Source organism: Martelella sp. FLE1502, assembly GCF_053484255.1.
Genome location: NZ_JBAKFQ010000001.1, coordinates 1 through 57,194, shown reverse-complemented (window position 1 = coordinate 57,194; position 57,194 = coordinate 1). Strand labels below are relative to the sequence as shown.

At 61.7% G+C, this 57,194-nt stretch carries 49 protein-coding genes and 2 tRNA genes (1 of these 51 running past the window's edge); 29 read left to right on the top strand and 22 right to left on the bottom strand.

The genetic code is table 11. The annotated features are described in order from the left end of the window. Window positions 1-21: transfer RNA gene (locus tag V6767_RS00255), tRNA-Glu, on the bottom strand (it extends 154 nt beyond the left edge of the window). A 167-nt stretch (window positions 22-188) separates the two neighbouring features. Next, entirely contained in the window at window positions 189-629 is a 441-nt protein-coding gene (locus V6767_RS00250; RefSeq protein WP_448471586.1) for a VOC family protein, read from the bottom strand. Between the two features lie 161 nt (window positions 630-790). On the opposite strand from V6767_RS00250, the gene V6767_RS00245 reads away from it, so the two are divergent. The 3 genes from V6767_RS00245 (at window position 791) to V6767_RS00235 (ending at window position 2,440) form a co-directional block, all read left to right on the top strand. Next, complete coding sequence (locus tag V6767_RS00245) at window positions 791-1,369, top strand: cold-shock protein (protein ID WP_448471585.1); 579 nt, start codon at window positions 791-793, stop codon at window positions 1,367-1,369. Between the two features lie 461 nt (window positions 1,370-1,830). Next, window positions 1,831-2,301, top strand: coding sequence for a DUF192 domain-containing protein (locus tag V6767_RS00240; protein ID WP_448471584.1), 471 nt, complete (start codon window positions 1,831-1,833; stop codon window positions 2,299-2,301). 62 nt (window positions 2,302-2,363) lie between these two features. Beyond that, window positions 2,364-2,440: transfer RNA gene (locus V6767_RS00235), tRNA-Pro, on the top strand. Window positions 2,441-2,458: 18 nt separating this feature from the next. Here the strand turns inward: V6767_RS00235 and murB are convergent. Together murB and V6767_RS00225 are read right to left on the bottom strand one after the other, a co-directional pair. Beyond that, on the bottom strand, window positions 2,459-3,445 hold the full coding sequence (gene murB, locus V6767_RS00230; protein ID WP_448471583.1) for a UDP-N-acetylmuramate dehydrogenase: 987 nt from the start codon (window positions 3,443-3,445) through the stop codon (window positions 2,459-2,461). 132 nt (window positions 3,446-3,577) lie between these two features. Continuing rightward, window positions 3,578-5,641: a transglycosylase SLT domain-containing protein gene (locus V6767_RS00225; protein ID WP_448471582.1), complete on the bottom strand. Its 2,064-nt coding sequence runs from the start codon at window positions 5,639-5,641 to the stop codon at window positions 3,578-3,580. A gap of 199 nt (window positions 5,642-5,840) precedes the next feature. On the opposite strand from V6767_RS00225, the gene dapA reads away from it, so the two are divergent. Together dapA and smpB are read left to right on the top strand one after the other, a co-directional pair. Next, window positions 5,841-6,722, top strand: coding sequence for a 4-hydroxy-tetrahydrodipicolinate synthase (gene dapA / locus V6767_RS00220; protein ID WP_448471581.1), 882 nt, complete (start codon window positions 5,841-5,843; stop codon window positions 6,720-6,722). 34 nt (window positions 6,723-6,756) lie between these two features. Continuing rightward, window positions 6,757-7,236 carry an SsrA-binding protein SmpB gene (gene smpB, locus V6767_RS00215; protein WP_230720559.1) on the top strand — a complete coding sequence of 160 codons (480 nt, stop codon included), beginning with the start codon at window positions 6,757-6,759 and terminating at the stop codon, window positions 7,234-7,236. A 38-nt stretch (window positions 7,237-7,274) separates the two neighbouring features. Here the strand turns inward: smpB and V6767_RS00210 are convergent, their stop codons facing one another. Beyond that, complete coding sequence (locus V6767_RS00210; protein WP_448428657.1) at window positions 7,275-7,853, bottom strand: LabA-like NYN domain-containing protein; 579 nt, start codon at window positions 7,851-7,853, stop codon at window positions 7,275-7,277. A 286-nt stretch (window positions 7,854-8,139) separates the two neighbouring features. On the opposite strand from V6767_RS00210, the gene rpoZ reads away from it, so the two are divergent. The 9 genes from rpoZ to recO all read left to right on the top strand — a co-directional run bounded on the left by rpoZ (window position 8,140) and on the right by recO (window position 15,451). After that, the gene (gene rpoZ / locus V6767_RS00205; RefSeq protein WP_230720557.1) at window positions 8,140-8,541 is read left to right on the top strand and encodes a DNA-directed RNA polymerase subunit omega; all 402 of its coding nucleotides are present in this window, start codon (window positions 8,140-8,142) and stop codon (window positions 8,539-8,541) included. A 92-nt stretch (window positions 8,542-8,633) separates the two neighbouring features. Continuing rightward, complete coding sequence (locus tag V6767_RS00200) at window positions 8,634-10,820, top strand: RelA/SpoT family protein (protein WP_448471580.1); 2,187 nt, start codon at window positions 8,634-8,636, stop codon at window positions 10,818-10,820. A 108-nt stretch (window positions 10,821-10,928) separates the two neighbouring features. Next, a complete protein-coding gene (locus V6767_RS00195) occupies window positions 10,929-11,114 on the top strand; it encodes a hypothetical protein (RefSeq protein WP_448471579.1) in 186 nt (61 codons plus the stop codon). 51 nt (window positions 11,115-11,165) lie between these two features. After that, a complete protein-coding gene (locus tag V6767_RS00190; protein WP_448471578.1) occupies window positions 11,166-11,747 on the top strand; it encodes a DUF2062 domain-containing protein in 582 nt (193 codons plus the stop codon). A gap of 19 nt (window positions 11,748-11,766) precedes the next feature. After that, window positions 11,767-12,180 (top strand): holo-ACP synthase, encoded by a 414-nt coding sequence (gene acpS, locus V6767_RS00185; RefSeq protein WP_448471577.1) that lies wholly within the window; start codon window positions 11,767-11,769, stop codon window positions 12,178-12,180. 69 nt (window positions 12,181-12,249) lie between these two features. Further along, window positions 12,250-12,996 (top strand): signal peptidase I, encoded by a 747-nt coding sequence (lepB, locus tag V6767_RS00180; protein WP_448471576.1) that lies wholly within the window; start codon window positions 12,250-12,252, stop codon window positions 12,994-12,996. Further along, complete coding sequence (rnc, locus tag V6767_RS00175) at window positions 12,997-13,698, top strand: ribonuclease III (protein WP_448471575.1); 702 nt, start codon at window positions 12,997-12,999, stop codon at window positions 13,696-13,698. It abuts the gene before it with no gap. A gap of 67 nt (window positions 13,699-13,765) precedes the next feature. Then, on the top strand, window positions 13,766-14,689 hold the full coding sequence (era, locus tag V6767_RS00170; RefSeq protein WP_448471574.1) for a GTPase Era: 924 nt from the start codon (window positions 13,766-13,768) through the stop codon (window positions 14,687-14,689). Window positions 14,690-14,710: 21 nt separating this feature from the next. Next, window positions 14,711-15,451, top strand: a complete 741-nt coding sequence (gene recO / locus V6767_RS00165) for a DNA repair protein RecO (protein ID WP_448471573.1) — start codon at window positions 14,711-14,713, stop codon at window positions 15,449-15,451. Between the two features lie 11 nt (window positions 15,452-15,462). Here recO and rsmA read toward each other — a convergent pair whose 3' ends face one another. The 7 genes from rsmA to V6767_RS00130 form a co-directional block, all read right to left on the bottom strand. Then, window positions 15,463-16,290 carry a 16S rRNA (adenine(1518)-N(6)/adenine(1519)-N(6))-dimethyltransferase RsmA gene (rsmA, locus tag V6767_RS00160; RefSeq protein WP_448471572.1) on the bottom strand — a complete coding sequence of 276 codons (828 nt, stop codon included), beginning with the start codon at window positions 16,288-16,290 and terminating at the stop codon, window positions 15,463-15,465. Further along, window positions 16,287-17,303 carry a 4-hydroxythreonine-4-phosphate dehydrogenase PdxA gene (gene pdxA / locus V6767_RS00155; protein ID WP_448471571.1) on the bottom strand — a complete coding sequence of 339 codons (1,017 nt, stop codon included), beginning with the start codon at window positions 17,301-17,303 and terminating at the stop codon, window positions 16,287-16,289. Before pdxA ends, rsmA begins: the two co-directional genes overlap by 4 nt. A gap of 3 nt (window positions 17,304-17,306) precedes the next feature. Further along, the gene (locus V6767_RS00150; RefSeq protein WP_448471570.1) at window positions 17,307-18,260 is read right to left on the bottom strand and encodes a peptidylprolyl isomerase; all 954 of its coding nucleotides are present in this window, start codon (window positions 18,258-18,260) and stop codon (window positions 17,307-17,309) included. 246 nt (window positions 18,261-18,506) lie between these two features. Then, window positions 18,507-20,744 carry an LPS-assembly protein LptD gene (locus V6767_RS00145; RefSeq protein ID WP_448471846.1) on the bottom strand — a complete coding sequence of 746 codons (2,238 nt, stop codon included), beginning with the start codon at window positions 20,742-20,744 and terminating at the stop codon, window positions 18,507-18,509. Between the two features lie 110 nt (window positions 20,745-20,854). Continuing rightward, entirely contained in the window at window positions 20,855-21,925 is a 1,071-nt protein-coding gene (gene lptG, locus V6767_RS00140; RefSeq protein WP_448471569.1) for an LPS export ABC transporter permease LptG, read from the bottom strand. After that, the gene (locus tag V6767_RS00135; RefSeq protein ID WP_448471568.1) at window positions 21,922-23,082 is read right to left on the bottom strand and encodes an LptF/LptG family permease; all 1,161 of its coding nucleotides are present in this window, start codon (window positions 23,080-23,082) and stop codon (window positions 21,922-21,924) included. The genes lptG and V6767_RS00135 overlap by 4 nt, the downstream gene beginning before the upstream one ends. A 36-nt stretch (window positions 23,083-23,118) precedes the next feature. After that, window positions 23,119-23,904: a phosphatase PAP2 family protein gene (locus V6767_RS00130; protein ID WP_448471567.1), complete on the bottom strand. Its 786-nt coding sequence runs from the start codon at window positions 23,902-23,904 to the stop codon at window positions 23,119-23,121. A 173-nt stretch (window positions 23,905-24,077) separates the two neighbouring features. On the opposite strand from V6767_RS00130, the gene V6767_RS00125 reads away from it, so the two are divergent. Both V6767_RS00125 and V6767_RS00120 read left to right on the top strand, forming a co-directional pair. Further along, window positions 24,078-25,565: a leucyl aminopeptidase gene (locus V6767_RS00125; RefSeq protein WP_448471566.1), complete on the top strand. Its 1,488-nt coding sequence runs from the start codon at window positions 24,078-24,080 to the stop codon at window positions 25,563-25,565. Between the two features lie 14 nt (window positions 25,566-25,579). After that, the gene (locus V6767_RS00120; protein WP_448471565.1) at window positions 25,580-26,029 is read left to right on the top strand and encodes a DNA polymerase III subunit chi; all 450 of its coding nucleotides are present in this window, start codon (window positions 25,580-25,582) and stop codon (window positions 26,027-26,029) included. 18 nt (window positions 26,030-26,047) lie between these two features. Here the strand turns inward: V6767_RS00120 and V6767_RS00115 are convergent, their stop codons facing one another. The 5 genes from V6767_RS00115 to pstS all read right to left on the bottom strand — a co-directional run bounded on the left by V6767_RS00115 (window position 26,048) and on the right by pstS (window position 30,786). After that, on the bottom strand, window positions 26,048-26,725 hold the full coding sequence (locus V6767_RS00115) for a hypothetical protein (RefSeq protein WP_448429327.1): 678 nt from the start codon (window positions 26,723-26,725) through the stop codon (window positions 26,048-26,050). Window positions 26,726-26,871: 146 nt separating this feature from the next. Continuing rightward, window positions 26,872-27,693: a phosphate ABC transporter ATP-binding protein PstB gene (gene pstB, locus V6767_RS00110; protein ID WP_448471564.1), complete on the bottom strand. Its 822-nt coding sequence runs from the start codon at window positions 27,691-27,693 to the stop codon at window positions 26,872-26,874. An 18-nt stretch (window positions 27,694-27,711) separates the two neighbouring features. After that, window positions 27,712-28,617: a phosphate ABC transporter permease PstA gene (gene pstA, locus V6767_RS00105; RefSeq protein ID WP_448471563.1), complete on the bottom strand. Its 906-nt coding sequence runs from the start codon at window positions 28,615-28,617 to the stop codon at window positions 27,712-27,714. Between the two features lie 19 nt (window positions 28,618-28,636). Continuing rightward, a complete protein-coding gene (pstC, locus tag V6767_RS00100) occupies window positions 28,637-29,608 on the bottom strand; it encodes a phosphate ABC transporter permease subunit PstC (RefSeq protein ID WP_448471562.1) in 972 nt (323 codons plus the stop codon). Between the two features lie 140 nt (window positions 29,609-29,748). Beyond that, the gene (gene pstS / locus V6767_RS00095; protein WP_448471561.1) at window positions 29,749-30,786 is read right to left on the bottom strand and encodes a phosphate ABC transporter substrate-binding protein PstS; all 1,038 of its coding nucleotides are present in this window, start codon (window positions 30,784-30,786) and stop codon (window positions 29,749-29,751) included. A gap of 585 nt (window positions 30,787-31,371) precedes the next feature. On the opposite strand from pstS, the gene V6767_RS00090 reads away from it, so the two are divergent. Next, window positions 31,372-36,903: an autotransporter outer membrane beta-barrel domain-containing protein gene (locus V6767_RS00090; protein ID WP_448471560.1), complete on the top strand. Its 5,532-nt coding sequence runs from the start codon at window positions 31,372-31,374 to the stop codon at window positions 36,901-36,903. Window positions 36,904-36,991: 88 nt separating this feature from the next. Here V6767_RS00090 and V6767_RS00085 read toward each other — a convergent pair whose 3' ends face one another. Further along, the gene (locus V6767_RS00085) at window positions 36,992-37,351 is read right to left on the bottom strand and encodes a hypothetical protein (protein WP_448471559.1); all 360 of its coding nucleotides are present in this window, start codon (window positions 37,349-37,351) and stop codon (window positions 36,992-36,994) included. 67 nt (window positions 37,352-37,418) lie between these two features. On the opposite strand from V6767_RS00085, the gene V6767_RS00080 reads away from it, so the two are divergent. Continuing rightward, the gene (locus V6767_RS00080; protein ID WP_448471558.1) at window positions 37,419-37,850 is read left to right on the top strand and encodes a CoA-binding protein; all 432 of its coding nucleotides are present in this window, start codon (window positions 37,419-37,421) and stop codon (window positions 37,848-37,850) included. Window positions 37,851-37,853: 3 nt separating this feature from the next. On the opposite strand, the gene V6767_RS00075 is transcribed toward V6767_RS00080, so the two are convergent. Further along, complete coding sequence (locus V6767_RS00075) at window positions 37,854-38,213, bottom strand: DUF6455 family protein (RefSeq protein WP_448471557.1); 360 nt, start codon at window positions 38,211-38,213, stop codon at window positions 37,854-37,856. 119 nt (window positions 38,214-38,332) lie between these two features. On the opposite strand from V6767_RS00075, the gene V6767_RS00070 reads away from it, so the two are divergent. Then, a complete protein-coding gene (locus V6767_RS00070) occupies window positions 38,333-39,616 on the top strand; it encodes an O-acetylhomoserine aminocarboxypropyltransferase (RefSeq protein WP_448471556.1) in 1,284 nt (427 codons plus the stop codon). A gap of 72 nt (window positions 39,617-39,688) precedes the next feature. Here V6767_RS00070 and V6767_RS00065 read toward each other — a convergent pair whose 3' ends face one another. Continuing rightward, window positions 39,689-40,783 carry a GGDEF domain-containing protein gene (locus V6767_RS00065; RefSeq protein WP_448471555.1) on the bottom strand — a complete coding sequence of 365 codons (1,095 nt, stop codon included), beginning with the start codon at window positions 40,781-40,783 and terminating at the stop codon, window positions 39,689-39,691. A 381-nt stretch (window positions 40,784-41,164) separates the two neighbouring features. Here V6767_RS00065 and clpP point away from each other — a divergent pair, with 381 nt between their 5' ends. The 7 genes from clpP to ilvC all read left to right on the top strand — a co-directional run bounded on the left by clpP (window position 41,165) and on the right by ilvC (window position 53,386). Further along, window positions 41,165-41,791: an ATP-dependent Clp endopeptidase proteolytic subunit ClpP gene (clpP, locus tag V6767_RS00060; RefSeq protein WP_448429307.1), complete on the top strand. Its 627-nt coding sequence runs from the start codon at window positions 41,165-41,167 to the stop codon at window positions 41,789-41,791. Between the two features lie 327 nt (window positions 41,792-42,118). After that, window positions 42,119-43,399, top strand: a complete 1,281-nt coding sequence (gene clpX / locus V6767_RS00055) for an ATP-dependent Clp protease ATP-binding subunit ClpX (protein WP_448429305.1) — start codon at window positions 42,119-42,121, stop codon at window positions 43,397-43,399. Between the two features lie 251 nt (window positions 43,400-43,650). Beyond that, entirely contained in the window at window positions 43,651-46,068 is a 2,418-nt protein-coding gene (gene lon, locus V6767_RS00050) for an endopeptidase La (protein ID WP_448471554.1), read from the top strand. A gap of 207 nt (window positions 46,069-46,275) precedes the next feature. Continuing rightward, window positions 46,276-46,551: an HU family DNA-binding protein gene (locus V6767_RS00045; RefSeq protein WP_018066007.1), complete on the top strand. Its 276-nt coding sequence runs from the start codon at window positions 46,276-46,278 to the stop codon at window positions 46,549-46,551. Window positions 46,552-46,816: 265 nt separating this feature from the next. After that, complete coding sequence (locus V6767_RS00040) at window positions 46,817-51,301, top strand: PAS domain-containing protein (RefSeq protein ID WP_448471553.1); 4,485 nt, start codon at window positions 46,817-46,819, stop codon at window positions 51,299-51,301. A 383-nt stretch (window positions 51,302-51,684) separates the two neighbouring features. Next, window positions 51,685-52,308: a TetR/AcrR family transcriptional regulator gene (locus tag V6767_RS00035; RefSeq protein ID WP_448429299.1), complete on the top strand. Its 624-nt coding sequence runs from the start codon at window positions 51,685-51,687 to the stop codon at window positions 52,306-52,308. A 58-nt stretch (window positions 52,309-52,366) separates the two neighbouring features. Beyond that, window positions 52,367-53,386, top strand: a complete 1,020-nt coding sequence (gene ilvC, locus V6767_RS00030; RefSeq protein WP_448471552.1) for a ketol-acid reductoisomerase — start codon at window positions 52,367-52,369, stop codon at window positions 53,384-53,386. Between the two features lie 61 nt (window positions 53,387-53,447). On the opposite strand, the gene V6767_RS00025 is transcribed toward ilvC, so the two are convergent. Together V6767_RS00025 and V6767_RS00020 are read right to left on the bottom strand one after the other, a co-directional pair. Then, entirely contained in the window at window positions 53,448-53,831 is a 384-nt protein-coding gene (locus V6767_RS00025) for a hypothetical protein (protein ID WP_448471551.1), read from the bottom strand. Next, window positions 53,828-54,169, bottom strand: coding sequence for a cupin domain-containing protein (locus V6767_RS00020; protein ID WP_448471845.1), 342 nt, complete (start codon window positions 54,167-54,169; stop codon window positions 53,828-53,830). The genes V6767_RS00025 and V6767_RS00020 overlap by 4 nt, the downstream gene beginning before the upstream one ends. A gap of 215 nt (window positions 54,170-54,384) precedes the next feature. Between V6767_RS00020 and V6767_RS00015 the strand changes: the two genes are divergently transcribed. The 3 genes from V6767_RS00015 (at window position 54,385) to V6767_RS00005 (ending at window position 57,033) form a co-directional block, all read left to right on the top strand. After that, a complete protein-coding gene (locus tag V6767_RS00015; RefSeq protein WP_448471550.1) occupies window positions 54,385-54,978 on the top strand; it encodes a TetR/AcrR family transcriptional regulator in 594 nt (197 codons plus the stop codon). 220 nt (window positions 54,979-55,198) lie between these two features. Beyond that, on the top strand, window positions 55,199-55,606 hold the full coding sequence (locus V6767_RS00010) for a VOC family protein (protein WP_448471549.1): 408 nt from the start codon (window positions 55,199-55,201) through the stop codon (window positions 55,604-55,606). A gap of 200 nt (window positions 55,607-55,806) precedes the next feature. Further along, on the top strand, window positions 55,807-57,033 hold the full coding sequence (locus V6767_RS00005) for an aminotransferase-like domain-containing protein (RefSeq protein ID WP_448471548.1): 1,227 nt from the start codon (window positions 55,807-55,809) through the stop codon (window positions 57,031-57,033). Window positions 57,034-57,194: the final 161 nt, after the last annotated feature.

Below are 57,194 nucleotides of genomic sequence, written 5' to 3'. Positions count from 1 at the left end.
TAACCGATAGACGAAGGGCGCATGCGTTCGCTGGGCGCCCTTATAATCAGGCAGATGAATTGCCGCAAGCGCAAATCAGCGAATTCTTCAAAAAAAAGACACATCAGAGGCGCCGGTCGCGGCGCCTCAATAAGTATTTGTTTTTTCCGCCTAAAATCCGTGCGCGCACGGTCGACGGAAAAGTCCTCTTACCAGCTTCCGGTGTTCTGCATCGAAGCCCAGGGTTCCTGCGGCGGCAGCGCATCGCCTTCCTGCAGGATTTCAACCGAAATGCCGTCGGGCGAGCGCACGAATGCCATATGGCCGTCGCGCGGCGGCCGGTTGATGGTGACGCCGCCATCCGCCATCTTCTGGCAGAAATCATAGATATTCTCGACCCGGTAGGCGAGGTGGCCGAAATTGCGGCCGCCGGAATATTCTTCCGGGTCCCAGTTATAGGTCAGCTCCAGCTTCGGCACGTGGTCGTTGTCGCCCTTTTCGAGATCGGCCGGCGCGGCGAGGAAAATCAGGGTGAACCGGCCCTTTTCGTTCTCGATCCGGCGGACTTCCTTCAGCCCCATCAACTCGCAGTAGAAGTGCAGCGAGGCGTCGATATCCGTTATGCGGACCATGGTGTGGAGATAATGCATAGGTCACTTTCCTGTGGGCTAAACTGAAAATTTCTGCGGCGTTGACCCGCAATTCCCGATTTCATGCGTTTGGGTATTGCAGGAATCAGATGGATGAATGTTATTCTTGCATGAAGAATCAGTTAATTCGCGGCCTGGGTTTTTCAAGGAGCGGGGGCAACATGGCCGAGAGGTCTCAAGCGGGACGATATTCTGCCGGAGAGGATGCGGGCCTTGAAGCCGGGGAACTGCTCGAGGTGACCGGCTTCGTGAAGTGGTTCGACGTCGGCAAGGGGTTTGGTTTCGTGGTGCCGGATAACGGCATGGACGATATTCTTCTCCACGTCACCTGCCTGCGCAAGGACGGCTATCAGACCATTCTGGAAGGCACCCGCGTCGTGGCGCTGGTGCAGAAGCGCGAGCGCGGCTATCAGGCGTTCCGCATCCTGTCCATGGACCAGTCCACCGCCGTCCATCCCTCGCAGATGCCGCCGGTGAAGACCCATGTCCATGTCGAGGCGACCAGCGGGCTGGAGCGGGTGATCGTCAAATGGTTCAACCGCGAAAAGGGCTTCGGATTCCTGACCCGCGGCGAGGGCACCGAGGACATCTTCATCCACATGGAGACGCTCCGCCGCTACGGGCTCACCGAGCTGGTACAGGGCCAGAGCGTGCTGGTGCGCTTCGGCGACGGGCCCAAGGGCCTGATGGCCGCCGAGGTTCATCCCGACATTCCGAACCCGATGCACCGCACCAACTGAGGCGGCGTCTGGGCCAATGATGTCCGGTTAAAAAATCGTGGGAATATCGAAAAGCGTTGAAATCACTGGATTTCGTACCTTTATTGGATTTCACGGCACGGCTTTCTATCTGCGGCTTCGGTTTAGCAAGGCCCCGCCCACCCATGCCGAGTCATCCTCGGGCTTGACCCGAGGATCCAGGCTGCACGACGGACGGCTGCAGAAAATATCATGAACTCAATGACTTGAATCGCCTGGATGCTCGGGTCGAGCCCGAGGATGACGCATGTGGAGGGGCATCAAGGAAACGCGACCGATGGCCAAACCGGACACCAGCGTCATTGGTCTGAGGCTTCAACACTTCCACAGCCTCCGGTCTGCCGGCTTCACCCTCAGGCGGCGCATCCACATTGAGTTTTGCAGCGACGCCGCATAAGGTCGGCCACGGCGGCGAGACCGTCAGGCTTCGAGGTGAGGACCCCATGAAACGCACATTCGGCAACTGGAAAATGCTGGCGGCCGCCTTTCTGCTGCTGTTTGGCGGGCTTGCGGTGGCCCAGACCGAGATCACCTTTGAAACCTCGCAACTGACGCTTCACACGGCGACCGGCGACCACGAGATCATCGTCGAGCTCGCCGATACCGAACAGCAGCGCCAGCGCGGCCTGATGTACCGCACCGAGCTTGCCCCCGATCACGGCATGATCTTCGACCTCGGTCCGCCGCGCACGGCCTCGATGTGGATGGCGAACACGCTGATCCCGCTCGACATGGTGTTCATTCGCACGGATGGCTCGGTAGCCGGCTTCTACGAACAGGCCGAGCCCGGCTCCAAACGCGTGATCGCCTCGCGCGAGCCGGTGAAATACGTGCTCGAGCTCGCCGGCGGTCAGGCGCAGGCCTACGGCCTGAAGCCCGGCGACACCGTCACCGGCCCCGCGCTCAAGCAATAACGCCGCTTCGCCTCTTTAAGTATTGCGATCGGCCCGCGAACCGTGTATCCGACCCGCATCGGCGGAGTGTAGCGCAGCCTGGTAGCGCATCTGGTTTGGGACCAGAGGGTCGGGAGTTCGAATCTCTCCACTCCGACCATTTTCCCGCAAAATCACCTCAAAACGCGATCGGCTCCTGCACCAGTTCCACGCCGAACCGCTCCCGCACCTTGCCGCGGATATGGTTGGCCAGGGAGGCGATGTCGGTGCTTGTGGCGCCGCCGTGGTTGACGAGGACGAGGGCGTGGCGGGCGTAGGTGCCGGCGGGGCCGAGGCGGAAGCCCTTGAGGCCGCATTGCTCGATCAGCCATCCGGCGGAGAGCTTTACCGTTCCATCGGGCTGTGGGTAGTGCGGAGCACCTTCGATTTCGGCGGCCTTTTGCGCGCTGACGACCGGATTGTGGAAGAACGAGCCGGCATTGCCGAGCGTCCGCCAGTCGGGAAGCTTGGAGGCGCGCAGCGCGACCACGTGGTCCAGCACCTCTTGCGCGGAGGCCTGCTCGGGCAACAGGTCGAGACCGGCGTAATCGCGTTTCGGTTGCCAAGCGGCGGGCAGGGCGAGCGTGACCGACAGGATGACATGGCGGCCGGGCTCGGCCTTGAAATGGCTCTGGCGATAGGCAAAGCGGCAGGCTGCGGCATCGAAGGTGCGGACAACGCCGTCCTTGAGATCATAGGCCTCGAGCGAATGGAAAAAATCGGAGAGCTGCGCGCCATAGGCGCCGATATTCTGGATCGGGGCGGCGCCGACCGTGCCGGGAATGCCGGCGAGGTTTTCCAGTCCCGGAATGCCTTGCGCGACGGTCCAGGTCACGAAATCGTGCCAGTTCTCGCCGGCGCCCGCCGTGACGATGGTTTCGCTTTCCGTCCGGCGCACGACCTGCCGGCCGCCGATCCGCATCAGCGCGACGATGGCCTCAAGCTGCTCGTCCAGAACCACATTGCTGCCGCCGCCGAGAATGCGCAGCGGCAGGCCGGAGGCGGCGCTTTCGCGGGCAAGGGCTGGCAGCATGGCGGGATCATCGACGATCACGGCCCGGCGCGCGGATGATTTCAGGCCGAACGTATTGCTGCCGGTCAGGTCGAAATCGGAGATCATGTCCATCGAAGGCGGTTCCAGATGTTTGGCGTCCGGCCGAGCCGGGCGCGTGACCGGTCAGATAGCTGAGAGCGCCGGCACGGCGCAAGGCCGGCCGACGCTCAGGGGGCAATACTTATCTTCTCCGGCGCTTCTGCTTCAGGTCCGCCCGTAGATCAGGTCGCGGGCGATATCGGTCGGCTGGCCGAGTCGGGCCTTGTAGATCTCGTAGTTCTCCATCACCCGCTGCACGTAATTTCGGGTCTCCGGATAGGGGATCGATTCGATCCAGTCGATCACGAAATCGAGGCTCTTTCCGCGCGGATCACCAAAGCGCTCGATCCATTGCGGAACGCGCGCCGGCCCGGCATTATAGGCGATGAAGGTGAGGATATAGGAACCGCCGAAACGGTCGATCTGCTCGCCGAGATAATGCGCGCCAAGCGTGGCGTTATAGGCGGGATCGCTGGTCAGCCGGCTTGGCGAATAGGAAAGGCCGTGCCGGCTTGCCACGCGCTGCGCGGTGGTCGGCAGAAGCTGCAGCAGTCCGCGCGCATTGGCAGGCGAGACCGCGCCGGGATTGAATTCGGTTTCCTGCCGGGCGATCGCATAGGCAAGCGCCATGCCGGAGCCGGAAATATTGGCGTTGGTCGGGATCACGCCGATGGGGAAGGCGAGTGCCGCGACATCGAGCCCGCGGCCATAGGCAATCTTGCCGATCTGGAGCGACAGCATGTGGCTGCGATCTTTTTCCGCCTGATAGGCCAGCAGCGCCAGTTCACCGGGGCTAGTAAGCTGATAGGCAAGCGCGCGATAGAGCGAATCGGCCCGCCAGCCGTGGCCGACCGATTCGAGCCGGTCGATGGCCTGAACGGCGGGGTTGCGCTGGTAGTTGGTGCGATCGCTCGCCGTCGGGCTCGGATAGGGCGCGTCGAGCCGCGTCTGGCCGAGCTTCTGCAGCGCAAGCTGGCCGTAGAAGGTGGTCTCGTACTGGCCGGCCTTGCGGTAGAAATCGCGCGCATTGCCTGGGCCGCCGGCTTCCGCGGCGCGGCCCTGCCAGTAATAGGAGCGCGATGCCGAAATCGGCGTCGTTGAAATCGCGACGATATCGGCGAAATGCTTCGAGGCGGTGCGGCCGTCATTGAGGCCCCGCAGCGCGATCCAGCCGGCGTGGAAGGCGGCATCGAGACGGTCCAGCCGACCCTCCGGCATCGCGGCGGCGACGACCTGGTAGGCCTGTCGCGGCTTTCCATCCTCATAATACTGACGCCCGATGATGCGGCTTTCATCCCACCACTGGTCCGGGTTGACGAGCGCGGCCTGGTTGCGCGGCATCTTCTTCAAGAGCGCGGCGGCGGTGTCATATTGGTTGGTCTGACGGGCATTGCGGATCTGGATGTAGAGGAAGGCCGGATCGCTGCGCCATGACGAATGCACGGCGTTGATGAGGCTACCGGCATTGTCCTGCCGGCGAATGACGGCGGCCCAGGCATTATAGAACGACTGGGCATTGCCCATTTCGGAGAACCGCTTGGCCTGGGTCGCCCGGTCACGATACATCAGGTAGATCATCCGGTTCTTGTGATCGGTCTGGCTGAGGATCGAACCGAATTCGCTGAGAATCTCGTTTTCCGAACTGGTATCGAGCGCCCATCCGGTCCAGGCGCGATCGATGATGGCGTGCGCCTTCTGCTTCTGCCCGGTCGCCATATAGGCGCGCGCAAGCAGGATCGTGCCATCCGAGGTCTCGGGCAGCGTGTTGCCGAAGGCGGCCAGCACATTATTGGGCGAGGGGTTTTCGCGCGCGAAAGCCCGTTCGGAATTGGCGCGCAGCGAGGAAAGCCCCGGCCAGCCGCGAAGCTCCTGCTGGGCCTCGGCGATTTCGGAGGAGGGGACGCCGGGCTCGCCGGAGACAGCAATCGCCCAGCTCAGGATCTGATGATCGAGGCTGTTGTCGGGCAGGCGCGCCCGCGCCTGCATCGCGCCGGGCACATTGCTGTCCTTCAGCGCATCAAGTCCCTGTTTTAGGATCGTGCTAGAGGCCGGATTGGAAATCGGCTGGCTGATCGCGCCGGTCACCTCAAGGGACGGCGGAAACGCCGAACGGTCCGGGCGGGCATAGGGGATTGGCGCGGCGGAGGGGAAATCCTGCGCAGCAAGTGATGTCATCTCCGCTGCCGTCATCACGGCGGCGAGCGAAAGCATGGAAAGTGTTTTCTTCATTCGATCATCCAGGGGTCGAATTCAGTCGGGCTCCGTCAGTCTCGTTTATCGCGGTTAATATGGCCTTAAGCTATCACAGAATCGAGCGGTTTGCTGCTTCGAATGCTAATGCTTGCAGTACCTGATGTCCGGCATTATGGTGCGCGCGATTTAACAACAAGAATGCGGCTTTATAACGAGGGCCGTCAGGAGAATCTGCATGTTCAAGGGGTCCATACCCGCCCTTGTTACGCCCTTTACAGCCGACGGCGCGGTCGACGAGCAGGCATTCGCCGCGCATGTCGACTGGCAGATCGGCGAGGGCAGCCATGGCGTGTCGCCCGTCGGCACCACCGGCGAAAGCCCGACGCTGAGCCATGACGAGCACAAACGGGTGGTCGACCTTTGCGTGGAAGTGGTCGCGGGCCGGGTCCCGGTGATCGCCGGCGCAGGCTCCAACAATACCCGCGAGGCGATCGAACTGGCGCTCCATGCCGAAAAGGCCGGCGCCGATGCGCTGCTGGTGGTCACGCCCTATTACAACAAGCCGACCCAGAAGGGGCTTTTCGCGCATTTCTCGGCGATCGCCGAGGCAACAAAGCTGCCGATCTTCATCTACAACATCCCCCCGCGCTCGGTCATCGACCTGATGCCGGAGACGATGGGCGCGCTGGTGAAGGCGCATTCCAATATCGTCGGCGTCAAGGATGCGACGGCCAAGCTCGACCGGGTTTCCGAACAGCGCATGACCTGCGGCAAGGATTTCATCCAGCTTTCGGGCGAGGATGCTACGGCGCTCGGCTTTGCCGCGCAGGGCGGCGTCGGCGCGATCTCGGTTACCGCCAATGTCGCACCGAAGCTTTGCGCAGAATTCCAGAATGCGCTTCTTGCCGGCGATTTCGCCAAGGCGCTGGAATATCAGGACCGGCTGATGCCGCTCCACCGGGCACTGTTTCTTGAACCGGGCGTTTGCGGCACTAAATACGCGCTCAACAGGATCGGCCGGATGGACGGCGCGGTCCGTCTGCCGCTGACGCCGGTGGATGACAGAACGGCCGCCGAAATCGACGCGGCGCTGAAACATGCCGGATTGCTGAACTGATCGCGACCGGCAGATAGCAGACTGGAAGACTTTCATGGCTCCGAAAGGCAGCAAGGGTGGTCGGCTGAATATCGTGGCCGAAAACCGCAAGGCACGGTTCAATTACGAAATCCTCGACACGCTCGAGGCGGGCCTTGTGTTGACCGGAACCGAGGTCAAATCGCTGCGTGAGGGCAAGGCCAATATCGCCGAATCCTACGCCTCCGACGAGGATGGCGAGATGTGGCTGATCAATTCCTACCTGCCAGAATACCTTCAGGGAAACCGCTTCAATCACGAGCCGCGCCGGCGCCGCAAGCTGCTTCTGGGCAAGCGGGAGATTCACCGCCTGCGCTCCGCGGTCAACCGCGATGGCATGACACTGATCCCGCTGAAGCTCTATTTCAACGATCGCGGTCGCGCCAAGCTCGAGCTTGCGCTCGGCAAGGGCAAGAAGCTGCACGACAAGCGCGAAACGGCCAAGAAGCGCGACTGGAACCGCGAAAAGAGCAGGCTTCTCAAGAACCTCGGCTGACGGCAACAGCGACTGCCGCCTTGGGGTGGCTCGCCGCTTCAGTCGTCGAAGTCGGAGCTCACCACTTCGGGCGTGCGCTGGGGTCGTTCCGATGGCTCGCGTCCGATTTCTTGCTTCAGCGAAACCAGATCGATGAAATGGTCTGCCTGCCGGCGCAGATCGTCGGCGATCATCGGCGGTTGGGTCGCCATGGTGGAGACCACGGAAACCTTGCGCCCCTTGCGCTGAAGCGCTTCCACCAGCGTGGTGAAATCCCCGTCGCCGGAAAAGATCACGAGATGGTCGACCGTTGCCGATTGCTCCATCGCGTCGATCGCCAGCTCGATATCCATATTGCCCTTGATCTTCCGCCGTCCCATGGAATCGGTGAATTCCTTGGCGGGCTTGGTCACGACCTTGTAGCCGTTGTAATCCAGCCAGTCGATCAGCGGGCGGATCGAGGAATATTCCTGGTCTTCGATCAGCGCCGTGTAGTAATAGGCGCGCAGCAGGTAGGCCTTGCCCTGAAAAACCTTCAGCAGTCTGCGATAATCAATATCGAAACCGAGGCCCTTGGAGGCGGCGTAAAGATTGGCGCCATCGATGAAGAGCGCAATTTTCTCGCGCGGATCAAACATAAAACATGTCCTCAAATGAAATTAGTATTTGCCACCGTCTGCAATTTAATGCGGTAGCCCTATACGGGTAAACGACGACAGATCAAATTTGTGCCAAAAAATATACAATTCACTCAGGATTTAACCATCTGCCTAAAGAATTCAACATAAAGTTTTGAGAGTCGCAATGTAACGTGGATCGCGTCGTACCGATTCACGCGCCACGGCATTGAATTGCGCCCTTGAATTCCGGGCGCGGCTCCTTTATGAGGTGCCATTCCACAGAAATCTCCTAAAAGGACAGTCAATGGCTCGTGTCACAGTTGAAGACTGTATCGACAAAGTCGACAACCGGTTCGATCTCGTTCTGCTCGCAGGACATCGTGCGCGTCTCATCTCCCAGGGCGCCCAGATCACCGTCGACCGCGACAATGATAAGAATCCGGTCGTGGCCCTTCGCGAGATCGCCGACGAAACCCTTTCGCCCGACGATCTGAAGGAAGACCTGATCCATTCGCTTCAGCGCCACGTCGAGGTCGACGAACCCGAGGCCGACAGCTCTGCCAGCGCTTCGGCCGACGAGGACGCCGCCGAGCCCGCGGAGCGCCCGGACATGCCGGACGCCATCCCCTTCGACCAGATGTCGGAAGAAGAGCTTCGCTCCGGCATTGAAGGCCTGGTTCCGCCGGAAAAAGGCGACGACTACTGATATTGCCGGCTGCGGGCGCACCCCGCGGCCGCTTTCCATTTCAGCGGACTTGAGGTCCGCATTGCGCCCGTAATGGGCCCGGTCACTGAGCCATGATGCGGCAATACGAACTCGTAGAGCGGGTACAGAAATATAAGCCTGACGCCGATATCGCGCTGCTCAACAAGGCCTATGTCTACGCCATGCAGAAGCATGGGCGGCAGAAGCGCGCCAGCGGCGATCCCTACATCTCGCACCCGCTCGAAGTCGCGGCGATCCTGACCGACCTGCATATGGACGAGTCGACGATCGCGGTCGCGCTGCTGCACGACACGATCGAGGATACCTCGGCGACGCGTGACGAGATCGACCAGTTCTTTGGCGACGAGATCGGCGCTCTGGTCGAGGGGCTTACCAAGATCAAGCGGCTCGACCTGGTCTCCCGCAAGGCGCAGCAGGCCGAAAACCTGCGCAAGCTGTTTCTCGCCGTGGCCGATGATGTGCGCGTGCTGCTGGTCAAGCTTGCCGACCGGCTCCACAACATGCGCACGCTTTATTACATGCGCGCCGACAAGCGCCGGCGGATTTCCGAGGAGACGATGGAAATCTATGCGCCGCTCGCCGGCCGCATGGGCATGCAGGACATGCGCGAGGAACTGGAGGACCTGTCCTTCCAGTATATCAACCCGGAAGCCTATCAGACCATCCGCGACAAGCTGCAGGACCTCGCCGGCCAGAACCAGGCCATGGTCAAGAGCATCGAGGACGAACTCAAGGCGCTCCTGACCGAACACGGGCTCGTCGACGTCAAGGTCAAGGGTCGGCTGAAGAAGCCGTTCTCGATCTTCAACAAGATGCAGTCGAAATCGCTGTCCTTCGAACAGATGTCGGACCTTTACGGCTTCCGGATCATCGTCGATGAGCTTGAGAGCTGTTACCGGGCGCTCGGTTTGGTGCACACCCGCTGGCGCATGGTGCCGGAACGCTTCAAGGACTACATCTCCAATCCCAAGCAGAACGGTTACCAGTCGCTGCACACCACCATTGTCGGTCCGCTCAGGCAGCGCATTGAGCTGCAGATTCGCACCCGCGCAATGCATGATATCGCCGAATACGGCATCGCCGCCCATTCCCTCTACAAGGAGGGCAGGGGGGCTGGCGCGGCCAATGACGAAACCAACGTGTTCTCCTGGTTCCGCAAGACCATCGAGGCGCTGGCGGAAGGCGACAGCCCCGAGGAATTTCTCGAGCACACCAAGCTGGAACTGTTTCAGGACCAGGTGTTCTGCTTCACGCCCAAGGGGCAGCTCATCGCGCTGCCGAAGGACGCGACGCCGATCGATTTCGCCTATGCGGTTCACACCAATATCGGCGATACCTGTGTCGGCGCCAAGGTGAACGGGCGGATGATGCCGCTGGTAACCCGGCTCAACAATGGCGACGAGGTGGAGATCATCCGCTCCGGCGTGCAGGTGCCGCCGCCGGCCTGGGAGGGCATCGTCGTCACCGGCAAGGCGCGCGCGGCAATCCGCAGGGCAACGCGCGCGGCGATCCGCAAGCAGTATAGCGGCCTCGGCTACCGGATTCTCGAGCGCACCTTTGCCCGTTCGGGCAAGACCTTCTCGCGCGAGGTGCTGGCCTCGGTTCTGCACCGTCTCGGCCAGAGCGATGTCGAGGATGTGATCGCCGCCGTCGGGCGCAACGAGCTCTCCTCCGTCGATGTGCTGAAGGCCGTGTTCCCGGATCACAAGGATGAGCGCGTCACCATCAAGCCAAACGTCGAGGATGGTTGGGTGAGCCTGCCGAAAGGCGAGGGCATGGCGTTTCGCCTGCCGGACGCCGACAGCGAGGCGGGCGTGCCGCTGCGCGGTCTCAACGGCGCGGCGATCGTGCGGTTTTCGCCCTCGGGCGCGGTGCCCGGCGACCGCATCGTCGGCATCACCGAGGATGACGGCAGCATCACGGTCTACCCGATCCAGTCGCCTGGCCTGCAGCAATACGAGGACCAGCCCGATCGATGGGTCGACATCCGCTGGGATATCGATTCCACCAATGACAAGCGGTTTCGCGCGCGCATTGGCATCAATGTGCTGAACGAGCCCGGCACGCTCGCTCGCATCACTTCGACCATCGCGACGCTCGACGTCAATATCCGCTCGATCCGGATGGATGTGATCGCGGAGGATTTCGCCGAGGTCGGCATGGATATGGAGGTCTGGGACCTGCGTCAGTTGACGCAGACGATCAACCAGCTCAAGGCGCTCGATTGCGTGGCGACCGTCAAGCGGGAATTCGTCTGAAGCGGCGCGCGCCATCGGTTGACGACGGACAATGGCCACGGCCGCGATGGAACATTATGGTTCAAGTTTGCGTCTAACAGTCATCAACCGACGAAAGGCAGGAACGCCATGTGGGATGGTTTACGCGACTTCTTCAAACGCTTCACGCACCCCAAGGTCAGCGAAAGCGAGGCCGAGGGCGTGAAGCACGTGATGGACAATATCGATCACAATTTCGACCCCGGCCGTCCGAAACCCGAAGATTTGCGGGAGAGCGACGATGAAGAGGTGCGCCGCCGCGTGAAGCCGGACTGAGTTTCGCCAAAACGCGCTTGCATTCATCCTCCCAGCTGTCAAAACTAGATCATGCTTTTCAAGAGACGTTCTCCGGCAAGTTTTTGGCAGCGATTGCGCGGCGCGGTCTGGCCCAGAAAGGGCTTCTGGCGCGTACCGGTCTATATCTATCACCGCACCGTGCGGCTGCGGGGAACGCCGCATGCGATCGCCATGGGGATTGCTGCGGGCGTTTTTGTATCCTGGACGCCGTTCATCGGCCTGCATTTCGTTTCCGCCTTTGCAATCGCCTTTGTTTTCGGCGGGAATTTGTTTGCAGCAGCCCTTGGCACAGCCTTCGGCAATCCACTCACCTTTCCCTTCATATGGCTTTCCACATGGAAATTCGGCAGTTTTCTGCTGGGGCGCAGCGCCGAAGGGCGTCAGCATATCGACCTTGTCGATCTCGTGAAGAAATTCGAGCTTTCCGATCTCTGGAAACCGCTGCTGGAGCCGATGATCGTCGGGTCGATCATTCCCGCGCTCGTCTGCGGCGGTCTGTTCTATGTAGCCACCTATTATGCGGTGCAGTCGTTCCAGACACGCCGTCAGGCGATGATCGCGGCGCGCCAGGCCGAGCTCCAGAACGGGGCCATGAACGGTTCGAAGAATTGAAATCACCGGGAGGAATGCCATGATCGTCGGCCTCGGCAGCGATCTGATCGATATCAGGCGCGTGGAAAAGACCATCGAGCGCTTCGGCGAGCGGTTCACCGCGCGCTGCTTCACCGATATCGAACAGGCCAAGTCTGACCGGCGGCGAAACCGCGCCGCCTCCTACGCCAAGCGCTTCGCCGCCAAGGAGGCCTGCTCCAAGGCGCTTGGCACCGGCATCGCGCGGGGCGTGTTCTGGAAGGATATGGGCGTGGTCAACCTGCCCGGCGGCAAGCCGACAATGAAGCTCACCGGCGGCGCCGGCATAGCCCTCGCGCGCCTGATTCCCGAAGGTCATGAGGCGCGGATCCACATCACCATCACCGATGATTACCCGCTCGCGCAGGCCTTCGTCATCATCGAGGCGGTGGAGGAGGGGGCGAAACCTTCTTAAAAACATTGCCCGTTTTTGGCTAAGGGGCTAAAGCTCATGGCGAAACCGGTGAGCAAAAGGAAGCACTGCGTGTCTGAAAAAGAAGAAAAACAGGAAAGCTCGCTGTGGAGCAATGTTAAGGTCATCGTCCAGGCCTTGCTTCTGGCGGTGGTCATCAAGACCTTCCTGTTTCAGCCTTTCACGATTCCCTCCGGATCGATGATGCCGACGCTTCTGGTCGGCGACTATCTGTTCGTGAACAAGTTTTCCTACGGTTATTCGCGCTATTCCCTCCCATTCTCGCCGAACCTGTTTTCAGGCCGCATTTTCGGCAGCGATCCCGATCGCGGCGATGTCGTCGTGTTTCGCTATCCGCCGAACCCCGATATCGATTACATCAAGCGCGTGATCGGCCTTCCCGGCGACCGGGTGCAGGTCAGAAACGGTATTCTCTACCTGAACGACGAGCCGGTGCCGCGCACCGCCGATGGCACCTTCACCTCCGACTATCGCCGCGATCCGGGCCGCGATATCCCTGTCTTCCGCGAAACGCTGCCCGATGGCGTCAGCTACGACACGCTCGACGAATTGCGCAACGGTCCCGGCGACAATACCCGCGAGTTCATCGTGCCCGAGGACCATTATTTCATGATGGGCGACAATCGCGACAACTCGCTCGACAGCCGTTTCGATGTCGGTTTCGTGCCGGCCGAAAACCTCGTTGGCCGCGCCAGCCTGATTTTCTTCTCGCTCGGCAACGACACCTCCTTCGCGCAGATATGGAAGTGGCCGTTCAACATGCGCTGGGACCGCATGTTCAAGGTTATCGGTGGCTGAATGGCGGAGAGGCACGGCGCTGATGTCGACGCATTTGCCGAGCTGATCGGCTTCGATTTCGCCGATCGCAAGCGCCTCGCGCTGGCGCTGACGCATGCCAGCGCGCGCAGCGGCAAGGACGACAATTACGAGCGGCTGGAATTTCTCGGCGACCGGGTGCTGGGGCTGGTGATTGCCGAGAACCTGTTCCGACTGTTTCCGGGCGCAAGCGAAGGCGAGCTTTCGGTGCGGCTGAACCAGCTTGTCAGCGCCGAGGCGTGCGCGCGGGTTGCCGATGATCTCGGCCTGCACCGGTTCATCAAGACCGGACAGGACGTGAAGAAGCTTACCGGCAAGCGGGTGCTTTCGATCCGCGCCGATGTCGTCGAAAGCGTGATCGCGGCGCTCTATCTGGAAGGCGGGCTGAAGCCCGCGCGCGATTTCATCGAAACCTGGTGGAAGCCGCTGTTTGCCGACGGCGTGACGCTGCGCCGCGACGCCAAGACCGAATTGCAGGAATGGGCGCATGCCCGCTTCGGCCAGACGCCGGTCTACAAGGTCGAGGACCGTTCCGGTCCCGATCACGAGCCGCGCTTCACGGTGACGGTCACCGTCAGCGGCGTTGCGCCGGAAACCGGCATTGATCGCTCCAAGCGCGCCGCCGAACAGGTCGCGGCCACCCGGCTTCTGGAGCGCGAAGGCGTGTGGTCGGCAGAGAGCTGAACCTGATTTTTTGAATCTGTTATAGTGCGGTCCGCCATGATGCGGAAAGCCGCAGGAGTTGCCATTCATGACCGAGACTGAAACCATGCCGGAGGGTGCCGAAACCCGATCCGGCTTTGTTGCCCTGATCGGCCCGACCAATGCCGGCAAATCCACGCTGGTGAACCGCCTTGTCGGCGTCAAGGTGACGATCGTCAGCCACAAGGTGCAGACGACGCGCGCCACGCTGCGCGGCATCGCCATCCACGACAGAACGCAGATCGTGTTCATGGACACGCCCGGCATCTTCAAGCCGCGCCGCAGGCTCGATCGCGCCATGGTGATGGCCGCCTGGAGCGGCGCGCGCGACGCCGACCTCATCGTGCTGCTGATCGACAGCGAGCGCGGCCTCAAGGGCGACGCGGAGGCCATTCTCGAAGGCCTGAAAGAGGTGCGCCACCCGAAGATCCTGGTGCTGAACAAGATCGACCGCGTGCGTCCGGAAGACCTGCTGAAGCTCGCCTCGGCTGCCAATGAGGCGATCGATTTCGAGGAGACCTTCATGATCTCCGCCACCACCGGTTCCGGCTGTGACGATCTGATGGGCTTTCTGGCGAAGCGGCTTCCCGAGGGCCCTTGGTACTATCCGGAAGACCAGATTTCCGATCTGCCGATGCGCCAGCTCGCCGCCGAGATTACCCGTGAAAAACTGTTCCTGCGGGTGCATCAGGAACTGCCCTATTCCTCTCATGTCGAGACGGAGAAATGGGAAGAGCGCAAGGATGGTTCGGTGCGCATCGAACAGGTGATCTATGTCGAACGCGACAGCCAGAAGAAGATCGCGCTCGGCAAGAACGGCGAAGCGATCAAGGCGATTTCCATGAGCGCTCGCAAGGAGTTGTCGGAAATTCTTGATCAGCCGGTTCACCTCTTCCTGTTCGTGAAGGTGCGGGAGAACTGGGGCGACGATCCGGCCCGCTACCGCGAAATCGGGCTCGATTACTCGGATTGATCCGTCGGGAGACGCAGCACCTTGGAATGGCAGGATGAGGGCATTGTTCTGGGCAGCCGCCGCCACGGCGAGACCAGCGTGATCGCCGAGGTGATGACGGTGGATCATGGCCGCCATCTCGGCATGGTACGCGGCGGCCGGTCGCGGACGATGCGGCCGGTTCTGCAGCCCGGCAACCGGGTCTCGCTCCACTGGCGCGCGCGGCTTTCCGAGCATCTTGGCGAATTCCGGGTCGAGCCGATCGAACAGCGCGCGGCGTTTCTGATGCTGTCCGCCCCGGCGCTTCACGGCGTCCAGGCGATGGCGGCGCTGCTCAGGCTGCTGCCGGAGCGTGACCCGCACCGCCATCTCTGCGCCGCGATGGAGGTGATCATTTCCCATCTCGACGATGCCAGCGCCGCCGGCGAATTGTTCGTGCGGTTTGAACTGGCGCTGCTCAACGAACTCGGTTTCGGCCTGGATCTCGCCCAATGCGCGGCAAGCGGCGTGACGACGGACCTTGCCTATGTCTCGCCGAAGACCGGCCGCGCGGTCTCCCAGACGGCGGGAACGCCCTATGCCGATCGCATGCTGGCGCTGCCGGTGTTTCTGCGCCCTGACATGAACGAAGCCGCCGATCGGGCCGACCTGGAAGCCGGTTTCCGGCTGACCGGATTCTTTCTCAACCGCCACGTCTACGAGCCGCGCGGCCTCAAACCGGCCATGGCGCGCGAAAGCTTCATCCAGGCCACGCTGAAGGCGCTCGACGCTGCTTCGGCCTGAGTGAATGTGAACTACAGGTTCTCGGCGAGCGCGCAGAATTCCGCGATGCTGAGCGTTTCGGCGCGGCGCGTCGGCTCGATGCCGGCCCTGGCGAGCAGCGCTTCACCGCCGAGGCTCTTGATGCTCTGGCGCAGCATCTTGCGGCGCTGGCCGAAGGCGGCCTGCGTCACCCGCTCCAGCGCTGCAGCTGCAACCGGGATCGGTTCGGCGCGGGGCGTCATGTGCACCACGCTGGAGGTGACCTTGGGCGGCGGGGTGAAGGCCTGCGGCGGCACGTCGAAGGCGATGCGTGCCTCGGTCCGCCATCCGGCGAGCACGCCCAGCCGACCATAGTGGTTGTCGCCGGCTTCCGCGACGATGCGCTGGGCGACTTCCTTCTGGAACATCAGCGTCAGCGATTGCCAGTAGGGCGGCCATGCGCGCGGCAGCAGCCAGTTCACCAGCAGCTGGGTGCCGACATTATAGGGCAGGTTGGAAATGATCCTGACAGGGTGATCGCCGGCAAGGGCGGCGAAATCCGTCTTCAGCGCATCGCCGCTGATGATCTCCAGCCGGCCCGGATAGTGAGACGCGATCTCCTCAAGCGCCGGCAGGCAGCGTTCGTCGCGCTCGATCACCGTGAGCTTCTCCGCGCCGAGCGAGAGGATCGCCCGCGTCAACCCTCCGGGGCCGGGGCCGACCTCGATGACATGCGCGCCTTTAAGATCGCCGGCGGTGCGGGCAATCTTCTGGGTGAGGTTCAGATCGAGCAGAAAATTCTGGCCGAGCGCCTTCTTCGCGTCGAGATTATGGGCGGCCAGAACCGCGCGCAGCGGCGGCAGGTCGTCGATCTGGCTCATGCTGCGCGTTCCGAAAGCTCAGCCGCAAGCTTCAGCGCCTCTTCAAGGCTTGTCGGGTCGGCAACGCCCTTGTCGGCGATGTTGAAGGCCGTGCCGTGGTCCGGCGAGGTGCGCACGAAGGGCAGGCCGAGCGTCACGTTGACGCCGTCCTCGAAGCCGAGCGTCTTCACCGGTATCAGCGCCTGATCGTGATACATGCAGATCGCCGCATCGTAGCGGCTGCGCGCGGCGGCGTGGAACATGGTATCGGCGGGGAGCGGGCCTGCGACATCAATGCCATCGGCGCGCAGGCGCTCAAGCGCCGGGCGCACGATCTCCTCGTCCTCGCGGCCTATCGTGCCCTGCTCGCCCGCATGGGGGTTGAGGCCAGCGACGGCGAGGCGCGGCGCGGCCAGACCGAAGCGGGATTTGAGCTCTTGCGCCGTGATGCGGATCGTATCCACGATCAAGGCCTCATCGAGGGCTGCCGGCACGTCCTTCAGCGGAATATGGATCGTGACCGGCACCACCCGCAATGCCGGGCAGGCGAGCATCATCACCGGGCGCACGGCCTTTCCGGTCTCGCGCCCGGCAAGGGCGGCGAGAAACTCGGTATGGCCCGGATGTTTAAAGCCCGCGCTGTAGAGCACCGACTTGGCGATCGGATTTGTGACCACGGCGCTCGTCTTGCCGCGCATGGTGAGCTTCACCGCGGTCTCGATCGCCGCGATTGTGCCTTCTCCGGTCGCGGGATCGGGTTTTCCGGGCGCGGTGTTGAGCGCGGTGTCGATCGCGAACACCGGCAGGGTCTCGTCGAACCGCTCAAGCGCTGCCTCCGGCGCGGTGATCTCGATCGGGATATCCAGCCCGAGCATTTCGGCGCGCGCGGCAAGAATGCGCGGATCGCCGAGATAGATGAAGGGCGGCAGGCCGCTTTCGCCGCGTCTCTGCCATGCCTTCAGGGCAATCTCGGGGCCGATGCCGGCAGGATCACCCTGCGTCAGCGCCAGCGGTTTTACGGTGTCCGTTGCCAAGGATTACGACTTGCCCGGGGTGACGATCTGCGCCTTGTCCCGCAATTCCTCGAGATACTTCTCGCTTTCGGCGTCCGTGTCCATCTCGGCGGAATCTTCCTTGTTGCTCAGCACCAGGCGGGCGGCATAGTCGTCGCTGGCGGTCTTGCGCTCGCACACGGCCAGAAACTCCGCGCCCACCGGCGTGGTGATGACGGAGGTGGTGTCGCCGCTCGATTTGATGACCGGGTCCTTCCACTGGGCCGGCAATTGCGGCTCGAGGAAGCGGCCGAGATCGATCACGGTGACGTCGTTCATGGACGCGGCAAACGGGATCGCCTGATCGCAGCCGGGGAACTTCTTGCGCGCGGCTTCGGCTTCACGCTTGCGCTTGGCCAGCAGCGAGCCGCGCTCCTTTTCTGGCACCACGAAGACGATCCGCTTCAGCAGGTACTCGGTGGTTTCGGGCTTCTTGCCTTCCTTTTCGGCCGCTTCCAGCTGCGGGATGAACTCGTCGTCGGGAAGCAGCGTGTTGGTGCCGTAGCGGGCGCGCAGAAGCTGACCCCAGCTCATGCTGACGGCGATGAAGAACTTGAAGTGATCGACGCCGACGCCAGCCTGATTGAGAATGCTGCTCATCTGGGCGACCGACATCTTGTTGCCATTGGCGAAGTTCTGGAACGCATCATCAACCTCCGCCTGGGTGACGGATGCGCCGCGGAACGCGATTTCGGACTGTTTCAGCGCCTGGTCGATCATCGCCTCGCGCGCCTTGGCGTCGGTCGCGCCCTTGGTGCCCATCAGCCGCAACAGGGCCTTGCGCTTGGCGATATCGTCATTGGTGATCGGCACATTGTTGACGATCACCTCGATATCGACGGTCTTGGCGAAAGCCGTCTGGGCGGGCACGCCGACGATCGATGCGGTCGCGATCACAGCAGCGGCAAAGGCATTCACGGTAAATCTGGCGGCGTTCATGTCTTATTCCTTTCCCCGGCCGGGGCGAAAACGCCAACCGGCCGCATCCGTATCTCTTGTCCGCGGGACGTCTCGGCCTCCCTGGAGGCGATCGAATTCACCCAACCGCCTCAAGTCCCGCGCTGCCAGGAGACATGTAAGGCCGGGAGTCCGGCCGCATATCGATCCTGAACCTATAAGGGAAATGTTTTGTCCATTTCAGCGGCAAAAGCAAGGCGTCGCCGCGATTCGTTGTTTGAGGAGACGCTAGAAACTGCCGCCGAAATTATCGGAGCCGATGGCGATGTCGCCGAGTGTGCGCAGCGTCAGGCGCGCGCCGATCGTCCAGTCGACGCCTTGCGCATTGTCGGTATCCCAGCTCTCCTGATAGGTGATCGAGAATAGGGTGCAGATGTCCTCATAGGTCAACCCCACCCAGCGGCGCGTCAGGACATTGTTGCTGAGGTCGTAGGTCAACGAGCCCGAGACGCCCCAATTGTCGTTGAACCGGAAGGTGCTGGTGGATTTAATCTCGCTGTTGCGCTCGTCATAGGCGTAGCCGGGCTGGGCCATGACATTGGTGTAGTCGAGCGCGGTGTCGAAGCGGGCCGAGGTATAGGTGATGCCTGCATCGGTGCGCTGCAGCGAAAAATCGGTCTCGTCGAAACGGGCGGACGCGTTGAGGCCGACGCCGAAGGGGAACGATATCTGGGCGGCGCCGACATAATCGGAGCGTTCGGTTTCAAGCCCGGATTCCAGACCGACGCCGACGAGATCGGGGGATGCGAACGAGTTCGCGCCGGCAAGCTGGAAGGACTGGCCGAACAGGCCGTCGACCATGATTCCGTTGTCGTAGACGCCGCGATAGCGCAGCCCGATATTGGCGCGGGTGCCGCCCTCGACGCGGTCGTAGCCGGAGAACTTGTCGCGATCGAACAGCGTGGTGGCATCGAACACGAAGCTCTGGCTATCCTCGTTGGGAAGGCCGCCGGCATGCTGCTCGTCAGGGCGGACGAAGATCTGCCCGATCGGCTCGACGATATGCGAACTGAATCCATTGGTGATCAGCATCGGGTATTTGACTTCGAGGCCCGCCGTCAGCATGGCGCGGGCGGCGGCATCCTGATCGACGAAATTGCCGGCATAGTTGTAGGTGCCCGGCGCGATCTGGTTCGGATCATCGACATTGAGCAGGTAGCCGTCGGCGCGCGCGGCCAGGATCGGCGTAAGCTGCAGACCCTGGGGCGAGGTGAAGGTCTTCTTCCACTCGACCTCGCTGGTCAGCCGCGTGCTGTTGCCCTGAAGGCCCAGGAAGCGGTCGTTGACCGTGGTCTCAACAACATCGTTCTTCTGCCGGACGATATTGGTGAGATTGTTGGTCACGGAAAGCTCGCCGCCGGCGAACGGGCGCGGGGCGATATAATCGTAATCGATCACCGGCAGCACGATCGCCTGTTCGTCCTCGGCGGCATTCTGGCTGTTGGCGTCCTGAACGTCGAAATAATTGCCCTTGATAGAGAGCGAACTACGCTTGCCGAGCCCTTCCAGGTAAACCTGGTTGTTGAAGATGCGGTCGTCATGACCGTCGATCGAATAGGTCCGGGCGAAATTGGTGTCGCTCTGCACCATGACATCCCAGCCGAAAACCCAGCGCGGGTTGATCTGGAATTCGCCGGTGGAGGCGATCATGCCGCGCAGGTCATTGTCGGCATCGCTGGTGCCGGCGGGGAAGCGGCTGCTGCCCAGCTGGTCGATGCCGGCCATGCGCAGCGTATGCTGGCCGTTGCGGTAGCGCTTGCGATATTCCGCCTCCAGCAGAAAGCCCTGCTGGGTGTAGCCTGTCCCGGTGAAGGTGACGTCCGCGCTAGGGCCGAGCGGAATGTAATAGGGCACGGAAATGCCGAAACCGAGGTTTTCCTCAACGGTCGCAGAAGGAAACAGAAAACCGCGCTTGCGCTTCACGCTGGCGTCGGGAACGGTCACGGTCGGCAGGATCGCGATGGTGTGGCCCAGAAGCTGGAACCGGGGATGCTCCAGCCGCACCGTCTTCTCGACGCCGTTCTGGATGACACGCTGCGCCCTGATCTGCCAGAAGGGCGGCTTTTCCGGATTTTCCGCGCAGGGAATGCAGGCGGTGTAGACGCCGTTTTCCAGCACCATGACATCATTGTCGATTCGCTCGGCGCGCTCGCCGGCGATCGCGATATCTTCCGGGGTGCGCACGCTGATGGCTTCGAGAAAGCCGTTGGCGAAGTCGTCGGTGACGTCGAGCTTTTCGGCGCGCAGTCGATTGCCGTCGGGGTCGACGACCTCGATGCCGCCGAAGGCCATCAGCTTGCCCGCCTTCTGGTCATATTCGACCTTGTTGGCCACCATGCGGTAGCCGGCATAGTAAATCTGCACACCGCCAAGCGCGTAGACCTGCTGGGTGTCGTGGTTATAGACCAGTTCATTGGCGCTGAGCAGCATCGGGCCCTGGTCGTCGGCGGGCGGCTCGGGAAGCATGCTTTCCTGCGCCGCCGCCATGGAATGCAGCCCCGCTCCGGGCGGGGTCAATGCGGTGGCAAGGACCAGGAGCCCGGCAAGGCGATATGCGCTTAGTTTACGCCGGGCCACTAACCATCCTCCTGATGCAGCAATATCGTCAAACCCAATGCCATCGCCACGACAACCGGAATCCAGGCTGCCAGAAGCGGGGACAGGATTCCGCTGCTGCCGAACGCCTTTACAAGAACACTCGTCACATAAAGCAGAAACCCGGACAGGATGCCACCCAAAATAACAGTGGGCGACTGCGCGAAGCGCGAAAACTTGAGGCAGACCGTGGCGGCGATCAAAGTCATGGCGACCAGCAATAATGGAAGCGAAAGCAAGTAGTTATACTGGGTTTCCAAGGCGCTGGTCGAAGTTCCGAACTGGCGCGCCAGGGTAATTTGCCGCGGCAAGGCGAAGAAGCTTACGAGATCGGGCTGGACGAGGTGCTGCTGGACGAAATCCTCCTCCAGATTGGTCTTCACCTGAACCTCGTCCATATGTGTGGATAATTCGCCCGCCTCGGTCTGGGTCACGTCATGCAGCGTCCACAAACCGTCGCTCAGCACGGCGCGCGTCGCATCCTGGCGCTTGGCGATTCCCCCTTGATCGTCAAAATAGATGACGACGGCATCGAGCAGTTCGGTCCCGTTCTCGGCGATGCCGCGGCCGCCGATGATCGTGTCCTGCCCGTCGGTGATCTGCCTGAGCCAGGGTACGACCTGATCCTGCTTGCCGCCGACGGCCTCCAGGCCGAGGGCGCGTTTCTGGCTCCATGAGGCCAGCGGGTTGAGCGCCAGCACGCTTGCCGCGCCGAGCAGGGCTGCGCCGACCACGAACGGCATGATGAACTGCCACACCGAGATTCCCGCAGCGCGGGCGACCACGAGTTCGTGGCGGCGGTTGAGCGCGATCAGCGCCACCATCGCCGAAAACAGCGCGATGAAAGGTATCGTCTGCTGCAGGATATAGGGCAGGCGCAGCGCGGTGATCAGCAGGGCGTCGCCCAGGTTCTGCCCGGCCTCCTCGGAAATATTGCCGACCACCTCGCTGAAATCGATCAGGTAGATGATCGACACCACGCCGAACAGGAACCATAAGACGGTGATGACGTAGCGGACGAAGAAGTACCGGCCGAGAACGGAGAGGATCATGCCGCACCTCCGCCGTCGGCCTTGCGCGGCAGACGGAACAGCGCGGCCATCATCCGGCCGAGCGGTCCGGTCTTGCGCCGCGCCCGACGCGGCCTCAGCAGAAGATAGAGCCCGACGGCCAGAGAGATGAAGATGATCGCATAGCAGACATAGACGAAGAACGGGTCGTTTTCCGCCTGATTGGAGCTGAAGTGGGAGAGTAGCCTGAGCAGCAGTGTCAGCCCGAAGGCGCTTGCCATCGGCGGCACCCGCCGCTCGCGGTGGGACCGGGCATCGCCGACGATGACGATGGTGAACACGGCATAGATGAAGGGCAGCGTCCAGTCGGTCAGTCGCCGGGTGAGCTCGGCGCGATAGGAGCCGGGATTGCCGAGATAATCGGGATCGTCCTGCGGCGGGTTGAGCAGATAGGCGAGGCCCCGGTCGGTCGCGCGCCGGCGGGTCTGGCTCTTGTCGCTGGTCAGTTCGGAAAGGTCGAAACTGTAGGAATCGAACTGAACGATGGAGACGTCGCCGTCCTGGTTTTCCCGCTGCACCTGGCCGTCGCGCATGATGAGCTGGCTGCCGCTTTCATCAACCGCGCCTTCCTTGGCGTAATAGATGTAGGAGTTTTCCGGCTCGCGGTAATCGGCGACGAAAAGCCCCTTCAGCACCCGGCCGGACATGCGCTCGGAAATCTGGATGTAAAGCCCGTCCTCGATCTCGCGGAAGGTCTTTTCCTCGATCACGGAGGACAGAAGATCGGCATAGACGGAAGCGATCACGCTGCGGGCCTCGGCGCGCGAGCGCGGCTCGATATAATTGTCGAGCACGAAGGAAAAGGCGCAGAGCACGACGGCGAACGCCAGAATCGGCCGGTAGATGATCGAGCGCCCGGCGCCGGCGCCGTCGATGACTGCAAGCTCCGAATCATTGTTCATCGACGTCAGCGTCTGCGCCGTGCCGAGCACGATGCCGAAGGGCAGGACGGTCGGAATCACGGTCGGGAGAATCAGCGTCGCCAGCGTCAGGAACGAGACGATCGACTGGCCGCTGTCGGTCACCAGATTGATGCGCCCGAGCACTTGCGTCAGCCACAGCACCGCCAGCACCGGCAACAATGTCGCCAGGAACATGCGCACAACCCGCGCCAATATGTAGCGTTCCAGTATCTTCATGCCGTTAGGTGTCGTGCGTTACGGAACGGACCGGCGTCAGGTCGTTTCGCGAAGCGGGCTGACGTGCTCCTTTCTTGTGAAAATGTAAAGACTTCCGGTGAAAATCACCACCGATGCAAGCCATCCGAGTATGATATCCGAAAGATAATGACCGCCATAGGCCAGCCGCATCGCGGGCGAGGCCAGCGAAAGCGCGATCAGCGGCGGCATCAGCAGGATCCGGAAGCGCTCCGGGACGAGGAAGATGGCATAGCAGAACAGCCAGCCGGCGCCGGCCGCCTCGCCGGAAACGAAGGAGCAGTTCGACTGGCATGCGCCGGAAAAATCACCGGCCGGCACGAAGGTCAGATCGCCGCCGAAAAGATCGGTGTTGCGCGGCCTCGGCCGGTGGGAAATTTCCTTCAGCACGCTGTTGACCAGAAGGCCGGGGCCGACGATCAGGGCGACGAGCCCGGCCAGCAGCCTGTTCGCAAGCGGCTTGTCGTAGGTGGCGCCGTGATGCGACCATGCAACGATCAGGCGATAGATGAGGGTCAGGCCGAGAATGATCGGCAGGTAGAAAATCACCTCGCGCAGCAGGCCGAGCACGGCGTCGGCTGAAATCGGAAAGCTGCCGCATATTTTGCCGTCCGGCGCGCTGGTGCTGCAGGTCGTCTGATGAAAGAACGCCCGGGAGGCCGCGAGGTCGATGCCGGGAAAGAGATAGAAAACGAGAAGCAGCAAACACCACAGCGCCAAAAGCAGAATGAATGCGGCCTTGAGCGGTCGCATCGTGCCAAAGCGCCCCGGCAGTTTCTCAAGCCATTGGTGGTGTTGCTGCAATGCGGCGTTTTCCGGTTTCGTTGGCGGCGCGGCGCACACACCGTTTCCATTTTCGTCGTTTTAAGTGTTATGAGAACCGGGTCAACCATTCTTGGCCGGTTGCGTTAACAAGGGGTGGATTTCTTTTTCACCCTATCCTGTCAATTCCGTGACACCAGAACCCGGAGCATGAAATGAAGTTCTCGATCTCCTTTGTCGACAAGGCCGAAAGCGCCGGAAACACCGCGATTGTCCTGGCGAGCGCCGGTCACGTTCCGGCGGGCCTTCAGGCGGTCGGCATGGGCGAGACGCTTTACGAGAAGGCCTCGGCCACCGCCGGCTTCAAGGCGAAATTGTGTTCGACGCTCGATCTGCTGGCGCCGGCCGAAAGCGACGCGGCGCGGATCGTGCTGATCGGGCTTGGCGAGCGCGACTCGCTTTCGGCCAATGCCTGGCTCAGGGCGGGCGGCAAGGCTGCCGCTGCTGCCGGCAAGGCTGCGAAACTGGTGATCTATCCGGACAGCGCCGCAACCGCGTCCGAGCTTGCGGACTTCGCGCTCGGGATGATTCTCGGCGGCTATTCCTTCGACCGGTTCAAGACGACGGGCAAGGACGATGAGGCGGATGAGAGCGGACGCGAGATCCCGGTCGAGATCGTCACCGGCGATGTCACCGCCGCCAATGCCGCCTTTGCCGACCGGCAGGCGGTGGGCGAGGGCGTGGTGCTGGCGCGCGAACTGGTGAACCTGCCCGCCAATATTCTCGGCCCGCGCGAATTCGCCGACAAGGCCGAGGCGCTCATGGCGCTTGGCGCCAAGGTCGAGATTCTCGATCGCGACAAGATGGACGAACTCGGCATGGGCGCGCTGCTCGGCGTCGCCCAGGGCTCCGTGCGTCCGCCCTATCTCGCCGTGATCCAGTGGAATGGCGGCGGCAATGACGAGCGCCCGATCGCTTTTGTCGGCAAGGGCGTGGTGTTCGATACCGGCGGCATCTCAATCAAGCCCGCGGCCTCGATGGAGGACATGAAGGGCGATATGGGCGGCGCGGCCGCTGTGATCGGCCTGATGCATACGCTCGCCGCGCGCAAGGCGAAGGTCAATGTCGTCGGCATTCTCGGCCTCGTCGAGAACATGCCGGATGGCAATGCCCAGCGGCCCGGCGATATCGTGACCTCGATGTCCGGACAAACGATCGAGGTGATCAACACTGACGCCGAGGGCCGGCTGGTTCTCGCCGATGCGCTCTGGTACTGCAAGGAACGCTTCAAGCCGCGCTTCATGATCGATCTCGCGACGCTGACCGGGGCCGTCATGGTCGCGCTCGGCTCGCACCGCGCCGGCCTGTTTTCCAATGATGACGGCCTTTCGCAGGAGCTTGCCGACGCCGCCGAGCGCACCCAGGAAAACCTGTGGCGCCTGCCGCTCGGCGACGAGTACGACAAGATGATCGACAGCCGCTTCGCCGATATGCGCAATACCGGCGGCTCGCGCTATGCCGGTTCGATCACCGCCGCGCAGTTTCTCAAGCGCTTCGTGGGCGAAACGCCCTGGGCGCATCTCGATATAGCGGGCACCGCCATGGGCGCGCCGAAGAGCGAGATCAATGGCGGCTGGGCGTCCGGTTTCGGCGTCAGGCTTCTGGATGAACTGGTGCGCGCCCATTACGAGGCGCGTGACTGAGGGCAGGGGCGTTCATGGCGGAGATCCTGTTCTATCATCTGACGGAATCGCTGCGCGATGCGGCTCTGCCGCCGCTTGTCGAAAAAAGCCTGGAGCGCGGCTGGCGTGTTGCGATCCAGGCAACGAGCGAGGCGGAGCGCGACCGGCTGGACGAGGTGCTGTGGACCTTCCGCGCCGGCAGCTTCATCCCGCACGGGCGGGATGACGAGCCGCACGCGGAACGCCAGCCCGTGCTGCTCACGACCGCGGACACCAATCCCGGCAAGGCCGATATCCGATTCTTCGTGGAGGGTGCTCCGGTCTCGGGTGTGGAGGATTATCAACGCGTCGTGGTGATGTTTGACGGCCATGATGTGGATGAGCTGAATGCGGCGCGGGCGGAGTGGAAACGTCTGAAGCAGAGCGAGCACAGCCTCACCTATTGGCAGCAGGGCGAAGGCGGACGCTGGCAGAAGAAGGCGTGAGGGCTGCGGCGGTGAGCCTCAGTTCGTCTCCAGCGCCTCGGGCTTGGCGATCAGGCTTTCATCCTCATTTTCCTTCAGGAATTCAGCGAAGTAGCGCTTCAGCTTCGGAATCTTGATGAGCTCGTCGAACGAGTATTTATGGGCGTCGCGGACCAGCGTCGACGGGTTGAAATAGGCCTCTGCGTTTTCCGGCGTCAACACGAAGGGTGGCTTGCCCTCGCGGCCGAGAATATAGCTCATGATCAGCGCCCCGGTGCGGTGATTGCCCTCGATATAGAGCTGGGGGCGGCTGAGCACGCGGACATAGACGCCGGCCGCGCGCTTGCGCACCGGCTTGCCCTTATGGCGCTCGTACCAGTCCACGAGGCCGCCGATATCGCCCAGTTCACGATCGTAGAAATGGGCCTCCGTCCGCTCGATATGATTGCGGAATTCCGCGCGCGCCTCTCTTGAGGAGCCGCACAGGACCCGGTGGTTGAGTTCCAGGAGATGGTGAAACTGCCCGATCCTGAGGATGTCGGTGTTGTCGCGCAGCAACTGGTCGACATAGCTGTAGCCCTCCATCATGTGCTCGACGATGCTGTCGGACATGCCGTCGCGCTGCATCGTCAGGCGCGCATTGATAAGGGCGAACTGCCGCTGGGTTTCGCGCAGCCTTTCTTCGATCTTCTCAAGGTCGAGTACGTGCTTGAACATCTTGGTTTCCGCTCAACCCCAAATTGGGTTCGAGTTTGGCAGCGTAGCGAAGCGAGCGCTGAAGGCGACGGCTTCGTCCCGGATATCAAAAGGGCGGCATCCCGAAAGAGCCGCCCGAAATGCGTCGATTGCGACCGTATTGCCGATCAGCTGAACTCGCCGGAGAGATATTCCTTGGTGAGCTGCTGCTTCGGGTTTTCGAAGATCTGCTTGGTTGCACCGACCTCAACGAGGAAGCCGGTGCGGCCCCCCTGCGACATGTCGACCGAGAAGAAGGCGGTCTTGTCGGCAACGCGGATCGCCTGCTGCATGTTGTGGGTCACGATCGCGACGGTGTAGTCGTTCTTCAGCTCAAGCATCAGCTCTTCGATCTGACGCGTGGCGATCGGGTCCAGCGCCGAGCAGGGCTCGTCCATCAGAAGCACGGTCGGCTCGGTGGCGATCGCGCGGGCGATGCACAGACGCTGCTGCTGGCCGCCGGAAAGCGACAGACCATTCTGCTTCAGCTTGTCCTTGACCTCGTTCCAGAGCGCCGCGCGGCGCAGAGCCTTTTCAACGCGGCCGTTGATATCGCCCTTGAAGCCGTTGAGACGCAGGCCGAAGGCGACGTTTTCGAAGATGCTCATCGAGAACGGGTTGGGCTGCTGGAACACCATGCCGATATGGCGGCGCACGACGACCGGATCGACATTCTTGCCGTAGACATCCTGTCCGAGAAAGTGGACATGACCCTCGAGCCGGAAGGAGGGGATCAGGTCGTTCATGCGGTTCAGCGAGCGCAGCACGGTCGACTTGCCGCAGCCCGACGGGCCGATGAAGCCGGTGATCTTGCCCTTTTCGATATCAACATCGGAATCGCGCACGGCAAGGAAGTCGCCGTAGAAGATCTTCTCGATCCGCGCGCCGATCGCGACTTCGGGGCTGACATCGGCGGCTGGGGCGGTGTTCATTTCCAGTGTGGCAGACATATCGTTACGACCTTTTTCCTATACGCGGCGCGTGCCGAAGGAGCGGCTGAGGATGTTGAAGACAAGCACGATGAGCACAAGCACAAGCGATGCGGTCCATGCGAGTTCAATCTGGTTTTCATAAGGCATTGCCGAGAAATTGTAGATCAAGATCGACAATGACGCAGTGGGCTCCGTGAAGCTTCCGATCCAATAATTCGAAAACAGCGCTGTAAACAGCAGCGGGGCCGATTCTCCGGACGCGCCCGCAACCGCCAGCATGACACCGGTCATAACACCCGGAAGCGCCGTCGGCAAAACAATTCTGGTGGCAACCTGTGTGGCATTACAGCCCATGCCATAGGCTGCGTCCTTCATGCGCTGCGGCACCATCCGGAAGGCCTGCTCCGAGGTCAGCAGGATGGTCGGCAGCATCAGGATCGCCAGCGAAAGCCCGCCGGCGACCGCCGAATAGGTCTTCATCACGATGACCAGCCAGGCGTAGACGAAAACGCCCGAGAGGATCGACGGAAAGCCGGTCAGCACCTTGCCCACGAACCGGACGGTTGCGGAGAAGCGGCTGTTGGGATTGATCAGGCCGGTATAGACGCCGCCGAGAACGCCGATCGGGATTGAGATCACCGATGCGATCGCAACCATCACGAGCGTGCCGACGATCGCATTGCCGATGCCGCCGCCCTGTTCAAAGGGGGCGGGCGGCAGTTCGGTGAGCACGGCCGTGCTGATGCGCGCGCCGCCGCGGCTGATCAGCATGTAGAGCACCGAGATCAGCGGAATGGCCGCGATGCCGGCAAGGATCCAGAGGATGACGGTCTGGATGAAGTTCATCATCGTGCGCCGCTCGGCAAAGGAGAAGCTCAGATTGGGATCGCCGAGGGCAATCACCTCGGGATTCATCGTTGTCTGATCGGTCGTCGTGGTCATGTTCGGTTTCCCTGTGGCCTTACGTTACGGTCTGGCGCGAGGTGTAGCTCATGATGATCGTGCCGATGATGTTGACGGCCATGGTGATCACCAGCAGGGCGACGGCGGCATACATCAGCGGGCCGATCTGGTTCGCGCCGGCTTCCGGGAAGGTGGAGGCCAGAAGCGAGGCCAGCGTCGTTGCCGGCGAAAACAGCGACAGCGAAACCTGCTGCGAGTTGCCGATCAGCATGGCGAGCGCCATGGTCTCGCCGAGCGCGCGGCCGAAACCGAGAACGAGCGAGGCGAAAATGCCGCCGGAGGCGGTCGGGATGATGACCTTGCGGATCGCTTCCCACTTGGTGGTGCCCATGCCGTAGGCCGCTTCCTGGATCTTCATCGGGATCGCCTTGAAGGCGTCCTGTGAGATCGCCGCGACGGTCGGCAGGATCATGATTGACAGCACGATCATGGCCGGGAACATGCCGGGGCCGGCAAGCTTGGTGGAAAAGAACGGAATGAAAGGCACCGTATCATGCAGCCAGTTGGCGATCGGCCGGATTGCCGGGATCAGCACATAAATGCCCCAGAGGCCGAAGACGACCGAGGGGATGGCGGCCAGCATTTCAACGATCAGGCGGAAGACCCAGGCCAGGCGGGCATTGAGAAAGCCCTGGGTCAGAAAGATCGCGACCGCGATGCCAAGGCCGCCGCCGAAGATCAGCGCGAGCAGCGACGAGTAGAGCGTGCCCCAGATTTCCGCGAGAATGCCGTATTCATTGGTATTGGGGTTCCACTCGACGGTGGTCAGGAAGCTCAACCCGTATTGGCGCATGGCGGGCGCTGCCTGGCCGCCGATCTTCCAGAAAATATAGGCCAGCAGGACGACGATCAGCAGGCCTGCCAGGAATGTCAAAAAGCGGAAGGATTTGTCGTAACCGTACTCGAAAGCGGTCGGCGGGCGCGAAACGCTGCCATCGCTTGGCGGGGCGGATTTCGATGTATGGGCCATCAACGGGCTCCTGCTGGCGGCGATCGGGTGGCCGCGATCTGACAAATAACGAGCGTCACAATTCTTGCGCGGTGCTGCAATCGGACGAAAGCCGGGGCGCAAACACGTTACGCCCCGGCGAAAGCTTGATCAGGCCGAAATCAGCCGCCGATTTCTTCCATCGACTTCTTGTTGATTTCGATGATGTTTTCCGGCAGCGGGATGTAGCCCAGCTTGTCGGCCATGGTCTGGCCGGTGGTCAGGCCGTAGTTGATCATTTCCTTCAGAGCCGCAACGGTGTCGGCGTCCTGGCCGTCCTTGTAGAACAGCATCCAGGTGAAGGTGGCGATCGGGTAGGCCTGCTCGCCCTTCGGGTCGGTGATGAAGGCGACGTTGTTTTCGTCGAGTTCGGCCGAAGCGAGCGCGGCGCTACCGGCTTCCGGACCAGCCTTCACGAAGTTGCCGGCCTGGTTTTCCAGCATGGCATAAGGCGTGTTGGTCTGCTGGGCGTAGCCATACTCGATATAGCCGATGGCGCCGGGGGTCTGCTTGACCGTGGCGGTGATGCCCTGGTTGCCCGGAGCGGCGACGAAGTTCGAAGCCTTCGGCCACGGAACGGTCTTGCCGCCGCCGACCGTGCTTTCGAAATCAGAAGAGATTGCCGAAAGATGGTTGGTGAAGTTGAAGTTGGTGCCCGAGGAATCGGAGCGAACGACAACGGTGATGTCTTCGTCGGGAAGCTCGACGCCTTCATTGGCGGCCACGATCGCTTCGTCGTTCCACTTGGTGATCTCGCCGAGGAAGATCTTCGGGTAGACGTCGCGCGGCAGCTTCAGTTCGGAAACGCCTTCGAGATTATAGGCGAGAACAACTTCACCGGCCGTCATCGGCAGGAGAACAACGCCGCCGTCGATCTTGGCGATTTCTTCGTCATTCATGGCAGCGTCGGAGGCTGCGAAGTCGACAACGCGGTTGGTGAAGTCTTCGATACCGCCGCCGGAGCCCTTGGCCTGGTAGTTGACTTCAATGCCGGTCTTCTGGCCAAAATCCTTAAACCAGGCCGAATAGAGCGGGAAGGGGAAGGAGGCGCCCGAGCCGGTCAGCGACGTGTCGGCGGCGTGAGCGAAAGTGCCGGAGACGGCCATGGCGACGGCAACGGCAGCAACCTTAGCGCCCTTGGAAAAATTTCCGATTTTCATCAGATAGCCCTTTTGAGGTTTGGTTGAAAACGGGAGTGCTATAACAATGAAAGTCTCGCAAGCATATATTGTTGTAAAAATTTCATAATTCCCGAAATTTACCGGTGCGCTGTTATTTAATATTCAAATAACTGTCATAAAACTGTCATAAAAGGGCGAGGCACGAATTTATTCTGTGTTTGCCTCTCACCTGGACTGTGCTTGACGCTTGGCGGCATGGCCGGCTTGGGCAAAATCTGGCAAGGCCGGGGTGTAGGGTTCGCCGGCCTTTGGTGCCGGTCGTACTTCAATGATGCGAAAACCATTTCGGGACGTTCGGCACATCATTGGGTACGTTCAGGCGATACACGGCCTCCTTTTCCCCTTAATCAGAACATCGATCCGTCCGGGTTAGCGAAACGTGTCGCTTCCGGAAAATCCATCGCTGCAAGGCAGTGGCTCATGCGTACGTGCTCAAAGCAAGTTTGCATGATGCGCCACGTCCTTAAATGTTAGCGAATGCTATCGAATCTGCTTGTATTTCTGAGCGCTTAATGTCATCTCGCTAAATCAGGAATCAGCTTATTAGCTTTATTGGGGGGCTACATGACATTGTCGAGAAAGAACCTGCGCGGCGGGCGCATGACCAAGGTCGCGGGTAACGCAGCCAGCTACGCGCCGCGCGCAACCGCATCGGTGATAGCGCTCAGCATGCTGGCGCTTTCGTCAGGCGCAGCTTATTTTGGCACGGAGGCTTCGACTGCATTTGCGGCGAATGAGTGTGGCCCGGCGGGCGGTGCTAATGCGACAATTAATTGTACCGGCAACAAGCCAAACGGTATCACCTACAATAATCTGCAGGGCGCGACCGTTAATCTTAATTCCTCCAGTATGAACATCGGCGGCGGCGCGTTCAATTTTGGTGGTACAGGGATAACGCTCGCCTCGACCGGCGGCAATGCGCTGATCCTGAATGCCAACAGCTATGACACCATATATGGCCCTGTGAGAGTAAGCGGGGACGGAACGGTCGCCGCCAACTTTAGTGGTGGTGAGATAACCGACTCACTCTACGGAGGGGGCAGGATCGCGGTTACGCTTACGGCAGGCGGTGCTGCTGATTATAGTGGCGCGGTGACGCTTGACGGTACAACCGTCGATCTCGGCAACTTTCTGTCCTCCGGCGTCACTGCTGTCGGCATTGATGGCAATGCCGACGGTTCGGCCATGGAGGCCGTTATCACAGGCGGCTCTAGCATTGATCTTCAGAGCAACAATTCCTTTGGCGTGAGGTTGAGAGGCAGTGGGTCCGGAAATACCGGGACTGTTCTCGTGGACGGGAACAGCAGCATTGATGCCTATTTCAATTTGTCGGTTAACAGCACGGTAACGGCTATCAGCGTCGAAACTTCCGGCGCTTCGAGCATGGGTTATGTGTCCTTGTCCGGCGATTCTGATATCAGCGCATCCGCTACCAATTCGGGCTTGAGTTCGCTGTCGAGGGGCGTCTTTAATAGGGCCGGTGACGGCGGCGTCAATACCATTGTCGACGACGCAACACTTTCGTCTACCGCGACATCTCTGTTGACCTCGACGGCTCTTGGAATTGACAACCAGAGCACTGGCGGAACGGCTGAAGCCAGCGTGAAGGGCGCGGGTTCTGTTTCCGCGACGGCCAACAGTTTGGTATCGATTGGCACGGACCAGGCTTCCGCAACGGCGATCCGGAACGTTTCCGATACCCAGAATGCGACCGTCTTTGTCGCCGAAGACGGAACCGTGACTTCCGAGGCCACGATTACCTTTGGCAACGCGGTCGCCACCGGCGTCTTCAACACTGCCGGCCTCAATGCGGCTGTTGTTCTGGAAGAAGGCGCAATTACCGCGACGGCAAGCGCGACCGATCTGGGTGCCGCCACAGTCTCCGGTGTCATCAATACCGGCGGCCCTGAGGCAACGACTGTTCTGGACGAAAGCGGGATTACCGCGACGGCAAGTGGAACCGGCGTTGTGCAAGCCACAGCGGTTGACAACACCGCTACCACGGGACGCGCCGGCGTCGGTGCTGATGCCGGCACGATTATGGCCTCCGCCACCAGCACCAGCAGCTATGCGGTCTCAACCGCCATCGAAAACCGGGCCGAAACCGAAGCGCGGATCCGCATTCGCGGCGGCAGCGTCATCACCAGCAGGGCGACGGGCGCGGCGAGCGCCGGTCTTGGCGGGTTTGCGGCCAGTTCGACCGGCGTGCTCAACGCTTCGACGGCGGGCGATGCCTCCACCGTCATCGACGAGATGTCGAGCGTTGCCGCCGGGGCGTTCAGCACCTCGCAGAACACCAACGCTCTTGCGGTCAACACCTTCACGTCGCTTGGAGAGGCGCGCACCGCGCTGGACAACGGATCGACTGCGGTTGCCCTGGCTGAAAGCGAGCTTGATGCCACGGCGCTTGCGGTTCGCAACTTTTCCTACGATGGCGCTGGCCGGGTCGAACTTGACAATGGCAGCACGATCACTGCCACGGCGGACAGCGTTGCCGGCAGCGCCACGGCGACCGGGATCATGGCCGTCGCGGTCGGCGACGACGCCATTGTTCGCCTGCTGGGTGCAAGCAAGGTTTCCGTCGACGTCAGCGGCAGCGATGTTTACGCCTATGGCATCATGAACACCCTGAGCGGGGCCGGCACGGCCGGTGTTGAAATCGATGCGGGCAGCGTGGTCGATGTCGGAACCGTCGATGAGGCGGGAACGATCGCCTACGTGACCGGCGTCAGCAACGCTGCCAAGGACCCGCTTGGCGCGGCTTACGCTTCGATCAAGGGTCTGGTTTCGGGTACGGCTGAGGCCTCAGGCGCTTCCGAAGTCTTTGGCGTCGTCAACGCTGCCGCGGGCGGCGAGGCCGTGATCGAACTTTCGGAATCGGCAGAAGTGACCGCGGAAGGCACGAGCGAGAATGACATCGCCACGGCAGTCGCGATAGAAAACACCAACACCGCCGGCCTGGCCAAGGGCGTGGTCGCGGGCGCCGGCAGGGTCACCGCTTATGCCGAGGGCTCGCTTGATACCAATGCGACCGGGTTCAGCAATGTCTCGGGTTCCGGCTTTGCGGGCCTTGCCCTTGCTGAGGCGGGCAGCGTCAGTGCAACCGCGATCAGCGGTACGGCATCTGCCGAGGCAAGGGCACTCAACAACTTTGCCAATGACGGCGACGCTTTTGTCGAACTGCTCGATGCCAGCCTCGCTTCGGCCGAGGCCAAGGGCCAAATTGCCACGGCGCGCACCGTGGCCAACGAAGTGCATGGCGCTGGCGAAGCCTTTCTTGATCTTGGTGTCGGCAGCACGCTGCTTGCAAAGGCAACGGCAAGCGATGAGGCGAGAGCGGTGGCTGCGACCAACTTCGCCCACAGCGCCGGCGGCTCGGCAACCGCCATGCTGGGCGGCCTGATTTCCGTCGGCGCCGACGGCACCGGTGATGTTATTGCCGGCGGCGTCTGGAACAGTTCCCGCTTCGGCGACGCCGACATGATCGTGTTGGGGACGGGCGACGTCAAGGTCGGTATTATCGGAGCTCTCGATGCCTCTGCCACCGGGCTGCGCAACATGACCGAAGAGGGCAGGGCGCAACTGCTCGTGGAGGAGGGCGCTTCGATCAGTGCGATCTCCGCTGCGCGTTTCTATTCGGCAGCGAGCGGCATGGAAAACGTTGCCACGGGCGATGGACGTGCCCACTCCATCCTCGGCGGTCTCGCTTCGGCTATGGCAGCCAGCTTCAGCGACGATGCGGACGCAACCGGCCTCAGCACTGATACCTACGGTGCTGGCGATGCTGTCACAGACCTTAGGTCAACGGCTTCGGTCAATACGACGGTGGGGGCAGACAATGGACGTGCAAGCTCGATCGGGGTGGCCAGCACCGCCCTTGGCACTGGCAATGCCTACACCACATCCGAAGCCGGCTCCTATATCCAGACGATCGCAGAAGGCGGTACTGATGCCGCAGCCATCGGCCTCGGCGCGATCTCGCAAGGCGGCAATGCGACCCTCGTGACCGCGGGCGATATCGTGCTCGATGCAACCGCATCCGGGGAGGTCTTCGCGGCCGCAGCTCTCGCTCGGGTCAACAATGGCGGCAAGGCCAACCTGACGATGAACGGCGGTTCGATAACCGCGACCGCTTCGGCTTCCGGCGCGGCTGTCGGCCTCGGAAGCTACACCAGCGGGGCGGGCGCAACCTACGCCGTCAACGCGCTTGGCGGTTCGGTGGCGGCCGATATCGGCATCAAGACCGAGTCCGAAGCCGGCCAGACCGGCACGGTGGTGATCGGCTCCGATGCCGCGATCACGGCTTCCGGCGGTCATGACGGCATGGCGCTTGTCGATCTGGACGGCGAGGTCACCGTGACCACGACCGGTACGGTTGTCGGCACGGCCTGGCTTGGTGCTGGCGATGACAGCTTCAACCTTGCCGGCGGTTCCTGGACCGGCGATATCCAGGGCGAAGACGGCAATGATGCCTTCAACTGGACCGGCGGCGCGCTCAACAGCGGCTTCTACGGTGGCGCCGGCAACGATACGGCCTATCTCGGCGGCGGCGCGGTCTATGACGGCACCGAGGTGTTTGATGGCGGCGCCGGCGTCGATGCGCTGACCTTTAACGGCGTTTCGGCGACGACGGCGGGTTCGCTGATCGCCAACTGGGAGAGCTTCAGCCTCGACAACACCATGCTGACGCTGACCGGCGGGGCGATCACCGTCGGTTCGACCGCGGACGCATCGCAGGGGATCTACCTCAATAATTCCACGCTCCAGGTCAATGAGAGCACAGCCTTTAACGGCAACATGTTCCTGAATCCCGGCTCGACGCTGTCGTCGGTTAACGGGGCTACGGGCGATGCCATGACGGTGACGGGCAACCTCACCGGCGGCGGTACGCTGGCGATCGATGTCGATCTTGCCAATGCGGTCGGCGATTCGCTCACGGTCAATGGCGCCAATCTCGGCGGCGTCACCACGCTGTCGCTGAACGAGCTGTCGACGGGCTATGCCTCGGGCAAGGCAATCGAGATCATCACGCTTGACGGCGGCGAGCAGGGCAACTTCGTGCTGCCCGGCTACAATGTCTCGGGTGCCTATGCCTACGCGCTGTCCGAGGTCGGCAATCAGTACTTCCTGACCGGCGATTTCTCCAACGCCACGCCGGTCTACGAGGTTCTGCCCGAGCTGATGCTCACGCTGAACCGGCCCGACTCGCTGCAGGATCGCGTCGGCGAGCGCTACTGGAACCTCGGGGACGTGTCCGATCCGGGCTATGTCTGGGCCGATTTCACCGGCGGTCGCGAGCATTACGACGGCACCGAAGGCACGCTGAACGCCTCCTACAATGCCGATATCTACCGGCTTCGCATGGGCGTCGACGCGCAGTTCGGCGAGACGGAAAGCGGCTTCGCAGTGGGCGGCCTGGTGTTCCAGTACGCCAACGCATCGGCCGATGTCAGCTCCCGCGTCGGCGGCGGCGATGTCGTCAGCCAGCTCTTCGGCATGGGCGCCACGATGACCTGGTACGGCAATAACGGCTTCTATGTCGACGGTCAGGCCTTCGGCAATGTCATCAACAATGAAATCACGATCGCCGGCACGCCGACGCTCGGCATGCAGCAGTCCTACGGCTATTCGCTGTCGGCTGAGACCGGTTACCGCTTCGATGTGGCGCCGGGCTGGGCGCTGACCCCGCAGGCGCAGCTCACCTGGGGCTCAGTCAACTTCGATGATTTCACCGGCGTCTACAATGAAGACGTATCGCTGGTGAACGGCGACAGCCTTGCCGCGCGCATGGGTCTGCAGACCGATTACCGCACCGACTGGACCACCGCTACGGGTGAAGCCCGCAGCGCGTCGTTCCACGGCATCGCCAATGTGTATTACGACTTCACTAACGACCCGAGCGAGGTCCGGGTCTCGGGCGTCAACATGTCGACCGACGATGGCGACTGGACCGGCGAGATCGGCATTGGCGGCAGCTATACCTGGCTGAACGGCAAGCTCGGCATCAATGGCGACGTAACGGCCTCGACCGGGCTGGAAAACTTCGGCGACAGCTACGGCCTCACCGGCAAGGTCCGCTTCCAGATGCAGTGGTAAGCAGCCGACCGTTACCAAAACAAAACCCCCGGAACCGCGCGGTTCCGGGGGTTTTTCGTTTTTCTCGATGAGAAACTTTCACGCCGGCTCAGTTGTCGTCCATGCAGCCGAACATGTCGAAGCCGAGAATGCTGTCGTCGCACTCGGGCGGGCCGGGTTTACACGACAGCGTCGGGCAGGCATTGGTGTCCTTGGTCGGGACAACGCGCTGGACCGCATGGCCCTGTTCCGCGAAGCAGATGGTGGGGCTGTCGACATAGCGGTCATAGAGGATACGGCCATTGCCGTTCGGCGAGGGATAGCGCAGGATTGCGGCTCCCTGCTGGCGCAGGATAGACTGAACCTGATTGCAGGTCATGTCCTGAATGTCGTATCGGTTGATCGGCTCCTGCGCGCCCGCCGCCCCGACTGAGGCCAGAACCATGCCGGCCGCGATGAAAGTTTTCATGTTCTCCAAACCCGCAAGGGCCTCCCTGATTGTCTTGATAACCCGCATCTAGAGGAATTGTTTCATCATGGTACAACTTAAAATGGACGATTCAATTATTATCGATGTCCTGAAATCCGTGCGCCGCATCGCCCTCGTCGGCGCGTCCCCCAAACCGGAACGCCCAAGCCATCGGGTGATGGGGTTTTTGATGTCGAAGGGCTATGAGGTCGTGCCGGTCAATCCGGGACTGGCGGGCAAGACGATCCATGGCCAGCCCGTCTATGGCAGCCTCGCGGATATTCCGGGTGCCATCGACATGGTTGATATCTTCCGCGCCTCGGCTTTCGTCCGCGGCGTTGTGGATGAGGCGCTGACGCTCTCGCCGCTGCCGCGCGTGATCTGGATGCAGCTCGATATCCGTGACGATGCCGCTGCCGAGCGGGCGCGCGCCCGTGGCCTCACCGTGATCATGGATCGATGCCCGGCGATCGAATATCCGCGCCTGATCGGCGCCTGAGGATCAGCCCTCCGCGCGCAACATGTCCGGTTCCGCGCGCATCTCGTTCAGCAAGGCTTCGTTTTCGCAATAATCGCGGAAGTTTTCGGCAGCGATGTTGCTGGCGAGATCGGCGCGGCAGCGCTCCTTGTCGCGGCAGCCGGCGCAATTGGCTTCCATGCCGTAATAGAGGCGGCGATATTGGAACTCCGCCTCGACCGGGTCTATGTTGAGCGCCTTCATCATCTCGGTCATTTCCGCAGCGTCACGCGGCTCGGCGAAGGCGAATTGCGCCGTGGAGATCGCCGGGAAGATCGGATTTGCGCGATGCCGCCGGTGCGCGCCACGATCGGTTCCCGCAAGGCCTTCAATCAAAAAATCCATTGCTGTTCTCCGCGTTGTCGACAGCGATACTGACACCTGTATAAAAGACAGCATTGATCCCGATCAAAAAGCCGGAGGGGTGCTTTCGGCCGGGGCACAACACAGGGAAGGAACTGATCATGGAAAACCGCGAACCGGGATTTTCGACGCTTTCGATCCATGCGGGCGCGGCGCCCGACAGCGCAACGAATGCGCGGGCGACGCCGATCTACCAGACGACCTCGTTCGTCTTCAATGATTCCGATCACGCCGCAGCGCTCTTCGGGCTCCGGGAATTCGGCAATATCTATACCCGCATCATGAACCCGACCACGGCGGTGCTGGAAGAGCGCGTGGCAGCGCTTGAAGGCGGTTCGGCCGCGCTTGCGGTGGCCTCGGGCCACGCCGCCCAGCTCCTGACCTTCCACATGCTGATGCAGCCCGGCGACAATTTCGTCGCGGCGCGTCGTCTCTATGGCGGCTCGATCAACCAGTTCGGCCATTCCTTCGAGAATTTCGGCTGGCAGGTGCGCTGGGCTGATTCCGGCGATCTCGACAGCTTCGCATCCCAGATCGACGATCGCACCAAGGCGATCTTCATCGAAAGCCTCGCCAATCCGGGCGGCACCTTTGTCGATATCGAGGCGATTGCCAAGGTTGCGCACGACCATGGCCTGCCGCTGATCGTCGACAATACCATGGCGACGCCCTATCTCGTGCGCCCGCTCGCCCATGGCGCCGATATCGTCGTGCACTCGCTGACCAAGTTCCTCGGCGGCCACGGCAATTCCATGGGCGGCATTCTGGTCGATGGCGGCACGTTCGACTGGTCGAAATCCGGCAAGTATCCGATGCTGTCGGAGCCGCGCAGCGAATATGGCGGGCTGGTGATCCACGAAGCCTTCGGCAACCTTGCCTTCGCGCTTGGCGCCCGGGTGCTGAGCCTGCGCGACCTCGGTCCCGCGATCTCGCCGTTCAACGCCTTCATGATCGCGACCGGCATCGAGACCCTGCCGCTGCGCATGCAGCGCCATTGCGACAATGCGCTCGCCGTCGCCAAATGGCTGAAGCAGTCGGACAAGGTGTCCTGGGTCAGCTATTGCGGGCTGGAGGACGATCCCAATCACGAACTTCAGCAGCGTTACGCGCCGAAGGGGGCGGGGGCGGTCTTCACCTTTGGGCTGAAGGGCGGCTACGAGGCCGGCAAGACATTCGTCGGCGGGCTCGAACTGTTCTCGCATCTGGCCAATATCGGCGACACCAAATCACTGGTTATCCACCCTGCATCCACAACCCATGCACAGCTTACGCCGGAGCAGCAGGTTGCCGCCGGCGCGGGTCCGGATGTGGTGCGCCTGTCGATCGGCATCGAGGACGTCAATGATATCATGGCCGATCTTGAGCAGGCTCTGAGCAAGATCTGAGTCGATTGCGTAACGGGCGGCGCTGAGCCGCCGCCCGTTGCGAGGCCCGAATGTGAAAGAGGCCTGCCGCCGCTAAACGGCGAGAGCGACCTCACGATCGGTTGATTGTGCGGGATGGGGCGTGGGGCCGTCATAGAAGACGATCCGATTGCGTCCGTCGCCCTTGGCCTGGTAGAGCGCGCGGTCGGCCTCGGTCAGCATGGATTCGATATTGCCGATGCGGCCGCGCATCAGCGTGACGCCGATGCTGACGGTCATCTTCAACTCCTGGCCATCCTCGTGAAACGTGGTGGCTTCCAGCGTCGATCTGATCCGCTCCGCGATCTGGCCGGCGGTGTTTCGATCGGTCACCCGCGTGAAGATCGCGAACTCCTCCCCACCCGTCCGGCCGAATATGTCCCTTTCACGCAGGCATTGGCGCACCACGTGCGTGAAGTTTACCAGGGCCCTGTCGCCCGCATTGTGGCCGTATACGTCGTTGATGCTCTTGAAATCATCGAGATCGAGAGAGAAAAACGCGAACTGGTCCGTCTTGGCGGAGCGCTGGGACATCTTCTCGATTTCATCGACGACGCCGCGCCGGTTCAAGACGCTGGTGAGCGGATCGCTGAAGGCGAGGCCGCGCAGGTCGCTTTCCAGCTTTTCGACCGTCAGCCAGACCGCGAGGAACCCCTTGAGCGAGAACAGGACAAATCCGGTTATGAGCGCGATCGACGTGGTGGCGCTACCAAGCGAGGGCGCTGTCTGCTGCAGGTTGTAGGCGCTGAGCAGCGCAAGGCAGATGAGGGCCTCGACGACGAAGATCGCCATCAGCGACTGGCGAAACGGCCCCTTGAGCGCGTGCAGGTTCCTCGCCATGAAATAGAAGCCGTAAATCGCGACCGCGAAGGCCGCGATGTAGAAACTGGCGACATTGGCAACGCTATCAAATCCCGCAATTCTGCTGACGACAACGGCGGCGAACCAGAGCCCGACGATCACCGAGGTGAAGGCCGCGGGCCGGTCTTCCCCGCAAAGGCTGAGAAGCCCCGCAGTCGAAAGCGCGCGGGCGCCGATGAGGCCTGTGAACGCTATCATTCCGATCAGACGCAACTCGTCGCGGCCGGCCACCGTCAGGAGGGCGAGGCCGATCCCCTGGGCGAGCAGAGCGAATACCCAGTAAAGCACATATACGCGAGTCCGATTCCGCAGCCAGAGAGGAAGCAGAAAGGCGGCCAGAAGCAAGCTGTCCGCTGACCAGGCTATGACTGCGGTCAGGTTATAGGGCAAATCGAAATCCCGAATATCTGCAATGCGGGCCCTGAGCATAACGAGGGTGCAACCCATCCTCCAGATACGCCCCGACCCATTTTTGGTGCTAAACGATTTAATACGTGAGTTTGTGAAGTTTTACACAATTGAAACGGGAACAAAAGAACCTTCTTCGCCGGAAATCGTCTCGCGCCAGACGCAAACCATCTCTTGAAGTGACAAGGTGTGGCACTCTATGTAGGGGAAGACGAAAAGATTCGAATGAGACCGGCGACGATCAGCGCCCGAAGGAAAGCCATGACAAATCCCGTAGACACCGCGATGGCCCTCGTACCCATGGTCGTGGAGCAGACCAATCGCGGCGAACGATCCTATGACATCTATTCGCGCCTCTTGAAGGAGCGGATCATCTTCCTCACCGGCCCGGTCGAGGACCATCTGGCGTCGCTCATCTGCGCGCAGCTTCTGTTCCTCGAAGCAGAGAACCCGAAGAAGGAAATCGCGCTTTACATCAACTCGCCGGGCGGCGTGGTCACGGCTGGCATGGCGATCTACGACACCATGCAGTTCATCCGTCCGGCCGTGTCGACGCTTTGCATCGGTCAGGCCGCGTCCATGGGCTCGCTGCTGCTGGCCGCCGGCGAAAAGGGCATGCGCTTTGCCACGCCGAATGCGCGCATCATGGTTCATCAGCCCTCTGGCGGTTTTCAGGGCCAGGCGTCCGACATCGAGCGCCATGCCCGCGACATCATCAAGATGAAGCGCAAGCTCAACGAGGTTTATGTCCGCCACTGCGGAAAGACCTACGAGGAAGTTGAAACCACGCTCGATCGTGACCATTTCATGGATGCCGGCGAGGCGCAGGACTGGGGTCTGATCGACAAGGTCATGACCTCGCGCAGCGAAATCGAAGGCGCGAACTGAGCATCGGCGCCGTTCGATCGATATTTTCGGACGGATGGCCGCCTTTGGCGGGCCGGGCGATGTCGCACAGTTGCAATCGCGATATGCAAATCGCGCCGGTCGACGCTTTTGGGGTTTTATCCGCCGTTGAAGCCGTTAATAGTATGGCAAACCGAAGCTGTTACGACAACGTAGTGCGTAACAGGGTCGGGCTTGACGGCATGGCCTGGAAGCGGGCATGACCCGTCGTGTTGTTGCCCTTTTGTTTTGCGAGCGTTCTTCAGGGCGGCAGAAAGCGAATATGATAGTGGCCGTTCAAGGCGGGCGGCTTACTGGAAGGAAGTGATAATGAGCAAAGTCGGCGGTAACAATGGCGGTGACTCGAAGAACACGCTCTATTGTTCCTTTTGCGGAAAGAGTCAGCACGAAGTCCGTAAGCTGATCGCTGGCCCGACGGTTTTCATCTGCGATGAATGCGTCGAGCTTTGCATGGACATCATCCGCGAGGAAAACAAGACCTCGATGGTGAAGTCCAGCGATGGCGTGCCCACGCCGCAGGAGATCATGGAGGTTCTGGACGAGTATGTCATCGGACAGGGCCATGCCAAGCGCATTCTGTCGGTGGCGGTTCACAACCACTACAAGCGGCTCGCGCACGCCTCCAAGGGCGGCGGCGAGATCGAGCTTTCGAAGTCCAACATCCTGCTGGTCGGCCCAACCGGCTGCGGCAAGACCTATCTTGCCCAGACGCTCGCCCGCATCATCGACGTACCGTTCACCATGGCCGATGCGACGACGCTGACGGAGGCGGGCTATGTCGGTGAGGATGTCGAGAACATCATCCTGAAACTGCTGCAGTCTGCCGATTACAATGTCGAGCGCGCCCAGCGCGGCATCGTCTATATCGACGAGGTCGACAAGATTTCGCGCAAGTCCGACAACCCGTCGATTACGCGCGATGTGTCGGGCGAGGGCGTTCAGCAGGCGTTATTGAAGATCATGGAGGGCACGGTTGCCTCCGTGCCGCCGCAGGGCGGGCGCAAGCATCCGCAGCAGGAATTCCTGCAGGTCGACACCACCAACATCCTGTTCCTGTGCGGCGGCGCGTTCGCTGGCCTCGACAAGGTGATCTCGGCGCGCGGCGAGCGCACCTCGATCGGCTTCGGCGCCTCGGTGAAGGCTGCCGACGACCGTCGCGTTGGCGATGTGTTGCGCGAGCTGGAGCCGGAAGACCTGGTCAAGTTCGGGCTGATACCCGAATTCATCGGCCGTCTGCCGGTGATCGCGACGCTGGAAGACCTCGATGAGGCGGCGCTGATGCAGATTCTGACCGAGCCGAAGAATGCTCTGGTCAAGCAGTATCAGCGGCTGTTCGAAATGGAGGATGTCGAACTGACATTCCACGAGGATGCGCTGCTCGCCATTGCGCGCCGCGCGATCGAACGCAAGACCGGCGCCCGCGGCCTGCGCTCGATCATGGAGAAGATCCTGCTCGACACGATGTTCGAACTGCCTGCCATGAAGGGCGTTCGCGAAGTCGTGATCTCGGACGAGGTGGTGGAAGGGACGGCGCAGCCGCTCTACATCTACGAGAATCGCTCGGGCGACAAGGCCAATGCCTCGGCCTGAGGCGGGCGCTTTTTGACTATATCTGTCGCGGGCAGGGCGGTTTCATCGTCCTGCCCGCGTCGTTTCGGGGCGCATCCGGCACGAAACGGCGCGGATTGCCGGTTTGTTCCGCCGAATTCGCGGTACAGCTTGAAATCGATCTTTCAAAGCGCCACTTGTTCCGCAACAATCGAGAAGAAATCAACGGGTTGCTCCCAACAGCCCGTCAATACTGCCCGGTCTTCCGCCGGGCGGTCGGAAAGGAAAAAGACATGACGCAGAACGCGCCAGCAGCGGAAGCCGCCGCTTTCCCCGTGTTGCCCTTGCGTGACATCGTGGTTTTCCCCCACATGATCGTTCCGCTGTTCGTCGGCCGCGAGAAATCCATTCGCGCGCTGGAAGAAGTGATGAACGCCGATCGCCAGATCATGCTCGTCACCCAGATCAATGCCGCCGACGACGATCCGGAACCCGATGCGCTCTATCGCATCGGCACCATCGCCAATGTCCTGCAATTGCTGAAACTGCCCGACGGAACCGTCAAGGTTCTGGTCGAAGGCAAGTCGCGTGCGCAGATCGACGATATCCGTCTGGAGAACGACTTCTACGAAGCCAATGCCAGCGTGCTGGCCGAGCCGGAAGAAGACGCGGTCGAGATCGAGGCGCTGTCGCGCTCGGTGGTGTCTGAGTTCGAGAACTATGTGAAGCTGAACAAGAAGGTTTCGCCCGAGGTTGTCGGCGCCGCCGGCCAGATCGAGGACTACTCGAAGCTTGCTGATACGGTGGCCTCGCATCTCGCGATCAAGCTGACCGAGAAGCAGGAAATGCTGGAAACCACCAGCGTCAAGAGCCGTCTGGAAAAGGCGCTCGGCTTCATGGAAGGCGAGATCTCGGTTCTTCAGGTCGAAAAGCGCATCCGCACCCGCGTCAAGCGGCAGATGGAGAAGACCCAGCGCGAGTATTATCTGAATGAGCAGATGAAGGCCATTCAGAAGGAACTCGGCGAGGGCGAGGACGGCCGCGACGAAATGGCCGAGCTCGAAGAGCGCATCAAGAAGACCAAGCTCTCCAAGGAAGCCCGTGAAAAGGCCGACGCGGAGATGAAGAAGCTGCGCAATATGAGCCCGATGTCGGCCGAATCGACCGTTGTCCGCAACTATCTCGACTGGCTGACGGGTCTGCCCTGGAACTCGAAGTCGAAGATCAAGCGTGATCTGAAGCACGCCGAGAAGGTGCTGGAGGAAGATCACTTCGGTCTGGAAAAGGTCAAGGAACGCGTGGTCGAGTATCTTGCCGTGCAGGCGCGCGCCAAGAAGCTCAAGGGCCCGATCCTGTGCCTCGTCGGTCCGCCCGGCGTGGGCAAGACCTCGCTCGCCCAGTCGATCGCCAAGGCGACCGGCCGCGAATATGTCCGCATGGCGCTTGGCGGCGTGCGTGACGAGGCCGAGATCCGTGGTCACCGCCGGACCTATATCGGTTCGATGCCCGGCAAGATCGTGCAGTCGATGAAGAAGGTCGGCAAGAGCAATCCGCTCTTCCTGCTCGACGAGATCGACAAGATGGGCGCCGATTTCCGCGGCGATCCGTCATCGGCCCTGCTTGAGGTGCTGGATCCGGAACAGAACGCGACGTTCATGGACCACTATCTCGAGGTCGAATATGATCTGTCGAATGTGATGTTCATCACCACGGCGAATACGCTCGATATTCCGGGCCCGCTGATGGACCGTATGGAGATCATCCGCATCGCCGGCTACACCGAGGACGAGAAGCTGGAAATCGCCAAGCGGCACCTTCTGCCGAAGGCGATCCGCGAGCATGCGTTGAAGCCCGAGGAGTTCTCGGTCGATGACGGCGCGCTGACCCGCACGATCCAGCAGTACACCCGCGAGGCGGGCGTGCGCAGCCTTGAGCGCGAACTGATGAAGCTCGCCCGCAAGGCCGTGACCGAAATCGTCAAGGGCGACAAGACCGAGGTTCACGTCACCGCCGACAATCTGCCCGACTATCTCGGCGTCCAGCGCTATCGCCACGGCGAGGCGGAAGGCGACGATCAGGTCGGCGTTGTTACCGGTCTGGCGTGGACGGAAGTCGGCGGCGAACTGCTGACGATCGAGGGCGTGATGATGCCCGGCAAGGGCCGCATGACGGTCACCGGCAACCTGCGCGACGTGATGAAGGAATCGATTTCGGCAGCGGCATCCTATGTCCGCTCGCGCGCCGTCGATTTCGGAATCAAGCCGCCTATGTTCGACAAGAACGACATTCACGTTCACGTTCCGGAAGGCGCCACGCCCAAGGACGGTCCGTCGGCGGGCGTCGCCATGGCGACAGCCATCGTCTCGGTCATGACCGGTATTCCGATCCACAAGAATGTCGCGATGACGGGCGAGATCACGCTGCGCGGTCGGGTTCTGCCGATCGGCGGTCTGAAGGAGAAGCTGCTTGCGGCGCTGCGCGCCGGCATCACCAAGGTGCTGATCCCGGAAGAGAACGCCAAGGACCTGCCGGACATTCCGGACAACGTCAAGAACGGTCTCGAAATCGTGCCGGTATCGCGCATGGGCGAGGTGCTTGAGCATGCGTTGCTGGAGATGCCGAAGCCCATCGAATGGGATCCGGAAGCCGATCCGGTCGCGATTTCGAGCGATGAATCGGAAGGCGACTCGGTCAAATCCGTGGCCCATTGAGGTCGAACAATTGCCACTTTTCACGGGCTCCTGTGGAAAAGGGGCGCAGGAGGCCGGTTTTCAACCGGCCTTTTGCGTGCAAAATGCCCCAAACCCCTTGCAATTCCCTGCCACGCAAGGCTTTTGAATTGCAGCGGGCTTTGGTGGAGTGTAACTAAACCCCTGAGACAAGACCTCGTTTCGAACCATTTGAGAAAGGGTGGAAACATGAACAAGAGTGAACTCGTAGCATCCGTAGCTGAAAAGGCCGGCCTGTCGAAGACCGACGCGGCTTCCGCTGTTGACGCTGTATTCGACGCCGTTCAGGGCGAACTGAAGAATGGCGGCGAAGTCCGTCTCGCCGGCTTCGGCGCCTTCACGGTATCCCACAGCGCCGCGCGCAAGGGCCGCAACCCGTCGACCGGCGCCGAAGTTGATATCCCGGCGCGCAACGTTCCGAAGTTCACGGCCGGCAAGGGCCTCAAGGAAGCTTGCAACTCCTGATCTCGCTGATTGGCGAAAAACCCGGAGCCTCGCGTTCCGGGTTTTTTTATGCCTATATAAGTTAGCGTAAACTTACATAAATCGGCGGCACTTCTTGCCGATTGAACCGGCCCGGTCTCGCTTGCTTGAAAATTTCGCGTTGCGCTTCATATCATGAGGTGATGCCGTTCATGACCCGGCTGCGGGCCTGGACGGGTAACGGGAAACGTTTTTCATGCTATGCTAAAATGTCATAGAGGATTTGCCGGTATCAGGACGAGCGCCCTTGAATAGCCACCTGAAGCCCAATGCGGAGGAGAAGCGCCTCGCGGCGCTGCGGAAGCTCGAGGTGATCGATACGCAGCCGGAGGCGGAGTTCGATGCGCTCGCCAAGGCGGCGGCACTGGTTTGCGGCACGCCGGTTTCGCTTATCTCGCTGATCGACAGGGATCGCCAGTGGTTCAAGGCCAATGTCGGTCTCGAAGGACTGGTCGAAACCGAGCGGCGCCTTTCGTTCTGCACCCACGCGATCGAGGGCGAGGGGCTTCTCGAAGTTGGCGATGCCCGCAAGGATGAGCGCTTTGCCGCGAATCCCTTCGTTACGGGAGATCCCGGAATCCGCTTTTACGCCGGCGTGCCGCTGAAGCTTTCTGGCGGCGAGAATGTCGGATCCCTCTGCGTTATCGATATGGAAGCGCGCAGCCTTTCGGATGAACAGCGGCAGATTCTGAGCCATCTTGCCGAAGCGACGGCCAGGGCGCTGGAGATGCGCCGGGCTTTCCTGCACGAAAATGAACTGCTGGCCGCCGCCGCCGAAACCCAGTCTATCCTGCAAAACAGCGAGGATGCGATCGTCACCATGGATATGGGCGGCCGGATCACGCAGTGGAACAGGGCCGCCGAGCGTATGTTCGGTTATGCGGCTGATGAGGCCCTGGGCGCTTCGGCCGGCATCATGTTCGGCGACGATACCGCCGCCTATGACCCGTATTCACGGCTGATGGAAGTCGGCAACGCCCGCACGATCCGCACGGAGCGCAGGCACAGGGATGGATCGACCATTCCGGTCTCCGTGTCGATCGGTCCGGTGGTTTCCGAGGACGGCGATATCGTCGGCGCCACCGAAATTATCCGCGATATTTCCGATATCCTGGCGACGCAGAACGAGCTTTCGCAGGCGGAGCAGCGGCTGCGCCGGCTCTATCGGGCCACGCCGGCCATGCTTCACGCGCTCGATCCCGACGGACGGCTCTTGAGCGTCAGCGACCGCTGGCTGGAGGAGATGGGTTATCTCCGGGAGGATGTGATCGGCCGGCCTCTCGCGAGCTTCATGCCGGAGCCCTCGGCACGACGCTTCCGCGCTGAACTGCAATCGGCGCTTGCGAGCGATGGACATTACGAGGATGTCGAGGCGCAGATGACCACCCGTTCCGGCGCGGTGATCGACGTACTGCTTTCGGCCGTGATCGAACGCGGCGGTTCAGGAGAGGTGCTGCGGTCAATCGGGATTGTCGAGAACGTTACCTATCGCCGGCAGATCGAAATGGCGCTGCGCGCCGAACGGCGCAGGCTCGGCCAGATCATCGCGGGCACCAACGCGGGCACATGGGAGTGGAACGTCGCCACCGGCGAGAATCGGGTGAATGAGGAATGGGCGGCCATGCTGGGCTACACGCTGAAGGAGCTCGCGCCGGTCACCATCGACGCCTTCCGCGACCGGATTCATCCCGATGACCGGCCGCTGCTCGACGCTCGGATTGACGCGCATTTCAGCGGGGAGACCGATAATTACGAAGCCGAGCTGCGCGTGCGCCACAAACAGGGGCACTGGGTATGGATCGCCACGCGCGGGCGCGTGCTTGCGCGCCTGAGCGATGGCCGCCCGGAGTGGATGTTTGGCATTCACGTCGACATCACGGTCCAGAAGCGCAGGGAAGAGGAACTCCGCCTGAGCAAGGAGCTTCTCGACCGTACGGGCCAAGTGGCTGGCGTTGGCGGCTGGGAACTGGACCTGCTCGAAGGCAGGTTGCGCTGGTCGAAAGAGACATGTCGGATTCACGACCTTGAACCGGGTTATGAACCCGAGCTTGAGACAGCGATTGATTTCTATGCGCCGGATTCGCGGCCAATCATCCTCGCAGCAGTTGAAAAGTGCATTGCGACAGGCGAGGGGTGGGACCTGGAGCTGCAGCTTGTTACCGCCAAGGGCCGTCTGCTCTGGGTCCGCGCCGTCGGCTCGGCAGAATTTGTGGACGGCAAGGCGGTGCGGCTGGTCGGCACGTTTCAGGATATCAGCGAGACGGTGGCCCAGCGCAAGGCGCTTGAAGACGTCAACCGGCTGTTTTCGGTGGCGACGGAAACCGGGCGGATCGGCATATGGGACGCCGACCTCGTTACCGGCAAGACCAACTACTCCGATATCTGGTGCGAACTGATCGGCTATACCCGCGAGGAAGTAACCGACAGCGGAACCGCCTGGCAATCCTTCATCCATCCCGACGATATGGAGCGCGCACTGGCGGCGGATGCCGCCCATGTTCGCGGCGAGGCGCCGATCTTCGAGGAACAGTTCCGCATGCGCCACAAGGATGGCCGATGGATATGGATACTCGACCGTGGGCTGGTCACCGAACGGGACGAGGACGGCCGGCCGCTGCGGATGATCGGCACTCATACCGATATCACCCGGCAGAAGGAGCAGGAGGCCGATCGGCTCCTGAACGCGGAGCGTATGGCGATCGCCGCCGAGAATGGCGGCATCGGCATATGGGAGATAGACCTCTCCACCAATGAGGCGAGCTGGGATGCCGGCATGTACCGCCTTTATGGTTTGCCGCCGGATACCGCTACGCCGCTCGCCGATCTCTGGCGGCGCTACACGCTTGAAGAGGATGTTGCCCGCCTGGTGGAGGCGGTCAGACGCGCCATCGATAATGACGATCAGTTGGACGAGGAATACCGGATAATCTGGGCGGATGGCTCGCTCCATCATCTGCGCGCTTCGGCGCGGCTGGTGCGCGGTGTTGACGGCGGACCGGATCGGTTCATCGGCGTCACATGGGAAGTCACCGAGGAACGGCAGCTCGGGCTTGAGCTTGCGGAGCAGCACGAACTGATGCGGGTCACGCTGGATTCGATCGGGGACGCGGTGATCACGGCGGATGCGGATGGCATGATCCGGTGGCTGAACCCGATCGCCGAGCGGATGACCGGATGGTCCGCCGCCGATGCGGAGGGCGAACCGTCGCATCACGTTTTCCGCGTGATCCGGGAAGACAGTCGCGAACCGGCAATGGATCCGATCCGCACCTGCCTGGAGTTGCGTCAGGTGGTCGGACTGTCGGAGGATACGGTTCTGATTTCACGCGACGGCCGGGAGTTCGCGATCGAGGATTCCTGCGCGCCGATCAGGAACGGCGACGGTGAGATCCTGGGGGCCGTACTGGTGTTTCACGATGTCAGCGAGCAAAGGCGTCTGGCGCGTGAGATGTCTTATCGCGCAAGCCATGATCAGCTCACCGGTCTTATCAACCGGTCGGAATTCGAGCGGCGAATGCACAAGACCCTCGAGGCGGCCCGCGCCGGCGGACCCGACTCGGCCCTGCTTTTCATCGACCTCGACCGGTTCAAGATCGTCAATGACAGTTGCGGCCATGCCGTGGGCGACGAGCTGCTGATCAAGATCAGCAGACTGATACAGGGCGTGATCCGCGCGAATGACGCGCTTGCGCGTCTTGGAGGCGACGAGTTCGCCGCGATCCTCGAAAACTGTCCCATCGATATCGCCCATGGCATTGCGCAGAAGATCTGCGATGCGGTTGCCGATTTCGTTCTGGTGCATGAAGGCAAGCATTACCGGATCGGCGCCAGTATCGGCCTTGCCGCGATCGACGCAGATGCGCCGAGCGTTGCGACGATCCTGCAGGAGGCGGATGCCGCCTGTTATGCGGCCAAGGAGGAAGGTCGCAACCGGGTCCACGTCTGGAGGGACTATGATGAGGCCGTAAAGTCGCTGGTCGGTCAGAGAAGCTGGGTCACGCGCATAGAGCAGGCGCTGGAGGAGGATGGTTTCGTGCTCTACGCCCAGAAGATCGTCCCCTTCGCCGGGACGGGTGGCAAGACCCATGTCGAACTTCTGTTGCGCATGATCGGCGACAACGGCGAGGTTATTCCGCCAAACGCGTTTCTGCCGGCCTCCGAGCGCTTCAATCTCGCGACCCGGATTGATCGCTGGGTGCTTGCCCATGCGCTGGAATGGATGGAGATGGCCGGCGCCGGACCGCAAAGCGTCGTGTCGGTGAATGTCTCGGGCCAGTCGGTCGGCGACCGCGGCTTCCACCGGTTTGCCCTGGAATTGCTTGATGCGGCAAGCGAGCCGGTGCGCCGCAGCCTGTGCCTGGAAATAACCGAGACGTCCGTGATCTCCAACATGGCCGAGGCCATGGAGTTCATTCGGGCGCTGCGCGAACGCGGCGTGATGATCGCGCTTGATGATTTCGGCGCCGGCTCCTCGTCTTTCAGCTATCTCAAAAGATTTTCCATCGATTTTCTCAAGATCGACGGCCAGTTTACCCAGGGGTTGCTGACCCATCCCGTCGACGAAGCGACGATCCGGTGCTTCGTCGAGATGGCCCGGGTGCTGCGCATCCAGACCGTCGCCGAATATGTCTCCGACGACAAGATCGCCGCGCGACTGAGGGATATGGGCGTCGATCTGGCGCAGGGCTATGCCTACCACCATCCGGAACCGGCGGCCGGGATCAAGCTATAAGCGCGCGCCGGGCTTCAGGATTGCGGCGTTGAAGCTCCTCGGGATCATCAGGGTAGACTGCGGGGTTATTGCATATGGTCTGGCAGCTTGCTCCCGATACTCTCTCCCGCTGGCGGGAGAGATGCCCCGAAAGGGGCAGTGAGGGTGGCGCGGCATTTCAAATTGCAAGCACGGTCGCGTTGATATTCCCCCCTCACTGTCGCTTTCGCGACATCTCTCCCCTCCGGGGCGCGAAGATTGGGGGGCTATGCGACAAAATCATGAGCGATAATCCTGCGGTAAGCAGGCAGTGTGTCAGGTCATGAAAACGCTTGACCGCGGCTGAATTTTGCTGCACTAGGTACCGTACCGTACGTTACCTATTGGAGAAAGAGAGCCGTTCCGTGGTCGAGGACAGCGACATCGATGCCCATTTTTCGCCCCGCCAGCAGGCGGTGCTCGAGCAGGCGCTGCGGCTTCTGGTCGAAGGCGGCGAGAAATCCGTGACGACGGCGGGTATCGCGCGCGCGGCAAGCTGCTCGAAGGAAAGCCTCTACAAGTGGTTCGGCGATCGTGACGGTCTGCTGGCGGCGATGGTCGCCTATCAGGCCAGCAAGGTGCGTACCTTTGAAAGCGCCGGCCATCGCCTTGATAGCGACGAACTCAAGCGGCATCTCCAGACATTCGGACAGGACCTGCTGGAAGTGCTTTCCGGCGATGTGTCGCTGGCGCTGAACCGGCTGGCGATCGGCCGCGTGACTCGGGATGGACAAAAGCTCGGCCGCATGCTTCTGGAGCGGGGCAGGGCACAGATCGACCAGCGCGCCCGCGCGCTGCTGGAAGACGGAAGACGCTCCGGTGTGCTGCTGTTCGACAATGGCGACGAGGCTTACCGCGTGCTCTACGGGCTGATCGTCGGCGATAGCCATGTGCGCCAGCTTCTGGGCGAGGCCGCCGACCGCGGCATGTTCCAGCGGCGCGCCGAGCGCGCTGTAGACCGTTTCTGGCTGCTTTATGCGGCCAAATGAATTGACGCCGCCTTGGGGCGGTTGATCAAAAGACAGGTTGTCAAGGGAAGGAAAGACAATGCGTGTTTACTACGATCAGGATGCTGATCTCAATCTCGTCAAGGGCCGCAAGGTCGCGATCATCGGTTATGGTTCGCAGGGCCGCGCCCATGCGCTGAACCTGAAGGACAGCGGCGCCGAAAACGTCGCCATCGCCCTTCGCAAGGGTTCCGCCACCGCCAAGAAGGCCGAAGCCGATGGCTTCGAGGTCAAGACCGTCGCCGAGGCTGCCGCCTGGGCCGACCTGATGATGATGGCGACGCCCGACGAGCTGCAGGCCGGCATCTACAACAGCGAGATCGCCCCCAACATCCGCGACGGCGCGGCGATCGCATTTGCCCACGGCCTCAACGTTCACTTCGGCCTGATCGAGCCCAAGAAGACCGTCGACGTCATCATGATCGCGCCGAAGGGCCCCGGCCACACCGTGCGCGGCGAATACCAGAAGGGCGGCGGCGTACCCTGCCTCGTTGCCGTTCACCAGGATGCGTCCGGCAACGCGCTTGACGTTGCGCTGTCCTACGCTTCCGGCGTTGGCGGCGGCCGTTCGGGCATCATCGAGACCACCTTCCAGGAAGAGTGCGAAACCGACCTGTTCGGCGAGCAGGTCGTTCTGTGCGGCGGTCTGGTCGAGCTCATCCGCGCCGGTTTCGAAACCCTGGTCGAGGGCGGCTACGCCCCGGAAATGGCCTATTTCGAGTGCCTGCACGAGGTGAAGCTGATTGTCGACCTGATCTATGAAGGCGGCATCGCCAACATGAACTACTCGATTTCCAACACGGCCGAGTGGGGCGAGTACGTCACCGGTCCGCGGATCATCACCGAAGAGACCAAGGCCGAGATGAAGCGCGTTCTGAAGGACATCCAGACCGGCCGCTTCACCAGCGAATGGATGCAGGAATGGCATTCGGGCGCCGCCCGCTTCAAGGCCACCCGCCGCGTCAACGATCACCACCAGATCGAGGAAGTCGGCGAAAAGCTGCGCGGCATGATGCCCTGGATCAAGAAGGGCGCGCTAGTGGACAAAGAGCGCAACTAAGTCTTTCGCTTGAGTGCGAATGAAGAAGCCGGAGGGCACCGCCCTCCGGCTTTTCGCGTTTTCAGGCCGTTCGGGCCTCGCTGAGGAAGCCGGCGACGGTGATCACCAGGAATATCACCATCGATAGCAGCGCGAGGAGGGCGCCGGCGACGGCCGGCGCTTCGCTGCCGCCGAGATTGGCGATCACGATGCCCGGGATCAGCAGGACGATCGACAGGATCGCCAGCGCTACCTGCCCGGTGGCAACCGGCCTGGAAGCGACCGCCGGATGGGTGTGGTAATAGAGCCCGTAGAGCGCCATCGAGACCCAGCCCAGCAGATTGAGATGCGCATGTGCCGGTGCAAGGCTGTGGTCGTGCGATGCGGCCATAACGATGCCCATCGTCATGCCCGTGACGCCCGCGAGCGCCGCGACCACGAAGCAGGAGGAGGCAAGGCGCTTCATGGCTGCGTTGCCGTTTCAGGCGGAAGAATGTGAATGCCGAATTGTTGCGCGGATTCCAGTATCCTTGGCATGTCCGGCGGCGCGATTTCCGGAAAAGTCTCGGACCCGGATGCAACCGGGTCGCCGACTGCGCGGAAGAAATCCTCATGCGGGCCGGCGGGGAGGTTGATGATGATCATCCGCGCCAGCGAAGAGCCGGTGTTTTGGAAGGCGTGGACGTCGCCAGGTCGCACATAGAGGAAATCGCCTTTTCGGCAGCGGCGCGCTTTTCCATTCAGGACAAATTCGACCTCGCCTTCCGTCACCAGGAAAGCTTCGCTGTCCTTCTGGTGATGCATCGGCGCGCCCGCGCCAGGCGCACTGAGACACTCGGCGACGGAAAACGTTCCGTCGGTGTCGCCGGCGCTGGCCCGGAAGGTGAGAAGGTTTCCGAGAAAGTGGACGGTGTCGGAGGGCGGTTTGTGGTTCAAGGTATCGTGTTGCATCTTTGTGCCTTTCTGTTTAATGATACGGTTGTACTGTAATGAGATGAGCGTCTCATAAAGGACTTGGAATGACGGGTCAAGAACAAAGTCGCGAGCGTATCAACCAGAAGAAGAGAACACGGGCCGAACTGCTGGAGGCCGCGAGAAGCCTTGCTGGCGAGGGGGTGACTATCACCATCCCGGAGGTTGCCGACCGGGCCAATATTTCGCGGGCCACGGCCTATCGTTACTTTTCGACGCCGGATGAGCTGCTGCAGGAAGTCGCGCTGGACGCCGTGGCGTTGGCGATCCGCATACCGGACGATCCCGCGCTCGACGTCACTGCCCGCCTCGAATCCGTCATCCGCCAGGTGCTGACGATGCTGGAGGAGAACGAGACGACCTTCCGTCAATTCCTCGCTGCCCGGATCGTCGAAAAAGGCGGGCGACGCGGGGCGCGCCGACTTGAGTGGCTCGGTGCGGCTCTGGCGCCCTTGTCGCGCACGATGCCGCGCCGGATGTACCTCAGGCTCATCAACGCGCTGGCATTGCTGACCGGCATGGAGACGATGGTGGTGATGAGGGATGTCTGCGGGCTGAAGCCGGACGAGAGCGAAGAGGTCATACTGTGGACCGCGCGCGCGATTCTCAATGCGGCACTCGCGGAGGCCGCGCGCCGTTGAGGCGGGCGTCCGACCGGCGTTTACGGCCTCCGGCTCTGTACCGGGCGAACCAGGCGGGGCTTGGCTGCCGCCGCGCGCTACACGCGGCTTATGACGCGCCGACGGCGTTACTCATCCCCGACCATGGTCGAAGATGCGGATCGGTGTTGACCTCCAAAACCTATAGGCTTCCATCCTTGGTGGCGTCTTTTTTGCAGCGGATAGGGGGAGGAATCGATGCATGTCTGTGGCTGCCAAAAATCTTGCCGGGATGATCCGGACACATGGAATCATACTCGGAACAGAGCGTTACGATGCCTGCCTGCGGTTCTATCGCGACGTTCTTGAACTGCTCGTCTGGTTCGAGAAGGAGCGGTTGTGCTGTCTGCATTTCGGCGACGGATACCTGATGATCGAAACCGGCGGGTTTGCCCGCGACACGCGCAAGCCCAACACCGAAAACCCGACCATGTTGCGCTTCAACGTCGAGGACGTTGAAGCGGCAGCAGATGTACTCGAAGCGCGTGGCATTGCCGTCGAGCGCAAGTCGTTCGATTGGGGCGTTGTCGCGACCTTCATTGATCCGGACGGCAATGCCTGCGAACTCAAGGACGCGGGGGATCCCTTTTTCTCGCGCCCGGAAATGTAAAGCCGCGGCATTGTGGCCGGGATCCTGACCGCGCGGCAAACGATCATAAAGTTGCCGCATTGGAGCCGGATGAGACCGATAATTACGCGTTGGTTCGGTATCATGTCGTTTTATTGCCGAAAAATAGGTCAGCATTATTGACTTAAATCGCGTGCTGTGTTGATCTTCCCGGCACAAAAAAGACGTTTGAGGAAACCCCCATGCTTGACTGGGAAGCGATTTACGCCACACGCGCCAAACGGATGGGCGCCTCCGAAATCCGCGAACTGCTGAAGCTGCTCGACCAGCCGGACATCATTTCATTCGCCGGCGGCATTCCCGATCCCGCGCTGTTTCCGGCGGCCGATTTTCAAAAGGCCTATTCCGATATTCTCGGCAGTTCGGAGGCCGGGCAGGCGCTGCAGTATTCCGTCAGCGAAGGCTATCCGCGCCTGCGCGAATGGATCGTGCAGCGCATGAACGCGCGCGGCATCAACGCCGATATCGGTAATATTTTCATCACCTCCGGCTCGCAGCAAGCGCTCGATTATCTCGGCAAGCTGATGCTGTCGCCGGGCGATACCGCGCTGGTGCAGTGGCCGACCTATCTGGGCGCGCTGCAGGCCTTCAATGCTTATGAGCCGCGCTATGACAGGCTCGACCTTTCGCGCAACACCGCGCCGGAAGATTATGCGAAGGCGGCGAGCGAGGCCGGAAGCCGGGTAAAATTCGCCTATCTCTCGGCCGATTTCGCCAACCCGACCGGCGAATGCCTGACGCCGATGGAGCGCGAGAAGCTGCTCGATCTTGCCGATGCGCTGGATATCGCTGTGATCGAGGACGCCGCCTATCGCGCGCTGCGCTTTGACGGCGAGCGACAGCAGACGCTGCTTGCGATGGATTGCGCGCGCTCCGGCGGCATCGAGAACACGCGCACGCTCTATTGCGGCAGCTTCTCGAAGACGCTGTCGCCGGGCCTGCGCGTTGGTTGGGTCTGCGCGGCACGGCCGGTCATCCGCCGGCTGGTGCTGGCAAAGCAGGCCGCCGACCTGCACTCGCCGACGATCAACCAGATGGCCGTCGCGCGCGTTGCCGAGGCCGGTTTCGACGCCCAGGCCGAAAAGATCATCGCCGTCTATCGCGAGCGTCGCGACGCCATGCTGGATGCGCTCGCCAGGCATATGCCCGATGGCGTGAGCTGGACCAAGCCGCAGGGCGGCATGTTCGTCTGGGTGACGCTGCCGGAGCATATCGACAGCGCCGCTCTGCTGAAGGAATCGCTCAAGGAGGCCAAGGTGGCCTTCGTGCCCGGCAATGCGTTCTACGCGGACGGCAGCGGCAAGAACCATCTGCGCCTGTCGTTCTCCTGCTCGGCGCCCGCGGCGATCGACGAGGGCATGCGCCGGCTCGGCGCGCTGATCGGTAGCGAACTCGCAGCCGCCGCCTGACAAGGGCAGCGGAAAAAAAATCAGACAGAAAGAGGCCCGGCGTTCGACGTCGGGCCTCTTTTCGTCGACAACCTTTCCCCATTCTCGGCGTCATCCTCGGCCTTGTTGTACGGCCTTGATACATACCTGACAGATGTTCGGAGACATGCCTGACACTTCTC

Excerpts from the sequence above, each read along its gene's own strand:
- V6767_RS00190 (WP_448471578.1), top strand. The coding sequence starts at position 11,166 with ATGCTTTTCAAGAGACGTTCTCCGGCAAGTTTTTGGCAGCGATTGCGC.
- V6767_RS00125 (WP_448471566.1), top strand. The coding sequence starts at position 24,078 with ATGAAGTTCTCGATCTCCTTTGTCGACAAGGCCGAAAGCGCCGGAAAC.
- V6767_RS00135 (WP_448471568.1), bottom strand. The coding sequence starts at position 23,082 with ATGAAGATACTGGAACGCTACATATTGGCGCGGGTTGTGCGCATGTTC.
- V6767_RS00005 (WP_448471548.1), top strand. The coding sequence starts at position 55,807 with ATGCTTGACTGGGAAGCGATTTACGCCACACGCGCCAAACGGATGGGC.
- V6767_RS00085 (WP_448471559.1), bottom strand. The coding sequence starts at position 37,351 with ATGAAAACTTTCATCGCGGCCGGCATGGTTCTGGCCTCAGTCGGGGCG.
- V6767_RS00045 (WP_018066007.1), top strand. The coding sequence starts at position 46,276 with ATGAACAAGAGTGAACTCGTAGCATCCGTAGCTGAAAAGGCCGGCCTG.
- pstC (WP_448471562.1), bottom strand. The coding sequence starts at position 29,608 with ATGGCCCATACATCGAAATCCGCCCCGCCAAGCGATGGCAGCGTTTCG.
- V6767_RS00020 (WP_448471845.1), bottom strand. The coding sequence starts at position 54,169 with ATGCATCACCAGAAGGACAGCGAAGCTTTCCTGGTGACGGAAGGCGAG.
- clpX (WP_448429305.1), top strand. The coding sequence starts at position 42,119 with ATGAGCAAAGTCGGCGGTAACAATGGCGGTGACTCGAAGAACACGCTC.
- V6767_RS00090 (WP_448471560.1), top strand. The coding sequence starts at position 31,372 with ATGACATTGTCGAGAAAGAACCTGCGCGGCGGGCGCATGACCAAGGTC.
- V6767_RS00080 (WP_448471558.1), top strand. The coding sequence starts at position 37,419 with ATGGTACAACTTAAAATGGACGATTCAATTATTATCGATGTCCTGAAA.
- rpoZ (WP_230720557.1), top strand. The coding sequence starts at position 8,140 with ATGGCTCGTGTCACAGTTGAAGACTGTATCGACAAAGTCGACAACCGG.
- clpP (WP_448429307.1), top strand. The coding sequence starts at position 41,165 with ATGACAAATCCCGTAGACACCGCGATGGCCCTCGTACCCATGGTCGTG.
- V6767_RS00245 (WP_448471585.1), top strand. The coding sequence starts at position 791 with ATGGCCGAGAGGTCTCAAGCGGGACGATATTCTGCCGGAGAGGATGCG.
- lptG (WP_448471569.1), bottom strand. The coding sequence starts at position 21,925 with ATGATCCTCTCCGTTCTCGGCCGGTACTTCTTCGTCCGCTACGTCATC.
- V6767_RS00015 (WP_448471550.1), top strand. The coding sequence starts at position 54,385 with ATGACGGGTCAAGAACAAAGTCGCGAGCGTATCAACCAGAAGAAGAGA.
- pstS (WP_448471561.1), bottom strand. The coding sequence starts at position 30,786 with ATGAAAATCGGAAATTTTTCCAAGGGCGCTAAGGTTGCTGCCGTTGCC.
- ilvC (WP_448471552.1), top strand. The coding sequence starts at position 52,367 with ATGCGTGTTTACTACGATCAGGATGCTGATCTCAATCTCGTCAAGGGC.
- V6767_RS00210 (WP_448428657.1), bottom strand. The coding sequence starts at position 7,853 with ATGTTTGATCCGCGCGAGAAAATTGCGCTCTTCATCGATGGCGCCAAT.
- lon (WP_448471554.1), top strand. The coding sequence starts at position 43,651 with ATGACGCAGAACGCGCCAGCAGCGGAAGCCGCCGCTTTCCCCGTGTTG.
- V6767_RS00075 (WP_448471557.1), bottom strand. The coding sequence starts at position 38,213 with ATGGATTTTTTGATTGAAGGCCTTGCGGGAACCGATCGTGGCGCGCAC.
- rnc (WP_448471575.1), top strand. The coding sequence starts at position 12,997 with ATGGCGGAGAGGCACGGCGCTGATGTCGACGCATTTGCCGAGCTGATC.
- V6767_RS00195 (WP_448471579.1), top strand. The coding sequence starts at position 10,929 with ATGTGGGATGGTTTACGCGACTTCTTCAAACGCTTCACGCACCCCAAG.
- pstA (WP_448471563.1), bottom strand. The coding sequence starts at position 28,617 with ATGACCACGACGACCGATCAGACAACGATGAATCCCGAGGTGATTGCC.
- rsmA (WP_448471572.1), bottom strand. The coding sequence starts at position 16,290 with ATGAGCCAGATCGACGACCTGCCGCCGCTGCGCGCGGTTCTGGCCGCC.
- V6767_RS00225 (WP_448471582.1), bottom strand. The coding sequence starts at position 5,641 with ATGAAGAAAACACTTTCCATGCTTTCGCTCGCCGCCGTGATGACGGCA.
- V6767_RS00070 (WP_448471556.1), top strand. The coding sequence starts at position 38,333 with ATGGAAAACCGCGAACCGGGATTTTCGACGCTTTCGATCCATGCGGGC.
- V6767_RS00240 (WP_448471584.1), top strand. The coding sequence starts at position 1,831 with ATGAAACGCACATTCGGCAACTGGAAAATGCTGGCGGCCGCCTTTCTG.
- era (WP_448471574.1), top strand. The coding sequence starts at position 13,766 with ATGACCGAGACTGAAACCATGCCGGAGGGTGCCGAAACCCGATCCGGC.
- murB (WP_448471583.1), bottom strand. The coding sequence starts at position 3,445 with ATGGACATGATCTCCGATTTCGACCTGACCGGCAGCAATACGTTCGGC.
- V6767_RS00120 (WP_448471565.1), top strand. The coding sequence starts at position 25,580 with ATGGCGGAGATCCTGTTCTATCATCTGACGGAATCGCTGCGCGATGCG.
- V6767_RS00200 (WP_448471580.1), top strand. The coding sequence starts at position 8,634 with ATGATGCGGCAATACGAACTCGTAGAGCGGGTACAGAAATATAAGCCT.
- smpB (WP_230720559.1), top strand. The coding sequence starts at position 6,757 with ATGGCTCCGAAAGGCAGCAAGGGTGGTCGGCTGAATATCGTGGCCGAA.
- V6767_RS00115 (WP_448429327.1), bottom strand. The coding sequence starts at position 26,725 with ATGTTCAAGCACGTACTCGACCTTGAGAAGATCGAAGAAAGGCTGCGC.
- V6767_RS00010 (WP_448471549.1), top strand. The coding sequence starts at position 55,199 with ATGTCTGTGGCTGCCAAAAATCTTGCCGGGATGATCCGGACACATGGA.
- V6767_RS00145 (WP_448471846.1), bottom strand. The coding sequence starts at position 20,744 with ATGCTTCCCGAGCCGCCCGCCGACGACCAGGGCCCGATGCTGCTCAGC.
- pstB (WP_448471564.1), bottom strand. The coding sequence starts at position 27,693 with ATGTCTGCCACACTGGAAATGAACACCGCCCCAGCCGCCGATGTCAGC.
- dapA (WP_448471581.1), top strand. The coding sequence starts at position 5,841 with ATGTTCAAGGGGTCCATACCCGCCCTTGTTACGCCCTTTACAGCCGAC.
- V6767_RS00250 (WP_448471586.1), bottom strand. The coding sequence starts at position 629 with ATGCATTATCTCCACACCATGGTCCGCATAACGGATATCGACGCCTCG.
- V6767_RS00150 (WP_448471570.1), bottom strand. The coding sequence starts at position 18,260 with ATGAACGCCGCCAGATTTACCGTGAATGCCTTTGCCGCTGCTGTGATC.
- V6767_RS00025 (WP_448471551.1), bottom strand. The coding sequence starts at position 53,831 with ATGAAGCGCCTTGCCTCCTCCTGCTTCGTGGTCGCGGCGCTCGCGGGC.
- acpS (WP_448471577.1), top strand. The coding sequence starts at position 11,767 with ATGATCGTCGGCCTCGGCAGCGATCTGATCGATATCAGGCGCGTGGAA.